Raw genomic sequence first — 57,671 nt, 5'->3', positions numbered from 1 at the left:
AGGCATAGAGCCTCCACACCGCCAAATCAGGCGGCCGCAGGACGGATCCGCCGTCGTTGATCAACTGGTAACAGATGCCGCGCTGCTTCAGGCCATATTCGGCAAACGGAAGGGAGTAGCGCGTTGAAAAATCGATGAAGACCGGTCTGCTGACGATCTGTTCCGCCACGGCCAGTTTGAGAGCCACTTCGGACGACTGCCGTCTCTCCGGCATTGTTCGGAGCACGCTCCTGCCGAACAGGTGGGGGAAGGCATCCAGATACCAATCAAAAACCAGGTGGGGCGTGTGCAGAAGGTCCAGGTCCTCGCGCATCCGTTCCACCCCCTGCAGATACCAGAGGGGGAAGGCACCGCTGTCGCCCCATGTGAAGAGAACCGCGCCCGGCGAAAGAGAGCGCAGGGTATTGGTGGCGTAATCAAAGGCCACATAATTCTCGTGCTGATCGTTCTCGTAGTAATTCATGGCGCAGATGGCCGAAGGAAGAACAAGGAGCAGCAAGCCCGCCATTAACTTTATCGGCACCGTCCGCAGTTTCTCCACCGGATTGTTCCTGAGCGCCAACCTCAGCAGCGTAAAAAGCCCCAGTCCAATGAATACTGCCGAGAGGAGGTAGATCGGGGTGAAGAACTCCTCGGTGAGAAAAATGAGATCGCCAGGCGTGTTGAAATAGCCGACAATAACCAGCAGTGAACAGACAATGGCGAGCAGGTAGGCGATGATTTCATCCCTGCGCCGCGTGAAAAATGCGCCAATCCCCACCAGCAGCAAAACAAGGCCGACCCATGTGAACTCCCGGGGCAAGTTGAAGGCGGAGAGCTGCTGCCAGGCAAGGGCCAGGTTCCGGTCCGGCGGTTCCACCGGATATCCCTTACGGAGGAAATTCCAGAGAAACAGATCGAGGGTCCGGGGATCTCCCCAGTTGAGCAGCGGGTTACGCATGGCACGGATCGGCATGTGGAGCTGAATGGCAAACCCCATGAGGCCGAAGGCGACCGTAAGAGCAAGCTCCTTTACCCTTGCCGCCAGGCGCCAGTTTTTGGAAAGGATCAGCCATGCATAGGCAGGGAGCATGAGCACTATGGTCTGATGGGCGCCCGTGGCGAGCCCGCAGATGAATGCCCCCAGGTAGATGTGTGACGGCCGCATCTCTCCCTCATCGTAGCGCTCGCGCCATGTGACGAGAAGATAAAAGACCATGGCTGTCATGAAAGCCACCAGGGGATAGGGTTTGTCGTGGTTTGACTGGAGCCAGAGCCGCGCGGAAAAGGCAAAGGCAAGGGCCGCGGCCAGTCCGCACAACCTGGCAAAGGTATCCGAAAATCGTAAATCCGGAACCAGTTCTTCCCGCTTCAACAGATAATGAGTCAGAAAATAGACGGCAAAACAGGCCGCTGACGCGGAAACGGCCGTGGCGATATTGACCCGGAAAGCGATGTTGCCGAAGGGGAGCCAGGTGAATGGTTTGCCGTAATTGACGAAGAGGGGGTAGCCGGGTGAATGGGCCGTCCCCAGGGAATGGATGGCCGTTATGAACTCGCCACTGTCAAAAAACGTCACTGAGGGAGCAAGAGTAAGCAAATAAACGGCAAGTGGTATGGTAAACGACAGAATTGCAAAGGGATCGATCCGACGAAAAATGGCAGATTGGGATGCGCGCATCAGAACCTCTCCATGAATCTCATTTCCCCCCCGAAGGGGTCCCGGTCCCCGACAAGGGTCCACTGCGCCGTAGCGCCTGAAGGGAAAGTCCTTCCCTCCAGAGACAGACAATACCCACGGCGATGACCGGAACATAGTTGATGCCGTGAATCACGATGGCCGCGCTCAAGGCCGTCTCGCGGGGAACTCCGAAGGCCAGCAGACCATAGACGCACGCTGCGTGGTATGTTCCCACATATCCCGGCGACGCCGGCACCATGACTGCAAAGACCAGCAGGACCAAGATGAACAGGGAAACGGCGAACGGGAAGGAAAAGCCGAAGGCTCGCAGGACCAAGTCCACGGGGATTACTGCCAGAACCCAGATTGCCACGGATGTGCACCCCACCGCCCACCACTCCCGCGGCCGGGGCGAAATCCTGACCCCGCCGAGAAAGGAGCCGACCAGCGGGATGACCCGCTCTGTCAACCGTGCCGGAAAGGGGCGGAGCAGTCGTTCCAGAAACCGGAGCGATGCCGCGGTCTTCCTTTTGAGCAGCACGAGCGCCACAACCACCACGCCGTACAGACCGAGCATCATGTACCCGCCGATCACGAGCCCTTGCCCGACCGCCTCGCTTCCCGCCGGAAGTTGAAGCGTGAACAACGTTACGAGCAGAAAGAGGAGTACCGTAAAGCCATCCGCCAGGCGATCGAGAACCAGCGTGGCGAACACCGATCCCGGCTCCATCTCCTCACGCCTGGCCAGCACCCAGGCCCGGATGAACTCTCCCAGGCGCGCCGGCAAAAGGTTGTTGGCCATGTAACCGATGAGCGTGGCGGAACACAGGTTGGCGAAGCGGGTTTCGCCAAGGGGAGAGAGGAGATACTTCCAGCGCAGAGCACGAACGAGGTAGCTCAGGAGCGTAACGGCCACCGCCACGACCACGTAGCCGGCATGGATGCCCCGAAACGCACGCAGAAGTTCATGCCCGTCCACCGAGCGCACCAGCAGCGCCACAAAAAACACGCTGATCCCGATTCCGAGCCAGAAACGTCTGTCGCCGGGTACTCCTCTCACGCTGCGTCACCACCGAGATAGTCGCGGTATTCGATGATGGAGACGCCGGCCAGAAGCTCGCGACACCGGGCCACATCCCGGCTGATTCCCTCCTTGAGGGCGTTGAGATCGGGATAGCGCAGTTCCTCACGGACCCGATCCACGAAATACACACGGATTTCCTTGCCGTAGAGGTCACCGTCGAAGTCGAGGATATGAACCTCGACAGTCACCTCTTCATTGCCGAAGGTGGGGTTGTTGCCGATATTGCAGGCCCCGTCCCGAATGGTATCGTCCACTCGCACCTTGACCGCATAGACCCCGGCGGCAGGGATCAATTCCTTTTCGGTCCGGAGATTGGCCGTGGGGAAACCCAGATCCTTCCCGCGCCGGCGGCCGTGAACCACCGTCCCCCCGACTGAATAGTGCCGGCCGATCAGGCTGACCACCTCACGAACATTGCCCGCCGCGATCATCCGCCGCACGGCACTGCTGCTGTACACCGTTTCGCCGCTGGCGATCTGCTCGAGCACTTCCACCTCGAAACCGTGCTCTTCGCCCATCCTCCGGAGCATGGCCACATCACCTTCGCGGTTCCTGCCAAAGGCGTAATCATAACCGATGACGAGCTTCTTCACCCCGATCCGTCCCACGAGGATCTCGCCCACGAACCGTTCGGCGCCGATGGCAGCGAACTCGGCGGTAAAGGGGATCGTCAGAAGGCAATCAATCCCTGACGCTTCGATAAGAAGCTCCTTCTCGGCATAGGTGTTGATGAGACGCAACTCCTTCCGGAGCCCCAGGACCTTCAGTGGATGGGGGGTGAAGGTGATCACCATGGAAACCCCGTCCAGTCGCGCGGCCTCACGCTTGACCCGTCTGAATATCTCGCGGTGGCCGAGATGAACACCGTCGAAGTTGCCGATGGTTACCACCGGGCTCGGCAACGGTTCACGAATTTCGTCAATGCTCCGGAAGATTTTCATGACGCGGCGCCGGTCGGCCCCTCGCCGGCCACTGCCTCCACCGGCTTTTTCTTGCCGAAGAGGAGGACGAGCCAGACGCTGATCTCGTACATCATATACAGCGGCACCATGATGACGAACATGGTGATGAGGTCGGCGTGGAAGGCAGCCACAATGGAACTTGCCAGGAGGGCGTAGCGACGGTTGCGGGCCAAGAACTGATAGGTAACAATTCCGAAGCGCGACAGAAGCAGCATCAGGATCGGCAACTCGAAGATGAGGCCGAACATCAGGATCAGGCGGAGGCAGAAGTTGATGTACGCACTCATGTTGAAGAGGCTGTTGAGCCCCTCCGCTTCATAGGACAGGGAGAAATTGATGATGACCGGCCAGATGACTACCAGGAAAAAGAGTGCCCCCACGCAGAAACTCACCGTACTTACGGTCACGAAGGGCAGCACCATCCGCTTTTCTTTCCGGGTGAGCCCCGGCGCGATGAAAAGCCAGAGCTGGTAAAACACAACGGGAAGCGCCAGGATAAATCCGGCGATAACCGATATCTTGCACTGGACGAAAAAGGGCTCAAGGGGGGCGCTGTAGTTGAGCTTGCGCTCCTTGGGTGCCGCGTTCATCGCCTTTTCAAGCTCAAACTGCTTGTAAGCGGCTGGGAAACGCTTGCCCACTTCCTGATATACCTGCTTCTTGATGTCAGTGAGGTAGGTTTCGCCGGTGATCGGCTTCGTAACAAAGTGAAGGAGGCCGTTCGAAAGGTTCCAGGCGAACCCCATGCCCACCACAACCGCCACAATGATGATGATAAGCCGCTTGCGCAGTTCCACCAGATGTTCGAGGAACGGCAGGACCTTCTGATTATCTTCTGACATGTCACCTCTACCTTAACGTACGTGGTTTAACCGATAGACATTAGCACAGCGCGACAACTTGAGTAAAGCGGACGGATGGCGTATCCGGCAAATGTCACCGTTTGGGGCGGCCACCTTTGCCCCCCGTACGCTTCTCCCCGGAACCACGGCCGCGCCCTCCCCCCTTGCCCCGGGGTGCCTGAAGAGCCTTGGGTCGCTTACCCCTGACCGGTATCCGCGGATACTCCTCCGTCGCCGACGTCCTTTCCGCCGAGCCCGGCCGGACTTCGTGGAGACCCGCGAGAACGAACTCCACCTGCCGCCGCTCAATGCTCACCGCAGCCACCAGAACGCTGACCCTGTCGCCGATCCTGAAGGTCTCCTTTGTCCGTTCTCCCACCAGCGAGTGCCGTTTCTCCTCGTAACGGTAAAAGTCATTGGCCAGGGTAGAGACATGAACCATCCCCTCGACAAACAGATCGATCAGCTCCACGAAAAAGCCGAAGGAGCTTACCCCGGTGATATAGCCCTCAAAGGTTTCGCCGACCCGCTCCTTCATAAATTGGGCCTTCTTGAGCGCCACGATCTCCCGTTCAGCCTCCATTGCGAGACGCTCCCGGCGACTCGTCTGCTCGGCCGTCTCCGGCAGGGCGGCGGCCAGGCGCTCCTGTTCCTTCTCAGTCATGGCCCCGGCGAGAATGTCCTTGAGAATGCGGTGCACAACCAGGTCGGGATAACGGCGGATGGGGGAGGTGAAATGGGTGTAGCAACGGGCCGCCAGGCCGAAATGCCCCAAGTTTTCGTGGCTGTAGCGGGCCTGCTTCATGCACCGCAGGAGCACCTCGTTGATCATCCGCTCCTCGGGCTTTCCCTCGGCTTCGTCGATGAGCCGCTGAAGTTCGTGGGGGTCGACCCGGTCGCCATCCATCCGGAAGGCATAGCCGAAATTGAAAATGAACTCCCGGAAGTCGGTCAGCTTGGTCGGGTCGGGCGGTTCGTGAACCCGATAGAGAGAGGGTATTCCCCGCTCCTCGATATGGGACGCCACCGCCTCGTTGGCCGCCAGCATGAACTCTTCAATGATCCGGTGGGCAAGGTTGCGCTCGGACCGGATGATATCCACCATCTCCCCCTGGAGATCCAGGACGATCTGCGGCTCGGGCAGGTCGAAGTCGATGCTGCCGCGTTTTTTCCGCTTCTCCATGAGGCGCAGCGCCAACTCCTTCATTACTTCAAGGTCGTCTACCAGGTGACGGTTGGCCTTGATTGCCTCCGGATCGCCGTCTACGAGCACCTTGCGGACCGTCGTATAGGTGAGCCGTGCGGCGCTCCTGATCACGCTCGGATAGAACGACGAGGACTTAATGGCCCCGCTTCGGGTGAACAGCATCTCGGCCGTGAGCGTCAGGCGCTCCACCTGGGGATTGAGCGAACAGATGCCGTTGGAAAGTTCCTCGGGCAGCATGGGGATACAGCGATCGGGGAAATAGACAGAGGTTCCCCGCAGGTAGGCTTCACGGTCCAGGGCAGATCCCGGTTTCACGTAGTGGGACACATCGGCGATGGAGACCCAGAGGCGGATGTCGCCCCCCTTTTCCCGCTGCACGGATACCGCGTCATCGAAATCCCGGGCCGTCTCGCCGTCAATGGTGACGGTAAGCCGCTCCCGCAGATCCACCCGTTTGGCCACGTCCCCCCTGCGCACCTCCTGCGGAGTGGAACGGGCCTCAGTCAGTACGTCTACGGGAAATTCATAGGGAAGGTCATGCTTGCGGATAATGGTGAGGACCTCAACCTCGGGGTCGTCGGGAGAGCCCAACACTTCCACGATGCGCCCCTCCGCCTTCTTCCGCTCCGTGGGCCAGGCCGTAAGCTCCGCCACTACCACCTGACCGCTGCGGGCCCCCCCCCATGCTTTTTGGGGAACCGCGATATCCCGGGTGATGCGGGTGTCGTCCGGCTGGACGAACCCCACCCCGCCGGCGGTGTCGAATCGGCCGACGATCCGCTTGAGCCCCCGTTCGATGGTCCGGATAATCCGCCCTTCCTTCTTCCCTCCACGCTTAAAGGATTCAACCCGGACTTCAACCACATCCCCGTGGAGGTTTCCCCCCAGGTATCGGGCCGGGACGTAGACGTCGTCTCCTCCCCCCTCGGGAACCACGAAGCCGTATCCCTCGCGATGAGTGACAAGACGCCCCCGGACGACGGTTTCCTCTGACGGGACGGCGTAGCGGTTGCCGCGCTGTTTCACCAGATCGCCCGCCGACACCAGTTGGTCCACGAACTGCTTGAATCCCAGCCGATTGGCCTTGGTTACGCCAAAGGCCTGCATCATGTCCCTGAAGGGGGTGCTGCCCCCTTGCTCGCGGATGAACGCGAGGACTTCCTCCCGTTTCCGTTTCATCATCCGTCCCCTCTCCCGGCTGTACGCCACGGCTACTATGCATGCAGTTTCACGGCAAAGTCAATCCGTATACGGGCGCAATCACTGAAAAACCCTTTGCATTTTCCGTCCCCTTGCGGGTAGTATTTAAGCCGTTGACGCCGGCCGGCGGTTCGGGGCCGGCGTTTTTCATGCCACTCACCGGCGTTGCGTCACCTGCGCCGTGCCCCACGAGGTTTGCAGTATATGTACACCAGACTCCTTGTTGTCTCCCTCGCCTGCCTCCTGTTCGGGGTGTCAGCTTTTGCGCAGCCCATGGCTCCGGTCCCTGATGCACCGCTCCGCAATGCAGCACTTCGCATGAAGGATAAAGATTATCGCGCTGTGCGCGATGAGCTGCGCTCCGTCCCGCCATCTCCCGAGCGGACCTTCCTGGACGGCGTGGCAGCCCGTCGCCTTGAGCAGTGGCCCGAAGCCTCCGAGCTTCTTGGCGTTGCGGCAAAGGATCTTCCGCTGTTGGCCGATTACGCACTGTTCTGGCAGGCGGAGGCACTCATGGCGGCGACCCGCTACGACGAGGCGGAAGAAGTGCTGCAACGACTCGTGGGGACCTGGCCCGACAGCCCGACCCTGCGAAAGGCGCGCATGCTCCTCGCGGATGCCCAGTTCGCCCGCAAAGAGTACCGTCAGGCCCTTGCCTCCTACATACGGTTCATTGAACTGTACCCTTCGGGAACCGACTCAGTCACCGCCAACCTGAAAACGGCCCTCTGCCGCGAAGGCCTTGACGACCCGCGACGGGCTGTCCAGGAACTGCGGGCTATCTGGCTTGCCTATCCGGCATCTCCCGTGGCTGAAACCGCGGAACAGGAACTCAAGCGACTTGAGGCGCTCGGATTCCCTGCCGTTCCGCTAACGCCCGATGAACTCCTCAAACGAGGAACTACGCTCTACAATCTCGGCAAGTACGAACGCGCCCTTGCCGTCTTCAATACCATTCCCCTCAAGGAGCAGCTTGCCGGCTTCAACGACCGCGTGGCACTGAAAATTGGCGAGACACTCCTAAAACTGAGACGGTACAAGGATGCTGCCCGCACATTCTCCAGCCTCATCGAGCGTGAGCCGAAGCGGGAGATTGCCGACGAAGCCCGTTTCCTGCTCGCCCGAGCCCAGAACAAAGCTGGCAACGATGACGAGGCATTCCTCGGCTTTCTCAAGCTTGCGGAGACGGCCCCCACGTCGGAATGGGCGGATAATGCGCTGCTGGAGGCGGCATTTGTCCGCAAATTCCAGGGGCGGTACGCTGATCAGCTGGCAGTCCTGGAAAAACTGCTGACAACCTATCCCGGGACGAAACTCAAACCTCGAGCAATGTGGGAAACTGCCTGGGCTCGCTACAACACCGGCGACTATCGCTCTGCCGCGGAGTCATTCCGGCTTCTGACCGCTTCTGCCGACTACCGGGAACGGGCGCTGTACTGGCACGGGCGTTCCCTCCAGCGCATCGGAGAAGAAACCGTGGCCCGGCAGAGTTTTGCCATGCTTGCAGAGGAATACCCTTTTTCCTTCTATACCTTTACGGCGACCGACCCGGCACCTCAGGAAGGGGCAATACCCCTGATAGTGCACGACCTGCGCCAGACCATCTCCCCTCCTGCCGGACACGAACGAGCACGAGCACTTATCGCCATGGGGCTCCATGATCAGGCCAGGAGCGAACTCTCCATCGCCCGCAAAAACGGCTCGTCGCGGGGTAAGGGGCTCCTGGGCATCGCCCGTCTCTACCTGGAGATGAATGATTATTCATCCGCGGCCGCGGCCCTGCGCGGGGAGCAACCCCGCCGCATGGACGGCGAAACGGCGACTACCTGGGGACTGCTCTATCCCCGCGGATTCAGCGACTCGGTCGCTGCCGAGGCAAACCGCCACACTATCCCCGAAGAATTGATCTACGGACTCATCAAGGCCGAAAGCGGCTTCTCTCCAGTCGCCCTCTCACCGGTCGGCGCGGTGGGGCTCATGCAGCTCATGCCGTCCACCGCCAAGGGCATGGTCAACGGTTCGTCCCCCGCCAACGGTATTTCAGCGCGCCTCACTGACCCAACCTTCAATGTCGGCCTCGGGGTCAGACACCTGAAAGACCTGCTCAAGCAGTACAACGGCAATGTGGTTTCCGCCGTGGCGGCCTACAATGCGGGCTCCAGGCCGGTGGACCGGTGGCGGCGTTCCCTTGCCGGCCTGCGCGAAGACGAATTCATCGAGAACATTCCCTACTACGAAACCCGCGAGTATGTAAAAAAAGTCCTGACTTTTGCGGAGGTATACCGCAGGCTCTACCGTCCTGCCGCACCGGCCCTTGCGTTTCTTCCCCAGGTCAGCGCACCGGAACCGCCCCAACCAGCCCCGACCAATAATGCGCCGCCAACCGCGGCACTGGCCAGCCCGCCCGAAACCTCAGCCCTGACTGCGCCGGTTCGGCAACAGCCTTAACAACCTTCCCCTGCACTGCCAAGCAGACATCGACAGCCCAGGCACGCATTGACAGTATACTGATTATCTGTACAATGACTGTCATTGTACGCAGCGATCGGATGCCAGCATGTACGACATTGAGAACAGTATCGGCTTCCACCTTGCCAAGGCTTATCAGCGGGGCTTTGCGTTGTTCAAAGACCAACTGGATCCCTACGGCCTGACCCCTCCGCAGTTCAGCGTCCTTGCCTTTCTCTGGAAAGAAGATGGCCAATCCCAGACGGCCCTGTCCCAGAAGACCCTCATTGACCGGACCACCATCGGCGGTCTCGTTGACCGGCTCGAAAAGCTCGGTCTGGTCAAGCGGCAGCCCCACCCCGAAGACCGCCGCGCCTATCGCATCTGCCTCACCCAACGGGGCATGACACTCGAACACGAACTCTGCGCCACTGCGGCGGAGGTGCTTGCCCGCTTTCTCGCTCCCCTATCAGAAGACGAACAGAACAGTCTGCATCATCTCCTGGAAAAAATCAGGACCGCCCCGGAGAATCGCCATGAAACCACTACCAATCCGTAGCATCCCCTTCCTGATCCTTGCGCTCTGTGCAGCGACGCCGGCCATGGCCAGCGCGCTTTCACTCAAAGAATGCCTGAGTCTGGCCGCGGCCGGCAACTACTCGCTGGCCGTAACAGCTTCCGACCGCCTTATCGCGCAAGAGGCGATCACCCAGGCCCGAAGCGGCTTTCTCCCGCGCGTGGACTTCCAGGGCGGGTACACCCTCCAGGCAAAGCCCCAGGCGGTGAATTTCGGCGAACGGGGCAGCATTGAGACCCAGGACGGCACCTATGGATTCTTCAACCTCTCCGTGACCCAGACCATCTATGATTTCGGCCGCACCTCCTCGCGCCGGCAGCGGGCGTCCCTCCTCCACGAGGCGACTGCCCAGCAATACGCAGCGGCCGAGAAAGACGTATTCCTCCAGGTTGTCGAGGCCTATTTCGGCATCCTCGAAGCACGGCGCCTCCTCGGCACCGCCGAGGAGGAAGTGGCCCAGCGAACCGACCATCTGCGGATCGCCACCAATCTCTTCGAACAGGGGGTGGTCACCCGCAACGACCTGCTCCAGGCCCAGGTCAGACTGGCGGAAAGCTCCCAGAAGCGCCTGGTGGCGGCAAATCGTCTCGAAAACCGCTGGATGTACCTGAATCACCTGACCGGAAGACCTCTCGATCAGCGTGACGAGCTTGAAGAGGGAACTGAATCCGCCATGCCCGATACCGCCGGGGCCGAAGAACGCGCCTTTGCCAATCGTCCCGAACTGACTGCCCTTGCGCGAAGCGCAGACGCCGCCGATGCAGAAGTTTCCGAGGCCAGGAGCGGTTACTACCCCGAACTCTATGCCAAGGCCGGTGTCGACTACGTGGAGAACAGCAAGGTGCGCGAGCAGGCAATCTATGCCGCAACGGTGGGGCTGAAGATCAATCTCTTCGAAGGCTTCGCCACGGAATCCAGGCACCGGCAGTCAGTCGAGCGCCTCACCAGGAGCCGCGATGCGTTGCGACTGGCGCGGGAACAGGTCCGGCTCGAGCTTGCCACTGCCCTGAACGATGCCCGGGTGGCGGAACAGCGGATCAAGAGCGTCGAAACGGCAATCCGCCAGGGAGAAGAAAACCTGAGGATCAATAGGGACCGCTACCAGGCTCAGGTCGGCACGGCCACTGATGTGCTCGATGCCCAGACACTGCTTACCCAGATAAAGACCGATTATCACCGGGCCGTTTTCGACTTCCAGGTCGCAAAGGCCCGTGTCAGCAAAGCCATGGGAGAACTGTAGGAATGACAACGGAACAGGAACTACCGGACCGGGGAGAAAACCGGGAAGCCCCTTCGGCCCAGACGGCGCCACAGGGCAAGGGGAGCGGCGGCAAACGGAGACGAGCGGGCATTTTCCTACTCATACTGTTCGTGGTTGGAGCGGTTATCGGTCTGCGCTGGCTCGTCCACGGCATAACGTACATATCCACGGACAACGCCTTCGTGGAATCCCACATCCATGCAGTATCCTCCCGGGTGCCGGGCACAGTCGCTGCGGTGTATGTCACTGACAACCAAGCCGTGAAAAAGGGGGATCTCCTTGCCGAACTGGATCCCAGCGACTACCGGACCCGGGTCAGCGAGGCCACGGCAGCCCTTGCCATGGCCCGCAACGAGACCTCGGGCGACTATGCCCAGGTGGAAGCGGCGCGTGCCGCGGTCGACCATGCCCGGGCGCGCCTGGCCCAGGCTGACCTGGATTTGACACGCGGTACGGCTTTGCTGGCAAAAGAGGTCATCCCCCGCGAACAGTTCGACCGGCTCGAGACAGCAAAGCGGGTGGCGGTGGCCCAGGTGCGCGAGGCAGAGGAGCAGATGCGCAAGGCACAGGCCGAGATCGGTCTGTCGGGAAGCGGTAGCCGCGAAGCCCGGGTGGCGCTACGCGATGCCCAACTAGCCACGGCGTCCCTCAACCTTTCCTACACGAAAATCCTGGCGCCCGCCGATGGTTACGTCACGCGCAAATCGGTGGAGCCAGGCAACACGGTCCAGGCGGGCCAGCCCCTCATGGCCGTGGTCGATCTCGATGACGTCTGGATCACTGCCAACTACAAGGAGAGCCAGCTTACCCACATGAAGCCGGGCCAGAAGGTCACCTTTACGGTTGACGCCTATCCTGGCCGCACCTTCTCGGGCAGGATCGACAGTATCATGGCAGGAACCGGCGCGGCCTTCTCGCTGTTGCCGCCCGAAAACGCCACGGGCAACTACGTGAAGGTCGTCCAGCGGGTTCCGGTCAAGATCGCCGTGGACAGGGCAAGCGATCCCGGCCACCTGTTGCGGGTGGGCATGAGCGTGGTGCCGTCGGTGGACGTGGAGCGCTCTCTGGGCGACATCCTCCACGGGCTCTGGCCGTTCTAGAAGGCAGGAGACGTGGAACCGGACACGAAAACCGTCAACAAGTGGCTCATCACCATCACGGTGATGCTGCCGACAATCATGGAGATCGTCGACACCTCCGTGGCGAACGTGGCGCTTCCCCACATGCAGGGGAGCCTCAACGCCGGCACCGACGAAATCACCTGGGTGCTCACCTCCTACCTGGTGAGCAACGCCGTGGTCCTCCCCATGACCGGCTGGTTTTCGCGACTCTTCGGCAGGAAACGGTTCCTCATCTCCTGCATCACCCTCTTCACCATTGCCTCGTTTCTCTGCGGCGCCGCGCCCAACCTGACAAGCCTCATCTTCTTCAGGATAGTCCAGGGCGCTGCTGGTGGAGCCCTGATCCCGAGCAGCCAGGCGATCCTCATGGAGACATTCCCGCCCCGGGAACGGGGAATGGCCAACGCCATCTTCGGCATCGGCGCCATGTTCGGCCCCATCATCGGCCCGGCCCTGGGGGGCTGGATCACCGACAACCTGAACTGGCGCTGGATTTTCTACATCAATATCCCCATAGGCATCCTGGCGGTGATCATGGCGGTCTACTTCATCTTCGACCCCCCCTATCTCCGCCGCTCAAAGCTGTCCATCGACTGGTGGGGGCTGGGGTTGCTGACCGTCGGACTCGGGGCGCTGCAGATCGTGCTCGACAAGGGACAGCAGGACGACTGGTTCAACTCATCCTTTATCACCGGCGCATCCATCATCTCGGTACTTGCGCTGATGCTTCTCATCTATGTGGAGCTCAGGCACGAGCACCCCATCGTCAACCTGCGCCTGTTCAAGGACATTTCCTTTTCCGCAGGCAATCTGATCATGTTCATGATCGGGTTCTGCCTCTACAGCTCGATCATGCTGATCCCCCTCTTCCTCCAGACGCTCATGGGCTACGATGCAACCCTGGCGGGAATGGTCCTGGCCCCAGGGGGGGTGGCCACCCTGCTGACCATGCCGTTCGTGGGGGCGATCATCTCACGCTACGATGGCCGAAAAGTGGTCTTGGGAGGGCTTCTGATTGGAGCGACCGCCATGTTCCTCATGCAACGGTTCACCCTGGAGGCATCCTACTGGGACTTCGTTTGGCCGCGCGTGGTCCTCGGCGTGGGGCTCGCCATGCTGTTCGTTCCCCTCAATACCGTGACCCTCATGCCGATTCCCAAGGAAGAGATGGGGAACGCCACCGGCATGCTCAACCTGATGCGCAATATCGGCGGCAGTGTGGGCATCGCCGTCGCGGCCACTCTTATTGCCCGGTATCACCAGTTTTACCAGAATGTCCTGGTGGAACAGGTAACGCCATACAATCTTGCGGCACAACAACGGCTCAACGTGCTCGCGGAAGGGATGCAACAGCGGGGAATGGATGGGGTGACCGCAGGGAAAGCTGCGCTCGGAGCACTCTACGGTGTTATTCAGAAACAGGCGGGGATGCTGGCATACAACCGGATATTCTGGATCGTGGGGATCGCCTTTCTCAGCGTGATCCCTTTTCTGCTGCTTCTGCGACGCCCACGTCACACGGGCGAATCCGCGGGGACGCACTGACCGCTCTCACGTCATCAGATCATCCGTCAGCTCGTTCGTATCGTCGGCCCTGCGCGGAAAATGCCTGGCCAGTTCGGCCCCGCACCCGGCAACAGCGGCGCAAAGGGCATCACAGCCTCTTCCCTCCCGTATCCCCCGGGCCAATTCACCGGCCAGTCCCTCCCAGAATCCCGGCGGTATCTTCGCGTTGATCCCCCGGTCTCCCAGAATCCAGACCTTGTGTTCGAGGAGTGATATGAAAATGAGGACACCGGTTTCCTGCCGGGTCCGGTAGAGCCCGCGCTCATAGAACGCACGCACGGCCCGCTCACGCACGGCCTCGGCAAGGCGAGCCCTGCCGACAAAGGGAAGTTTCAGGCGCGGCATCCGGCGCATGCCTGCCCGCGCTGCCGGAAACAGGACAAAGACAAGGGGGATATAGGTCCAGATGGTCACATGGTGGAGCACCACGGCAACGGCAATCGACACCAGCCCGGCCAGGAGGACCGCGCCGAGGGTTTCCGCCTCCCGGTAGCTGTCGCTCTCAGCCACCACCATGGTTACAATTTCGCCTGAAGTAGCCGCTTCTGCAGCAGCCACGGCGTTGCGGATTCGCTCCATTTCCGCGGACGAAAAAAACAATTCAGCCTTCATGCCCGATTACCTCGCCTCACCAGTCGCCCGAAGCTCCACCGCCACCGAAACCGCCACCGCCCCCAGAAAAACCGCCCCCCGACGACCAGCCTCCACCGTACCCTCCCCCAAAACCACCGCCGAGGTACGGGCCACCGCCAAAGCCTCCTCCACCCCTGCCACCGCCGCCGAACAGCGAGGTAAGCACAAGGCCGGCCACGAATCCGGCCACCGCAAGGCCGGCAAGCAAAACAAGGCCGAGCCCCGGCATGGTAAGCACGGTAACCAGCGGTAACCCGACAGCACCGGCGAGGCCGCCGAGGATACGGGAAAACGCTCCGAGAAAGACGCAGGCAACCCCGACGAAAATGAGCAGCCCCATGATGGGAGGGGCACTCTTCTTCCCCTGTTTGAGGTCGCGCGGTGCGTTGGCATACTCTCCCTTCACTACGGCTGCCATGGCCGACACTCCGGCCAGAATTCCGCCGTCGTAATCCCCCTGCCTGAAATAGGGGGCAATATCGCCCCGGATGATCCGTCCGGAGACAAGATCGGTAAGGCGTCCTTCGAGCCCCCGTCCCACCTCGATTCTCACCTTCCGCTCGGCCCGGGCAACCAGAAGAATGGCACCGTTGTCCGCACCTTTCTGTCCGATTCGCCAGGCATCGGCCACCCGGATGGAAAACTCCTCAAGGCTGTCCCCCTCCAGGGAGGGTACGGTCAACACGACAATCTGGGTCGAATCGCTCCGTTCAAGATCGGCCAGAATCTGCTCCACTCGTTGAGTTGCCTGTGGAGACAGGAGTCCGGCGTAATCGTTCACGTACCCGTGAAGTTGCGGCACGTCGCGTGCTGCAACGAGTGTCGGGAACAGAATGATGCATATGGCGAGAAGCAGGCGCTTCATGTTCAGACCGGAAATCCGGGACCTCGTCAAAACTTCACTTTAGGCGCGGCCTTGGCGCCTTCGTCTGCCTTGAACGGTTCCTTGCGTTCCAGGTGAAGCAGCAGCTTGTTCGTAAGGCTGTTGGGGAAGGTTCTGATGCTGGTATTGAAGTCCTGTACCGCCTTGTTGTAACGGGTCCGGGCTACATTGATCCGATTTTCGGTCCCTTCCAACTGGTTCTGGAGATCGAGGAAGTTCTGGTTGGCCTTCAGATCCGGATATCGTTCCACCACGACCATGAGCCGTGAGAGCGCGCTGGAGAGTTCCCCTTGGGCCTGTTGAAACTTGGCCAGGGTTTCCGGATTGTTCACGGCATCGCGGGTCACCTGCATTGACCCGACCTTGGCCCGGGCTTCGGTTACCGCCGTCAGGGTTTCAGCCTCATGCTTCGCGTACCCCTTGACCACCTCCACCAAGTTGGGAATGAGATCGGCCCGCCGCTGGTACGCCGCCTCTACGTCGCCCCACGCGGAAAATACCGCCTCTTCGTTGGCTTGCATCACGTTGTAGCCGCAGCCCGAAAGCAGCGACAATCCGAGCAGTGCTGTCACTACCATCACCAGTCGTTTCATGGGTCCTCCACCATCCTGGAATAATGTCACTCACAAGGATAATCATCAGCCGGCCGGTTGTCATCCCCCCCATAGCTCATTTTCATAACGATCACCGCACTGTTGCAGATGATCGAAACGATATTGGCGACAATGAGCGGGAGATCGCGCAGGAGCAGACCATACCCGAGCCAGAGGAACAGTCCGGTAACGAGAATCAGGGGCTGCCAGATCGAAATGTCGCGTACCCGTTTGGTTCTGAAGGCCCTGACCACCTGGGGGATGGCGGCCACACTCGTAAGGGTGCCCGCCAGAAGACCGAGCAGGGTCGTGATGGTCATGCTCCCTTCTTTCCCTTGAACTGGTCGGCGGCCCAATCGATCTGGGTCATCATCCCGCGCAGGATGGCCACCTCGCGGCTGTCCAACTCGGAGCGTGCAAAGATGCGCCGCAGCGAACGCATCAGATGGGCGGGATTCTGGGGATTGAGATACCCGATACGCATCAGGGTGCGCTCCATATGCTCGAAGAGGGGCTCCGTTTCGGCTGATCCCGCAAGGGGACGATCTTCGCCGCCCACTGTCCGGCTGCCGAGGGAGGTGAACAGCTCGTAACAGAACACCATCACTGCCTGGGCCAGATTCAAAGAACCGTACTCCTCCGACGAGGGGATCGTGGCATGCCAGCGGCACAGGGAAAGCTCATCGGTGGTCAAACCGTTATCTTCGCGGCCGAAGACCAGGGCGGCGCGGTTGCCTGCAAGATTGGCGGCAAACTTCGACACGATCTCCTTCGGTGAAAAGATCTCCTGGCGGTATTTGCCGTGGCGACGGGTCGTGGCCACGGACAGTTCCGTATCAGACAGGGCATCTTCAAGGGACTCGAATACTCTGGCCCTCTCAAGAAGATCACGGGCGGAAACGGCAAACTTGAGTGCTTCCGGGTGATCGAGACGGCACCCCTTTACGATTCGCAGTTCGCCAAGCCCCATGTTCTTCATGGCGCGACACACCATCCCCACATTGCCGGGGCTCTGCGGCTCCACCAGTACTATGGCGACCCGCTCCTTCAGGGAAACGCCTCCGGTCACTTCATGATCCGACATCGTTCTTCATTCCTCCCATCAATCGAACTCCCGTTGCCTCATTCGCCTGAGCCGTTCACGGGCGGGTCTCCTTCTCATGCGGGCATGGATAAAGTGAAACAGCCACATGCAGAAGACAAGCCCTGCAAGAATTGCCAGCAGATGCGACTCGTACCGGCTCACGTCCTCTACGAAGAGCGAAGCGCTTTTGCCGAAAAAGTAACCCGCCAGTGAAAATAGCACTGCCCAAAGAAAAGCACTGCAGAGATTCAGCCAGAGGAACCGCCGGGCGGGAAACGTGGTCATGCCGAGAATTATCGGCAAGATGATTCTGAAACCGTAGGTGTAACGCGAAACAAAGGCAACAAAGGTGCCGTAACGTTCGATAAGCCGGAGGGCCTTGCGGAACTTGCGGGCGATAAGGGTGAACACCTTCAGCAGCCAGGGCCCTTTCCAGCGTCCCAGGTAAAAGTAGAACTGATCCCCGGCAAACGCACCTCCAAGGGCGGTCAGAATGACCCCCCCGATATCCAGATACCCCTGGAACGCAAGAAAACCCGCGAGAATGAGCCCTGCCTCGCCCTCAAGGAAGGTCCAGACAAAGAGCACTCCGTAACCGTAGGTTGTCAGATATTGGCCGAGGAATTCCTGCACGCAGCCTCCGAGAGGAGTGTACCACGCTTTTCCGGCATCGTGACGTGGCCCGCAAAAGAGAAAAGGGCTTTGCCAGCCCTTTTCTCCACGTGATGTGAGAAGCAGCGATCAGCGCAGCAGCCTGAGAAGATACAGGAACGTGCCGCCGGCTGTCAGCCCCGAAGCAAGCCCGGCTGCATCATGAACCATCAGGGAAAACTGGCGGCGCCCCATGAACTGTTCCGGCAATGTGACACCCAGGTTCTGCATGATGATCTGCCAGTCATAGTCCCAGTTGTAGACCTGAAGGTACAATTCTGACCCTTTCCACAGAAAGATCGTGATAAAGACGACGCCAAAGGCGATAAAGCCGTTGGCTATCACAGAATCTCGAATCTGCAGATAAATCTTGCGAATTATATCAATGTTCACCAGCGACAGGAAAACCCAGGTGCTGTTTTCAATCATGGCGATGTTGCGCAGCACCGGATACTGGGGCTCAGGATTGGCAAAGACAAAGACCACTGACCCCACGAGAATGCCGAGAATGGACAGGTAGACGACATGCTTGCTCCCTCCCAGTTCAAGGGTTCGACTGAAGATATAATACTCCTGGAACCCGTGGGTCATGACCATGATGGCAACGGTACCGATGATGTAGTGGATCGCCTCCAGCTGGGTATACGCGGTCCAGGGAGCATCCAGCGCCTTCTCGACCACATAGAGCTGACTCAGGAAAATGAGGAAAAAGCCCATGGAAATACTGGTCCAGACCCGGGCGTTGTCGATGCTGAAGTAAAAACTTACGCATCCGGCCAGAAACCAGAAGATAATCTGAACCAGGTCAACGGTTGATATGTCTGCCATCGTTCCCTCTCGAGCGCTCCAACGATTGCATTGTCACAGCAGTGATTTCGTCCGTTCTGCGATCTCGTTTTTCATGGTCTCCAGCATCTCCCTGGTTTTGGATATGCTGGTCAGGAGCTTTGCCCCCTTCTCCACACCGGCAAGGAATGCACCAACCTGGGAACCCTCTGTGAGGGCACGACGTCCACCGCGGTCATTCAGTTCCTTCTCAACGAGCGAAGCCCCCATTTTACCGACATAGGCCATGGCTACTTCCTTGAGGTCGTCTTCAAGCTCCTTCAATGCGTCATCTGCATGCTGCTGACCAACAACCTCCGCTTCTTTCCGGATCTTTTCCCGCTCCGAGGAAAAGCGAGCCGTGGTCGACTCCCAGAGCTTGGCGATGTTGACCATTTCCAACAGGTCGTAATGCATGAGCTCTTCAGCACTCTTGGTCGACAAAACATCAATTTTGGAACCGGGCAGGCCGGCAATTTTCTGGGACTCAGAAGCAGATGTCTCTATATCGTGGGAACCATCATGGAAAAAACCGAGGGGTGCCCCTTCCTTGTAAAAGATAAGGGCTGTCCGGTCCTCGGTATATATCCTCAAACAGCCGTTGAGGCGCTGAGCTTTCATCTTTTCGAGCAAGCCCTTGATGTCGATCAGCTTGAGTTCCTGCCCCTGGTACAGCACATCGCCATGAAGCATCGCATGGAGACACATGGTGAGATCTTTGGAAAGCTTGTACACACTCAAGGCACCGCCGCCGCCAAAAATCTGGGTACATACGCCGGCAATAGCTTCGAAGCCGGTCAGCCTCTTTCCGTCATGCTCCAGCATGGCACTGATCAGCTTTCCGGCCTCAAAAAAGAAAATTGCAATAGAGGAAGGAAACGTAAAGCTGAGATAGCCGGTGAAAGAGCTGCTTTTCAGCTTCTCAAACATGTCGGGGATCTTGACCTTGGACGCCGCAATGTTCTCGTACAACGGATTCCCTTTGGGAAGAAGAAACATTCCGATCTCCTTTGTCATGCTAAAGTTTCAAGGTAAAAAATGCACGTGCGGCCCACATGAACAGCAACGCCGCCCTATACTTGCTGGTTGCGCGAACTCTGGTAGATTCGCTCAAAGAGAGGCTCTATGCGAAAGAACGTCTCAAGAACCCGAGGGTCGAAATGACTGCGTGGCGTGATCCGCTCATCGCCGTTCAAGAAGACAGCGCGCGCTTCTGCGTGGCTCAAGGCCTTTTTATAACTGCGCCTGGAACGGAGTGCATCATAGACATCCGCAAGCTTCACGATTCTACCGGCCAGCGGAATGGCTTCACCCTGCAAGCCTCGGGGATACCCGCTTCCATCCCAATTCTCATGATGACTCAGAGCAATCTCCCGTGCCACGCTCAGACGGGGAGAATCACCCAGAATCTGCTCCCCGAATTCCGGGTGAAGGCGCATAACCCGTTCTTCAGCCTCATCAAGGGGGCCGGGCTTCAGGAGGATAGCCGTCGGAACCCGAATCTTCCCCACGTCGTGCATCTGGGCTGAATAGGAAATCACCTCGACAAAGTCGGGAGAGAGATCCATATGGGCGGCAAGGGCTCCGGCATAGCGATTTACCCGTACAATATGATCACCCGTGCTCTCCTCGGCCGCCTCGCACGCCCGGGCCAATGCCTCGATGGTGTAAATGAAGGCGTGCTCGGTTTCGCGAACCATCACCGACAGCGTGACAAGGGAGCCAATGACAACCGACAGTCCGCGAAGCACATCGCCGTCGTACTCTGTGGCTTCCCCAGCGTAATTAAATGCAAGGAGCGCACCATTACTCTCGCCGCTGATCTGACATGCGACAAAGTTCCTGATAGGCTTTGCTATATGTTTGACAATGTCGGGATGAAAGATTACCTGATAGCGCTCAATCGACTCGAAGCTCTCACGCCAGTTCGACACGAGAACCTCGCTACCGAGGCGGCCCAGTGAATAAACCGAGTCGGCATCTACGAGAATTTCATCTGAACTTCTTACCAACTCTCCTGCTTGGAGCTGAAAGATCCATCCTCTGCTCGTACCACCAATGCCGTCAATGAGGAGAAAAATACTTTCCGGTCCCCGCTTGCCGCCACCACCGAGAACCCGCCGTATCGCCTCGGAGTAGAGTTCCTCACCGGAAAACCTGCGAGAGCATATGTTCTTGAGCGTGGCATCAGTGAGCCTCAGGAGTTCCTGCGTCTGCTGCAACGACAATCTGCAGAGCTCCAGCGTCATGGCAGGACTCCTGGCAAGAAAGGTCAACGCACCGTCATTTAGCGTACGTTATACCCCATAATGCCTTGGCCCGCAAGGGATTAACAGGATTTGGCCGAGAACGACAAAGGCCCGACGCATGCGCCGAGCCTTTGTCGTTCTCACATGAACAAATACTATTTTTTTGCAGCCAATGCCTTCTCGAAACCCATCTGGAAAGCTTTTCTGTTCAGCTCCACAAAAGCCTCGGGAACACGGGAAAGGACCGCCTTCTCGGCCGCCTCCTTGGACACGACGCCGGTCAGGGCAACCATGGCACCAAGAGCAACGATGTTGGCAACGATCTCACGACCGACATCGTTCTTTGCGGTATTAATGATATTAAACGCGGTCGTTTGGTAGTTGCCCGGCGGCAGCTTGGTAACGAGGTCAGAATCAACCAGCAGAACTCCCCCCTCCTTCAGGTCGGCGGAGTACTTGTCGCATGCCTCTTGCGTAAGAGCCAGCAGAGCATCGCACTGCGTAGCCTTCGGATAGTCAACCGGACCATCCGAGATGATGACTTCCGACTTGGAAGCGCCTCCCCGTGCCTCAGGGCCATAGCTCTGGGACTGGACAGCCTGCTTGCCGTCGTAGATGGAGGCCGCCTCGGCCATAATCACCCCGGCAAGAATGAGCCCTTGGCCGCCGGCACCGGAAAACCTGATTTCATATCTTCCAGACATGTATCTATCTCCTTTTATGCTCGGTTTACTTGGCACCGCCCTGGGCGCGCTCGATGACTTTCCGATACTCTTCGCAGTACTCGGGTTTGTCTTCCTTGTACAGAACGCCCGTGAGAACCTTGCCCTGAAGCTGCTCGGGCGTCATCTTCTCAGCGGCCTTGACCGGTACGGCAACTTCCTTGAGATGGTTCATCATCTCGACAACCGACCGGTACTTGTTCCGACGGCCGAAGCAGGTGGGGCAGTCGTCAAGGATTTCAACAACCGACATCCCCTTGTGCTGTACGGCTTCGACAATCAGCTTGTCGATCTGGTTGGCGTGGAACGCAGTACCACGGGCCACGAAGGTTGCACCGGCACCAATGGCAAGCTTGGCGATGTCGAAAGACGGGTCGGGGTTGCCATAGGGGGTGGTGGAAGCTTTCGCCATGTGCGGGGTAGCCGGCGAGAACTGCCCGCCGGTCATGCCGTAGATTTTGTTGTTCATCAAAATGTACGTCATGTCAATGTTGCGACGGCAGGCATGGATGAAGTGGTTGCCGCCGATAGCAACGCCGTCTCCATCACCGCCGACGCAGAAGACTGTCATTTCCGGCTTAGACAGCTTTACGCCGGTGGCGAACGCAGCAGCGCGACCGTGTGCGGTGTGGAGGGTGCAGCAGTCCATGTATCCGGGAAGACGGGAGGCACAACCGATACCGGAGACGATCGCCGTATTGTTCTTCTCGAGACCGAGTGTATCCATCGCCCTGATGAGACCCTTCATGACGATGCCGTGACCACAGCCGGGGCACCAGATATGAGGCAGTTTCCCCGGACGGATGTATTTCTCATAATTGAAAGCCATTATTACTTGACCTCCTTAATCTTGCTGAGGATTTCGCCGGGATTTACCGGTTCGCCATCCACGTGATAAATACCGAGGACAGGAGCGTTGCCTTCGATGCACCCCTTGACGACGCCATTGCACATACCAAGGCTCATCTCGGGGGTAATGAAGGCCTTTACCTTTTTGGAAAGTTCGAGCATCCGCTCCTCGGGGAACGGCCAGAAGGTCTTGAGACGGAAAAGACCCGCCTTGATGCCTTCCTTACGGGCCTCGTTCACGGCAAAACGTGCGGACCGGGAGGTCGAGCCGAAGGCGACGACGATCACGTCGGCGTCCTCACACATGAACTCTTCCCATTCCATGATTTCGTTCTTGTTTGCTTCAACCTTGCGTACCTGGCGCTCTTCCTCGGCCTGAACGATTGCAGCCTTGGTGGTGGGGAAACCATCCGCCATCTTGTTGAGACCGGTCACGTGGAAACGGTAGTCGGACCCGAACGCAGCAAGGGGAGGCACATCGCCGAACTGGGTATCATAGGGCTTGTACTGCTCGGGCGGCACGGTCGGAGCAGCACGATCGATCACCTCCAGTTCGCCCGGTTCGGGGAACTCAATACGCTCGCGCATGTGACCAACTATCTCGTCGGGCATGACGAAAACGGGTACGCGGTATTTCTCGGCAAGGTTGAACGCCTTGACGGTCATTTCAAAGCATTCCTGAACCGACGCGGGCATGAGCGCGATGGTGGCATGGTCTCCGTGAGTTCCCCACTTGGCACACATGATGTCCGACTGGGAAGGACCGGTAGGCATACCGGTGGAAGGACCGCCACGCATTACGTCAACAATAACGCAGGGCACTTCGGTGATGCATGCATAACCGATGTTTTCCTGCTTGAGGGAAAGTCCGGGGCCCGAAGTTGCGGTGAGGACCTTGACACCGGTCAAGGAGGCACCGATGATGGCGGCCATGGCTCCGATTTCGTCTTCCATCTGAATGAACTTGCCACCCACCTTGGGAAGTTCTGCCGACATCACCTCGGCGACCTCGGTCGACGGAGTGATCGGGTAACCACCGAAGAATTTGCACCCAGCGTATATGGCGCCATGCGCGGCCGCTTCGTTACCCTGTAAAAATGCTACTTTTTTTGCCACGTCACTTACCTCCTCGAGAATAGTTAAGGGGTCACCTTAATGGCGAAATCGGGACACCGCAGTTCGCACTGCATGCACTTGATGCAAGCTTCAAGGTTCTTTACCGCCACGACGAACCCTTTCATCTCCAGTACCTTTGTGGGGCAGAACTCAACACAGATGTGACACCCCTTGCAGTACTTCTCAATGATCTCAATCGTTGGAAGCTGTTTTTCCATCTAGATACGCTCCTTTACTGAAGTGGGGCCGTTACCGGCACAAAATTGCATACGTATATAGCACATACTGTATACAACTTCAACTCTCATATCTTCTCAATTGGGAACCGACCGGACTACGTCAACTCCCCCCATAAGGCAAAAGAAGGGCACAGGGCCCTTCTTTGCCTTGCTGCGTCATGGGTAACAACACCTTACTTGAGGCTGTCGACGAGGCTCTTTACCGCTGCGACCGACTTGTCCATCATCGCTTGTTCTTCTGCGTCGAGAGAGAACTCAATGATATTCTCGATACCCTTCTCGCCGAGCACGCAGGGTACGCCCACATAGTAGCCGTTGACACCGAACTCTCCCTGGAGGTAGGCACAGGTCGGAAGAACCCGCTTCTGATCCTTGAGGATAGACTCGGCCATGGCAATGGCGCTGGACGCAGGGCTGTAGAAGGCGGAACCGGTCTTGAGGAGGGCAACGACTTCGCCGCCCGCCAGACGGGTACGGTTGACCATGGCGTCCATGACTTCCTTCGCCTTCTCCTTACTGCCGTACTTGCGCTCAAGGAGTTCCATGACCGGGATACCTTTGACGCTGGCGTAGCGAACCAGCGGCACCATGTCGTCGCCGTGGCCGCCAAGAGTCATGGCGGTGACGTCCTTTACGGACACGCCAAGTTCCCAGGCGATGAAGGTGGCAAAACGGGCGGAGTCGAGAACTCCGGCCTGACCGATGACGCGGTTGTAGGGGAAACCGGTGACCTTCTGGCAGAGGGTAACCATGGCGTCCAGAGGGTTGGAAATTACAATCACGAAGGAATTGGGTGCGTACTGCTTGATCCCCTCGGCAACCGACGTCATGATCTTGGAGTTGACCTCGATGAGGTCGTCACGGCTCATGCCGGGCTTACGGGGAAGGCCCGCAGTCACGATGACAACGTCGGCGCCAGCGATATCCTCGTAGCTGTTGGTACCCTTCAGGCAGACGTCAAAGCCGTCAACAGGAGAAGCTTCGGCGATATCCAGGCATTTCCCCTGGGGAAGGCCTTCTACGATATCGAACAGGACGACGTCGCCAAGTTCACGGAGAGCGCAGAGTTGAGCAAGCACACCACCGATCTGGCCACCACCAATGAGAGCAATCTTCTTACGTGCCATACTGATCTTCCTCCTTTAGCAGATATGTGTACTTCCTACGTCACTAGATAGCGTCGATAATCGCGTTGAGAGCGGCGCTCGGGCGCATTGCCTTGGCAACCTTCGCTGCATCCGGATGATAGTAGCCACCCATGTCGACCGGCTTACCTTGGGCACCGATCAGTTCCTCGTTGATTTTAGCCTCGTTCTCTTGGAGCTGCTTCGCAATGGGAGCGAATTTAGCCTGGAGCTCCGCATCCTTGGTCTGAGCGGCCAAAGCCTCAGCCCAGTACATGGCGAGGTAGAAATGGCTTCCACGGTTGTCGATCTGGCCGACTTTGCGAGCAGGCGACTTGTTGTTGTCAAGGAACTTGGCGATTGCCTGGTCGAGAGTTTCAGCCAGAACGAGAGCCTTGTCGTTCTTGAAGCTGGTGCCGAGATGCTCGAGAGAAGCGGCGAGGGCCGAGAATTCACCAAGAGAATCCCACCGCAGGTACCCCTCCTTGACGAACTGCTGAACGTGTTTCGGAGCCGAGCCGCCGGCACCGGTCTCGAACAGACCGCCACCTGCCAGCAGAGGGACGATGGAAAGCATTTTGGCACTGGTACCGAGCTCAAGGATGGGGAAGAGGTCGGTCAGGTAGTCCCGAAGAACGTTACCGGTTACGGAAATGGTATCCAGGCCCTTGCGGATACGCTCCAGCGAGTAACGCATGGCTTCGACCGGCGGGAGCACTTTGATCTCAAGCCCCGTGGTATCGTGATTCTTGAGATAATTTTCCACCTTTGCGATAACCTGCGCATCATGAGCCCTGCTCTTGTCCAGCCAGAAAATGGCATGCGCGCCGGTAGCCCGAGCACGATTCACAGCCAGCTTGACCCAATCCTGGATCGGAATGTCTTTCACGCGGGACATACGCCAGATATCGCCCGCCTCCACCTGGTGCTCCATCAGCACCGTACCGTCGGCAGTAACGACGCGTACCGTACCGTCGGCGGGAATTTCAAAGGTGGTGGGATGCGAGCCGTACTCTTCAGCCTTCTGGGCCATCAGACCAACGTTGGGCACCGAACCCATGGTTGCCGGGTTGAAGGCACCATGCTTCTGGCAATCTTCAATGATTTCCCGATACATCGTAGCATAACAGCGATCAGGAATCATTGCCTTGGTGTCATGCAGCTGGCCATCGGGGCCCCACATCTTACCACCGTCACGCACTACAACCGGCATGGATGCGTCAACAATGATATCGTTGGGCACGTGCAGGTTGGTGATGCCCTTGTCAGAATCAACCATCGCCAGCTTCGGACGCTTACCGTACACAGCGGCGATATCAGCTTCGATCTCGGCCCGCTTGGCCGCCGGCAGCGACTCAATTTTTTTGTAAAGATCACCCAGACCCATATTAGGATTGACGCCCAGTTGCTTAAAGGTGTCGGCGTGCTTATCAAACACGTCCTTGTAGAACACAGAGACAGCGTGACCGAACATGATGGGATCGGACACCTTCATCATGGTGGCCTTCAGGTGCAGGGACAGCAGCAGGTCCTTATTCTTGGCATCTTCAATCTGCTCTGCATAGAACTGGCACAGAGCCTTCTTGCTCATGAAGGTACCATCAAGAATTTCGCCCTTGGAGGCGGTCAGCTTTTCCTTGAACGCTGTCACCTTCCCATTTTTATCAACAAACTCGATCTTGAATTCACCACCATTTCCCACGGTCACAGATTTTTCATTACCGTAGAAATCGCCGCCGGTCATGTGAGCCACATGAGCCTTGGAATCGGGACTCCAAGGGGACAGCTTGTGGGGATTTTTCTTGGAGAAATTCTTGACCGAAAGCGGGGCGCGCCGGTCGGAGTTACCTTCACGCAGCACAGGGTTGACGGCGCTGCCCAACACCTTGGCGTAGCGCTCCTTGATCTCCTTTTCCGCATCGTTCTTGGGATCTTCCGGGTAATCAGGAACATTGTACCCTTGATCCTGCAACTCCTTGATGGCCTCTTTAAGCTGGGGAACGGAGGCACTGATGTTGGGGAGCTTAATAATATTCGCTTCAGGGCTCTGGGTAAGCTCACCCAGTTGAGTCAGGAAATCAGGAATTTTTTGTGCGTCAGTCAGGTTTTCCGGGAAGTTGGCAATGATTCTGCCGGCAAGAGAGATATCCCTGGTTTCAACCTCTACACCCGTTCCCTTGGTAAATGCCTGAACAATCGGGAGCAATGAGTACGTTGCCAGTGCGGGCGCTTCATCAATTTCCGTCCAGATAATCTTGTGCGTTGCCATATTCTCTCCTTGGTTTTTTTACTAACGTCGCCTGAGGCCTAATGACAAACCAATCCACAGATTTTCACCATGGCCATTTCCGCCGCCACAGTCTTACATTTTTACAGCAACGACCTACAACCCTGCCAACTCAACCAACTTACATGAAATAAGCCTAACATACTCCAAAATCAGTTTGTATACAGTATACAAAAGGTTAGTTGCTGTCAAGAAAAAATCCTTTTCCGTATACTACAAAAAAGCCAACGGGTTAGACGCAAAAAAGCCGGGAAAATCCCGGCTTTCTGTCTCTTCCCACGTGATCAGGGCGCTGGTCGCTCCTGCGCGTAACGCCTTGCCTCCGCGAGGTCATCACGTGAGATATTTCGAGGAATTCTGAGTACCTGTCCAGGCCATATTCTACCAGGGTCACGTATCTGATCGCGGTTGGCACGGTACAAGAGAGGCCAGAGCGCTGCATCGCCGTAAACGTCAGGCTGTGCGGCGATTTGCGGAAGGCTTTCGCCACGCTTTACCGTATGGTGGAGCGGAAACGACCTGACCTCTTTTTCTTTCTCCTTGTCACGGACAGGCTGAGGAGCTCTTTCGATTCGCTTTTTCTCTTCCTTTTCCTTTTCCGCAAGTTCGCGTTTCAGTTCTTCGAGTGCCTTCTGGCGCTCACGAGCAAGCCGCTCGTTCTCGCTCCGCACCTGCATCGCCCGTTCATGTTCACGCTCACGGGCGATGCTCCGCTCCACGGCCTCGCTTTTGCGAATGGCCAGCAGATAATAGCTGTCGGCCAGCTCATGCTCACCACTCTGCATGAGCGCGTCCCCATCGACAATGGCCTGTTGAAGACTAGCCAACTCCGGAGGTGCATACTTCTCCGCCCCCATCATCTTTACAGCAGAAAGCCTGGCGAGAGCATCAATCCGGTAGACCGGCAGGTGTGAGGCGCACCCCGCAAGAACCGCAATGGTCACAAGTGCGGAAATGCCGGCACGGACCTTCATAGGGAATCCCCGATCACTGCTTGACCGTCACCTTGATGGCCAACTCCCTGAGCTGCTTAGAATCAACCGGCGACGGGGCGTCGGACATGAGACAAGCACCCTTCTGCGTTTTGGGGAACGCAATAACGTCTCGGATGGAGTCACTGCCAGTAAGAAGCATTATGAGTCGATCCATGCCGAAGGCAATGCCTCCGTGCGGAGGTGTGCCGAATTCCAGAGCATCCAGAAGGAATCCGAATTTGGCGCGGGCCTCTTCCTCGGACAGGCCGAGCATCCTGAACATCAGTGACTGGATGTGCTGTTGATGAATCCTGATACTACCGCCACCGATCTCGTTACCATTGAGAACCAGGTCGTAGGCCTTGGCACGGCAGGCCCCGGGGTCTGACTCGACCTTGTCGAGATCTTCGTCCATGGGTGCGGTGAAGGGGTGATGGACAGCGGCCCAACGCTTCTCCTCCTCGTCCCACTCCAGCAACGGGAAGTCAGTGATCCAGACAAATTTGAAGGTCCCCTTGTCGACGAGTCCGAGAATCTGGGCCAGTTGATTGCGGAGCTTGCCCAGCGAGTCATTGACGACCTTCGGCTTGTCGGCCACAAAAAGGAGAAGGTCGCCTTCCTCGGCTCCGAAAGCCCTATTCATATCGGCAATCTCTTGGGCGGTAAAGAACTTGGCTATGGGAGAGTGCCATTCTCCTCCCTCGATCTTGACATACGCGAGCCCCTTGGCTCCATAAATCTTGACGAATTCGGTAAGGTCGTCGATCTCCTTGCGGGAGAAGCGTGCGCAGCCCTTGGCGTTGAGCCCCTTGATGATACCCCCGCCGGCGGCCACATCGGCGAAAACCTTGAAGCCGGATCCTTTGACGATGTCTGTCAGCTCCACCAATTCAAGGCCAAAACGGACATCGGGGTTATCGACGCCGTAGCGGCGGATCGCCTCGGCATACGTCATGCGCGGGATCGGAAGCTGAACGTCAATCTCCTTTGCCTCCTTGAAAATTCGCGCGATCAAGCCTTCCATGACGGCAATAACGTCATCGCGATCAACAAAGGAAAGCTCACAGTCGATTTGCGTAAACTCCGGCTGGCGATCGGCCCGCAGGTCTTCGTCCCGGAAGCAGCGAACGACCTGGAAGTAGCGATCAAAACCCGAAATCATGAGAATCTGCTTAAATATCTGGGGCGATTGAGGGAGAGCGTAAAAGTTGCCTTGATTGATCCGGGACGGCACGAGGAAGTCCCTGGCGCCTTCGGGGGTCGACTTGGTGAGGAACGGAGTTTCAATCTCCAGAAAACCGTTTTCGGTCAGATACTGGCGGGTAACCTGGCTAACCCGGGAACGAAGAATCAGGTTCTGTTGAAGAGGCGTACGGCGCAGATCGAGATAACGATGCTTGAGGCGCAGGTTCTCGGCCACATCGACATAATCATCAAGCGTAAAGGGAAGCGCCTTGGAACGGTTCAACAACTTGCACTGGGTGACGAGAATCTCCACTTCTCCCGTTTTCATGTTCGGATTGACGGTCCCCTCGGGGCGCGGAACAACCTCACCCTTAATGGCCACGACGTATTCGTTGCGGACGGCCTCGGCCTCCCGATGGGCCTCTGGCGCCTTGGCGGGATCGAAAACAATCTGGGCAAGCCCTTCCCGGTCGCGAAGATCGATAAAAATGAGTCCGCCGTGGTCACGACGGCGCATCACCCAGCCCATGAGCGTCACCTGCTTGCCCACATCGGCTTTGGTCAAGGTTCCGCAGAGGTGAGATCGTTTCCAGTCGCCAAGCATATCGGTCATCGGTAAAAACCTCCTGTCTCGTCACTTAAAAAACCGGTCAAGTATACTGAAAGCGCAAATCTACTTCAAGGAATAATAGACTGCCGACGCACAAGGGAAAGACCTTGACAGATGCACCATAAGACGCAAAAAGGGGTTGGCCTTTCGGCCAACCTTCTGTGTTTTGGTGGAGCTGATCAGGATCGAACTGACGACCTCTTGAATGCCATTCAAGCGCTCTCCCAGCTGAGCTACAGCCCCGTTCAAAAGAGACCTGATTTATACCAAACAGGTCGAGGGGTGTCAACACATTTTTTATCACCTGCGCAGAGGGCATTTCCCCTTGACGCTCCGCCGACCTTGCATCTATAATCCGAACACTTTTGCCGGAGTGGTGAAACTGGTAGACGCAGCGGACTCAAAATCCGCCGGGGGCAACCCCGTGTCGGTTCGATTCCGACCTCCGGCACCAGCTAAAAAAGGGCTTCCCGATGGGGAGCCCCTTTTTTATCAACAACCTTATTCACAAGCTATTTGACACAATTTAACACAAAACCTTTCCCCATTCAGACACGCGTACACAGCGTCAAGACAGACGCTGTCGCACCACCTCGAAGAGGACAACGCCCCCCGCCACTGAGGCATTGAGCGAGCTAACCCCTCCTTTCAGGGGGATAGCCACGAGGAAATCGCACTTCTTCCGCACGAGGGGCCTGACCCCCTCCCCTTCACCGCCGATCACGATGACGACATTGCCGGTCAAGTCATGACTATAGAGTGACGAGGCCGCACTGTCGGCAGTGCCGAATGCCCAGAACCCTTCTTCTTTGAGAGTTTCCAGCGCCTGGACGACATTCGTCACCTGGGCCACCGGAATCGTCTCTGTTGCGCCGGCAGAAATCTTTTCAACCGAAGCGGTTACGCCGGCGGCCCGGTCTCTGGGGATAATGACGCCATGGGCTCCGGCACAGGCGGCGCTTCGGATGAGCGCTCCCAGATTGTGCGGGTCCTGTATTCCATCCAAAACAAGAATGAGTCCCGGCTCCCCGGAGGATTGCCATGAGGCGATGATGTCTTCAAGAGCGGCGTACGCAAAGCCTTCGACTCGCAGGGCAACACCCTGATGGTGGTCGGTACCGCAGAGACGGGCAAGGTCGCGCTTGTCGCGCGTTCGGACCGGCACCCCCCTTTCAGCGGCAAACGCGAGCAGTTTCTCCGTGCGCCGGTCGTGGGTCTCCCGGGAAACGAAAAGTTCGAAGGCCCTCCGCGATCCGCGCAGGGCCTCCATCACACTGTTGATTCCGTACAGAATTTCTTCTTTCACGCTGTGGTTCCTTTTTCCCTCAGCCGGCCATGATCTCGTCGAGAATCATTTCGGCTGCGCCGGCCGGGTCAGGGGCGTCGCCGATCGGGCGGCCGATAACGAGGTAATCCCCCCCTGCCCTGACCGCTTCAGCAGGAGTCATGACCCGCTTCTGGTCGTTGAGAGCGGCGAAGGCCGGGCGTACCCCCGGCGTGACGATGAGGAAATCGGGACCGCATGCCTCGCGGATAAGGGGGATCTCCCGCGGTGAAGCGACCACGCCGTCGATGCCGGCCTTCCTGGCCAGGGTGGCGAGCCGCACGACCATCTCCTCCACCGGCGATTCGATCCCCACCTGGCGCAGGGTCTCTTCGGTTGAGGAGGTAAGGATGGTAACGGCCAGCACCTTCGCTCTCTCCCCCCCCTTGAACTCCTTGTCCAGCGCCTCCACCGTGCGGGCCATCATCTCGTACCCTCCCAGGGCATGGAGGTTGAAGAGTTTTACTCCCAGCCGGGCTGCCTCAAGGGAGGCCATGGCAACGGTGTTGGGAATATCGTGGAACTTGAGGTCCAGGAAAACCTCTCCGCCGAATTTCTGGATCATCCGGACCGTGGCCGGCCCGCAGGCGGTGAACAACTGCTTGCCGACCTTGAACATGCCCACCCGGTCGGACAGGGTTTCGGCCCAGTACTGGACATGGGCGAATTCACTGGAATCGAGGGCGAAGATAACCTTCTCCCGCGCTTGATCTCTTGTCATAACGGTGATATCTCCTTGTACGGTTACCGGCCGAGGGCTTCGGCCACGATGTTCCGGACCTTTTCCACCGCGCCGGCCAGCGGAAGCAGTTCCACCTCGCCGGTCCTGCGGCTCTTGAGCTCCACCTTGCCGTCGGCCAGATTCTTCGAGCCGACCACCAAACGGAGGGGTATGCCGATGAGATCGGCGTCCTTGAACTTGATGCCTGGGCGCTCGTCGCGATCGTCGAAGAGCACCTCCACCCCTGCGGCGCGCAGGTCGAGATAGAGTGACTCACAGGCGGCCATGACCTCTGCGTCCTTGGTGTTGACCGCCGAGACGATGCAGTGGAACGGGGCAATGGGAATGGGGAAGATGATGCCGTCGGCATCATGGTTCTGCTCGATGCAGGCGGCCACGGTCCGGCTGATGCCAATACCGTAGCACCCCATGAAGATGATCTGCTCCTTGCCGTCGGCGTCCAGGTAGGTGGCGCGCAGGGCCTCCGAATACTTGGTGCCCAGCTTGAAGACGTGCCCCACCTCGATGCCTCGCCACAGTTCGAGGTGTCCCGCCTCGCAACGGGGACAGGGGTCACCGTGGACCACGTTGCGGATGTCGGCATACTGAGTCGGGGTAAAGTCGCGGCCGATGGTGACGTTTTTCAGGTGCAGATCGCCGGCATTGGCTCCGGTAACGAAGTTCTTCATCCCCTGGACGGCCAGATCGGCAACGATCTTGATGTTCAGCCCCACCGGGCCGGCAAAGCCCACGGGAGCGCCGGTTACCCTGGTCACCATTTCCTCGTTGGCCATCTCCAGGGTCTCGCAACCCAACAAATGTTTGAGCTTGATCTCGTTCAGGTCGTGATCGCCGCGCACGAGGGCGGCCACGGGTGTACCGTCGGCCACTACCAGCAGCGTTTTCACCAGGGCGGACGAGGGGATGCCGAGGAAGGCCGTTACCTCTTCGACACTCCGCTTGGCCGGTGTCTCCACCTTTTCCAGAGGGCGCGGCTCGGCATGCTCGGCAGGGGCGGGTCGGGCCTCGGCCTTTTCCACGTTGGCGGCATACTCGCACTGGGTGCATGAAACAATGGCATCCTCGCCCGAATCGGCAAGCACCATGAATTCGTGGGACGACGAACCGCCGATGGAGCCGGTATCTGCCTCCACTGCCCTGAATTTGAGGCCGCAGCGCTGGAAAATCCGGCGATAGGCCTGGTACATCTTGTCATAGGAAAGATCCGAAGCGGAGCTGTCGACGTCGAAGGAATAGGCGTCCTTCATGATGAACTCGCGCCCCCGCATGAGGCCGAACCGGGGGCGGATCTCGTCCCGGAACTTGGCCTGGATCTGGTAGAGGTTGAAGGGCATCTGCCGGTAGCTTTTCACTTCACGGCGGACAATGTCGGTGACCACTTCCTCATGGGTGGGTCCGAGACAGAATTCCGCATCCTTGCGGTCCTTGAAGCGCAAAAGTTCCTTGCCGTACTGTTCCCACCGGGTGGATTCCTGCCAGAGCTCGGCCGGTTGTACGCTCGGCATCAGCAGCTCGATGGCGCCGGCGCGGTCCATCTCCTCGCGCACGATTGTTTCCACTTTGCGGATGGAGCGCAGTCCCAACGGCAGATAATTGTAGATGCCCGCGGCAAGTTTACGGATCATACCGGCCCGGAGCATGAGCTGGTGAGAGACCACCTCGGCGTCGGACGGGGTTTCCTTGAGGGTGGGGATGAAGTAGTTGGTGTAACGCATCGACTAACCTCGGAAATTAGTGTTTTTCAGCGAGTATCTTTTCGACTTCCGCAATCAGCGCATCGGCCATGTCGGCCTCCGGCACCTTGCGGACGATTTCCCCGTTGCGGAACAGGAGCCCCTCGCCCCGTCCGCCGGCAATCCCCACGTCGGCCTCGCGGGCCTCGCCGGGTCCGTTCACGACGCATCCCATGACCGCCACGGTGAGATGGGCGTCGATGCCGGCGAGACGCTTCTCAACCTCTTCGGCCACCCCGATGAGGTTGATCTGGCAACGGCCGCAGGTGGGGCAGGAGACAAGATTAATCCCTTTTTGTCTGAGATTAAGCGCCTTGAGGATCTCGAAGCCGACCCGCACCTCGTCCACCGGATCACCCGTGAGGGATACCCGGAGCGTATCGCCGATGCCGTCGGCAAGCAGGATGCCAAGCCCCACGGCTGACTTGATGGTTCCGGAGAACATAGTGCCCGCTTCGGTAATGCCGATGTGAAGCGGATAGTCGATCCGTTGGGCCAGAAGCCGGTAAGCCGCCACCGTCTTGGGTACGTCCGATGCCTTGAGAGATATCTTGATCTGATCGTAGCCGAGTTCTTCGAGAATACGCACATGGCCAAGGGCCGACTCGACCATGGCCTCGGCGGTCGGGTGGCCGTATTTCTGAAGAAGCTCCTTTTCTAGAGAGCCGGCATTGACGCCGATGCGGATGGGTACCAGCCGTTCCCGGGCCGCTGCTACAACCTCTTCCACCTTCCACCGTTCGCCGATATTGCCGGGATTGAGACGCAGGCCGTCAATTCCCCCCTCCAGTACCTTCAGGGCAAGTTTGTAGTCAAAGTGGATGTCGGCAATAACCGGGATGGGGCTTTGGCGCTTGATGGCGCCCAAGGCCTCGGCAGCGGCCATGTCGGGGACGGCGCAGCGGACGATTTCACAGCCCGCAGCCGCCAGGGCGTTGATCTGATCAAGGGTGGCGCCCGCGTCCCGCGTATCGGTATTGCACATGGATTGCACCGAGCAGGGCGCATCGCCGCCCACCGGTACGTTCCCCACTCGGATCTGTCTCGTCTTGGCTTTCATAACGGGGCATAGTAGCCGGACATTCGGCGAAAAGTCAAGAAATCGTGCCCCGTCCGGAGGTCCGAACGGGGCATGTTCAGCCGGCTGATCAGAAGGAATAGGCGAAGCGGGTTCCGACGGAGTAGTACTCGAAACCGGAGGTGGCGCCGAGGGCGTAGTTGCCGAGCTCCCCGTTCACCTCACCCGTGAGGCGCTTGGTAAAGCGGTAGCCGAGGGTGCCGCTGAAGCCGCCGAAGATATCGTCGGTGTGATCGCCGTAGCGGTCGAAGGACTGGAATCCGCCATAGGGCTCCGCATAGAGGAAGATGCGGTCGAGTTGCCAGTCGACGGAGACAAAAAGCTGGTGAGATATGAAGTCGTTCGGATCGAAATAGCCGCCGAAGCTCTGGCGGTCGAAATTGAGGTATCGGAAGCGGTAGCCGGTCCGCACCGTGGGGTCGCCGGTGTAGAGGGTATAGGACGGAGCGATAAGCAGGTCATGGGCGCTGTTGTCGTCGGAGTAGTCGCGCCAGGAGTAACCGCCGAACAGGGTAAAGCGCTGGGTGATGCGCTGGCTGGCGCTGATGCCGGCGGAGAGGTATCTGATCCGGTTCTCCACCAGGGATGCGGTGTCGGTGAGAACGTCCTTGCGCAGGGAAAGACTTACACCGCCTCGCGCTACATCGGCGTCGGCGTTGAGGCGCCAGGTCAGGTTCATGTCGGATGAGCCGCTGTCCAAACGAGCCACGCCGATACCGGCGCCGACACCGTAGCGGCCGGCCAGGCGCAGATAACCGCCCGCATCGAGGATGTCGGCATAGGTGTCGCCGACGGTATCGTTTACCGTGAAGTGGCGGTAGGAACCGGAGAGGCTCCAGTCACCCTGGCGATGGGTGTAGGCAACGCCGAAACGGTCCGCCTTGTTGTCGTCCGAATCACCGTAGCGAGTGTATGACGCCTCGACCGTATTAGCGGTGGTATTTTCGATTTCCTCCCGGAGTCTCTTCAAGTCCCGCTCCTGGTAGGGGAATCGGGGCTTGAGGATGGCGGCATTGGCGGTTGCCTCCTGCTTGTTGCCGGTCTGGAGCTGGGCAAAGGCAAGACCCAGGCGGGTATCGAAGTCGTCACTCCCCGCCAGGATCTGTTGGTAGAGCGGCAGGGCCTGGCTACTGTTACCCTGCCAACGGAGGGCGTTTGCCTTGACCAGAAGCGCATCCCGGTCTCCGGGTCGAGCTGCTAGGACACGATCGGCCTCGGCAATGGCATCGGGCTGATCACCACGCCAGGACAGGGTTCGGGCCAGATGGGTCCGGGCAGTGGTGTTGTCCGGTTCGTCGGCAACCACGGCGCGCAACGCGAAGATCGCATCGTCCAGCCGGTTGGCCCACGAAACGGCCACTGCCATCCTGATCCGTTCAGTCGTTGGAAAGCCGTGGTCGAGCGCCAGAGCCGCGACGTACTCATCAGCTGCTTCGGCATACTGATCTTTTTCTGCGTACAGATCGCCCAACTCCTTGTGGAGCATCGCCTTTTCCCGTGCCGCGGAGGCTTGGCCGATGGTGGCGCGATAGGCTGTCACCGCCTCGTCTATCTTCCCGCCCCGGAACAGGTCGGCTGGCGCCGAAGCCAGTGCCGCACAGGGCATCACCACGAGCATGACTGCCGGGATGATCGTCTTCGTCATTCTTCATTCCCCCCTGAGATAATTACTGAACGAAACAAGGTCAAGCCGATTATCGATATTGAGCCGCGGGATCGCCCCCGGATCGGTGCCGTCATCCACATATCCCTCGTTGGAGGTAAGAATGTGCACAAATCCGGCCTGCCGGGCAATCTGAACCCGCTCGGACGTGTAGATTCCGTAGGGCCAGGCCAGAAGCGTAGCCCGCCGCCCCATCTCCCGCGCCATGGTCTTCTGAAAGAGCTCCAGATCTTCAGCCAATTCGTCGGCCGAGGCATGCCGCAACCGCTCGATGGCGTGGAGATGATAGGCATGGCACCCTACCTCCACTCGCCGCGCCGCCAGATAGCGATACTCGTCCCAGCTCAGCATGGGCCGGCGGCCATCCCGCTCCAGCCAGGTCCCCACATGACTGCCGATGACCGAAATTGCGGCCGAGAAGCCATACTGAAGCAGAAGCGGATGGACATAGTCCAGAAACGAGGCATAGCCGTCGTCAAACGTGATAACCACCATTTTGCCGGCAGTGGCTCCCCGCCCGGCCAGGGCTTCCCCCACCGTCACGGCCCGGTAGCCGGCAGCATGGAGCCACTCCATGTGGGCGGCAAAGAGCGCGGGTGAGATGGTAAAGGGATCGTGGAAATGGTTGGAGACATCGTGGTACATGAGCACCGGCACCACCGTGTCCTTCCGGGCCGAGACCGGCAGTGGGACGGCCATGGCTGCCAGCGCAGCTCCCCCGATGATCAGAAATTGTCTGCGGCTCACGTTCACGGCATCACTCCGGCATCCGGTCGAGTACATCCCGGTAGAGGTAGTAGCTCCGCTTGAGATAGGTGTGGTACAGGGGGTGGTTCCACCTCTCCCATTGATAGCGTCGGACGGCATCAGAGCCGAGACCGGCGGGCAAGGAATCGGCCAGATTTGTCCGCCCGCCCGTGGGACGGGCGGCGAGCCCCTCGCCCGACGGGCGATAAGAACACGCGATGGCGGCAATGCCGTCGGTGGTGTGGGTCTTGCCCCCTTGTTCCGCCATCCAGAGGACCTGCCGGGAACTGGGGTCGGTGATGTTCAGGAGCCCCCAGGGCAGCCGAAGCTCAATCAGAGTGCCCGAGACATGCCAGTCGGCCAGGGAGTCGAAGCGGGGACTTTGCGGATCGAGGCTGCCGAAGCGCAGCCCGCTCATGGAGAAGACCCGGGAGGGGTAGAACCGGGTGCCGTCCTTGCTGATGCGGCGGTGGTTGGTGATGTTCTGCATGACCACCCACTCTCCCGTATCGGACGGCACGGGGCGGACCGGCAGTCCCTCATTGAGATATTTGTCGTAGAAACGGCTTACCAGGATGCGGCTCGCGCCCTCGCCGGCCAGATGGATCAGGAAGGTGAGCCCCAGCGGGCTTCGGGCGTTGGTGTCGAAGGGGAGAAGCGTCTCCCCCGCCTTCGCCCCACAGGTATTGAGGCCAATCAGGTAGTGGGCCGCGCTGAAATCGACCGGTTCGGCCGTTTCGAGGCAGAGATAGAAAAATCCCTCATCGTGCCGCGCTGAAAGCCGCACGAGGGTTCGCGCCCCGTCGCGGCCGTCGCCGAAACGGTGCAGGGGGGCGCCTCCCCTCTTCTCCTGGAGGAGCGAGGCGTCACGCCATTCTTCACGTCGTCCGGCCAGGGTCACGACCTTGCCGGGATAACCGGGATAGGCGGCCATGAGGCCGTAGGTCTGCTCGGCATCCTGGTGATTGAACCAAAAGGGGTTGCGTTCGGCCGGGAGTTCATAGGGAAGAAAGACCCAGTTTCGCTTGAACCACTCGTCAAACCAGCTGAACAGCATCCCCCCGGCCAGCCCCGCGTCGCGGATGGCCTCCATCATGTAACCATTGATTTTCCCTTGGGAGACCTCGTCATGACCGCCATGATGCCAGCCATCTCGCTGCCAGTGAGTTGCCTCACGGCTCGACGGCACCCCGAACTCGGCGATAACCACAGGCTGTCGACCATGGTGGCGTCTGAGCCGCTTCAGGTACTCCCGGTAGGGGTTTTCGACATCCAGGAAGTCGTTGTTGAGAAAATCGGGATAGTAGGGATAGACGTGATAGGTGGCAAAGAACCCCGCCCCTTGCCGCGAGGCGATGAGCGCGGGATCAAAGGTCTCCACGTCCTCGTCCTCATTGCAGACGTCCACGTTCACCTGGAAACCCTGGCGAATGAGCCCCTCTTCGTAGGTGGACTCCGACGGATGGGTCAGGGGGTCCAGTGTCGGCCAGTTGATGGTGGTTACCGGATGGGTGCAGTCATAGGTGGCATGCTCGTAGGATTGGAGGTAGTCGCAGATCTCGGCGGCCCATTGCTCAAAGGGGAGCCCGTCGTCAACCTTCAGGAACTGGCCGGCAAAACCGCCCCGCTTGCGGCCGTAGCGCCCGTTGAAAGCGCGTACCGCGCAGCTTTCCCATTCACGGCCGACCACATAGGCGGCAGTCCAGGGGGAAACGTCGCGGCGGTAGGAACCGTGGGGCAGGCCGGGGCGCTCGGGGAAGTCGGCACTGCCGCAGACCGAGTCCACCGCCTCGCGAATCTGCCGATGGGCATACGCCAGAAAGTCCCGGCCGCGGAAATCGCCATCTTCGGGCAGCTCCAGCCAGATTCCCTGAAAGAGGAAAAGCCGTCCCCCCTGCTCGTTATGATCGGCCAGCGCTTCGTAGAATCCAGGGGACTGCACCGCGTAGACCCGTAGCGAGTTCACCCCCAGCTCTCCCATGAGCCGGAACCACCGGCGATAGGTCTCCCGGTGAATAGGGTACTCGCCCGGGAAGTACCCCGGCAGGCCCAGCCCCAGGTTGATTCCCTTGATGAAGAACCTGCGCCAGGAACCATTCTCCTTGATCTGCAGGAAATCCTCACCGGCCCGGAAACGGCATCCGCGGCCCCCGCTGGTCCGCGCCGGCACGGCAGGTCTGCCGATCCGTTCGATCCACTCGTTGGCATCCCGGTCGGCAGGCTCCAGGTCGAGGGCCTTGGCAAAGGCCCAGCGGGCTGCCGGCGGATCGCCGAGCCGGTGAAAGGCAAGGCCGAGCCCCACGAAACTCCGGGCAGTCGGTCCCGTCTCCTGGGCCCGACGGAAGATGTTGACCGCCTCCTGGCAGTCGCCCCGTTCCAGGGCCGTGAATCCGAGAGCCACATAGTCGGTCAGCGGCTTGCCCGTCATAGCCTGCTCCACAAGCCGGCCGCACCCTGCACCAGTTTCGCCAGTGCCCCCTGGACGGCCACCTCCACGGGACGGAACCATTCATAGGAAGACAGGAGCATGAACGTCACGTAGGTCAGGAACAGGGCCAGGAGCAGCACCCGCGGCACCAGATAGAGTATCCTGCTAGGCAACCGAACCAGACACTTCACCATCGATCTCCTTTCGCTTGGGCTTGCCCCACCCCTTTTTCCAGAACATGAACGTGGCGATGAGCCGTTCAACCACGATGATCTGCCGGTACCCGAAAAATTCGAGTAGACCGAAGAGGCAAAGCTTCAGGACGTCGCCCAACCCCTTGTAGCGCTTGTAAATGAGGTTATCGAGAAAGATGGAGCCGAGATTAATCCAAGTTCCCCAGAGAACAGCCAGGAGGAAAAAGAGAATTGCAAACTCGCGATTCACCTGACCCAGGAAAAAGAGAAGCACGAAGCCGAAATAGCCAATAAATTCAACTGCCGGCCCGAGTAGTTCAACCGTAACAAAATAGGGGAACCCGAACAGTCCGACCGTACCGTAGCGGGGGTTGAGGAACATGCCCCTGTTGTGCCAAAGGCTGTCAATGAGGCCACGGTGCCAGCGATTGCGCTGTTTGAGGAGCGATGCCATATCCGAAGGAACCTGGGTCCAACAGACAGGATCGGGCACAAACACTACCTTGTAGCGAATCCGGTTCTGGCGGCAATGGCGGTGGAGCCGCACCACCAAGTCCATGTCCTCGCCCACGCTCTCGCGGTACCCTTTGACGGCCATCACCATGTCCTTGCGGAAGATGCCGAAGGCGCCCGAGATGATCAGCAAGCTCCTGAAGTAATTCCACGATGTCCGCCCCGAGAGGAACCCCTTGGTGTACTCCACAGTCTGGAAGCACTCCAGCATCCCCCGGGGAGCGCGGACCCCCTTGACGATGCCGTCCTCCACCTCGCAACCGTTAAGGACCCGCACGATACCGCCGGTGGCAACGACCTCCCGGTCTTCCACGAAAAGCCGCGTCGCACGGATGAGCGCATCGTCCTCAAGCACGGAGTCGGCATCGATCGAGCAGAACAGGGGAAACTGGGAAGCGTTTATCCCCGCGTTGAGGGCATCGGCCTTGCCGCCGTTCTCCTTGTCCAGCACGAAGAGGTAGGGATGGTCGACGGAAACGTACTTGGCAATGATCGGCCGATGGGGAACATGCAGGCTGATGGGCTTGTCGATCCGGACAAGACGGAATTCGTTGATGAGACTTTCAAGAGTGCCGTCGGTGGACCCGTCGTTGATGACGATGACTTCGTACTCGGGATACCGCAGGGCGAGCAGCGACTTCACCGAGGAAACGATGGTCTTTTCCTCGTTGTAGGCGGGCACGAGGATAGACAGGGGCCGATAGAACATCCCGTTGAGCACGTTGTCGATGCTCTGGCTCGTGACGGCATTCAGATAGTTGCGGATGTCACGCAGGGAGATGATGGTGAACAGGGTGTAGAACCCGTTCAGCACGATGAAATAAATGAAGATCACCGGCTGGATCGCCAGCAGGAAGGCAACGATGTTATGAAGCATAGATGAGCCTCTTCAGCACGTATTGAGAAACATCGCGCACGAACCGGTCCTCGCTCCGGGTTGCATCCACGAGGACTTCGAGCCCCGCCTCTCCCATTCTGGAGAGAGAGAGTGCGGAATTAATCCGCACGTGGTAGCTTTCGTCGTGGAGCAGCTGCCGCAATGAACCCACGACTGCCGGGGAGTAAAGGTGGGCACTCTTGGCGGCAACGCCTCTGATTCGCCAATCGGTATCCCGGAGGCATTCGCTCAGAAGCACCTCCGTGTCCACCGCCGAAAAACGCTGCAGAGTGCGAATGCAGGCGATCCGCATCTCGGCCACTTCGTGGAAGCGGCGGAAGCAGTCAGCTGCAAGATCCTTGGCGATGAGGAACATCTCGCTGCCGCACGCCTGGATGATATCCCGCTTGAGAATGACCGGCAGCGCTTCGTCGTCCATGAGAAATGTGAACAGTTCCAGCAGTTCCTGCTCCTGATCCCGCTCACGGAACGCACGAATAATATTCGTGTAAATATATTCGTTGAACTTGGCTGACATGAACAGGGGATCTTTCAGGACGCGATTGATGAATGGCACGTCGTCACGGTCGGCAATCACGCTGAGAGCCCAGACGAGCTTGGGAATGATCCGCGTATCCCTCTCGGTATCGAGCAGTGAACGAAACAGGGGCTTCAGCTCGGGAAAGCCGAAATAGCCGAGTTTCTCGACCGCCACATACCTCTTCACCCACGAGCGGGACCGGACGCGAGCCCGGTAATAGGCATCAATGCCCAGTTCGCGGATGAAGCATCGCACGCTGGCGGCCATGGCGCCGGAGACGTTCACGAGCATCGTGGCAAACACGGCGCCAAGAGCATCGTACTCCAGTGCCGTGGTCGGCTTCGGGATCGCAAGGGTTGGTTCATAGCATTTGTGCGTCAGCTCTTCGAGATACCGCTCCTTGAGAGCAGCAAGGCGGCGGGTGCGCCTCTCCACGTAAACCTTGTGAAACAAAAGGGTCAGGAAAAGACCGAGTGTGACGACAAAGAGCAGGATATTCACCGCAACGATGAAATCCCTGATCATGCCGGTAGTTAGCAGATGCAAGTAAAGCTCGACCATGTCTCAGATGCCCCCTGAACTGCTAGCCGTTGCATGGAAAAATTGAAAATATTAGTAAAATTCTTCTCAGGATGCAACTCAAACCACTGTTCATCCACCGGCCTGAGTCATTGACAATCCCTGAAGATTCCTGTTTAACTGAAGCCATGAATAAAAAACGATCTCCCAAAACCGTACTCGCAGCCGGCCCCTCCTCCAAACGAGGTGATCTGATCGAGCTTGCCGTTACCGCCCTCGACGAGGATGGAAACGGTATCGGCACCCATGACGGTACCAACGTCCATGTGATAGGGGCTTTACCTGATGAACGGGTGCGGGCTCGCCTTACCCACGTGGGCAAAAGGCACCTCCACGCAGAAGCGGTCGAGGTGCTCACCCCATCGCGGGCAAGACTTGCACAGCCCTCCTGTAAAAGGGCCGGCAGTTGCGACGGCTGTCCGCTGATCGTTATGCATTATCCGGACCAGCTAAACTGGAAGCGCACCTTCACCGAGCGTCAGATCCGCCGCTACCAGACGTTGGGCGCTGCGGAGGTGCTGGCGACACTTCCCTCCCCCAATCAGCTTCACTATCGCAACTCGGCGAAACTGGTGGTTTCTGGGACGTTCCGCCGCCCGGTGATCGGCATTTACCGACGCAACAGCCATCAGGTCATGGATATCGGCACATGCCCCCTCCATCATCCTCTTATCAACCGAGTCGTTACAGCCGTGAAGGAGGGAATCGCCAAGTGCAAGGTCCAGGTCTACAATCCGCGGACCGGAAGCGGCCTTCTCCGTTATCTGGTGGTACGGATTTCGGAACGGACGGGCACGGCCATGGCGGTGTTTGTCACGGTCGAGCGCAACTACAATGAAATCCACCACCTGGCGAAGCACCTGCAGCAGAGCGTCCCCCAGGTCGAGGTAGTTGTTCAGAACGTCAACTCATCGGAGGGGAATGTCATCCTCGGACAGCGGGACTACTTTCTGACCCGCCAGCATGCCCTTACGGAGGAGTTGGGCGGCATCCGCTTCACCATTTCACCCCGGTCCTTCTTTCAGGTAAACAGCGGCGGGGCCCGGATCATATACGAGACGGTCCGCCAATGGAGCAGCCTGACCGGCAAGGAGTCCGTTGTCGATCTTTACTGCGGCATCGGTGGCATCGCACTCTTTCTCGCGGGCACGGCCCGCGAGGTTCACGGCATTGAAGTTGTGGAAGCGGCGGTAAACGACGCCGAAAGCAACGCCCGGCTGAACCGCATCCACAACTGCAGCTTCGAGGCGGGTGATGCAGCCGAACTGATTGAGGAACTCGTGGAGGAGGGTGAACGTCTTGACCTGGTCGTACTCAATCCACCGCGAAAGGGATGTGACGCTGGCGTTCTCAATAAAGTCGCCGCAGCCGGACCTGCGCGGATAGTCTACGTTTCCTGCGCCCCTGCCACCCTCGCCCGCGACCTGGACATCCTCGCCGGCCTGGGGTATGCCACCCTCCGGGTGCAACCCGTCGACATGTTCCCCCAGACCCCCCACGTGGAGAACATAGCCTTGCTTGTCAAGAAGTTGCCGCGCAATGACCGGCTTGAGTCGCCGGCCAAAGAGCGCAGCCGTCCCCGGGCCAGCCACAAGGCAAAAGGGGGAGCCGTCTGAACGGCCCCCCCTTTTGGGAACATCGACAATGCAGCTTTCCGGAAATGCTGTTATTTTCTGAGCACCTTCACGACCGAAGAGAAGTCTTCCTCACCCCGCCCGTCCTTGACGCCCTGCTCATAGGTGGCGCAGGCCACCTTGGCTGCCGGCAGTTCCAGACCCAGTTTTTCAGCCTTTTCCAGCACCAGCTCCAGTTGTTCGTGCACGTATTTAAGGGCCAGATTCCGGGTGAAATCACCACGGGCAATGCTGCGCCCCTTTGAGTGGAAGAGGGGCGAGGCCACTCCGCCCGAATCGAGCACTTCAAGAATCCGGTCAGCGGTAAATCCAAGCTTCTCTCCGAACACGATGGACTCGGCAAGGGCTTGCATGAGTTCGGCCTGGACCAGGTTCACCACAAACTTCATCCGGGTAGCGTCTCCGATGCTTCCCACATGGATGATATTCAGCCCAAAGAAGGAGAACAGTTCGCGGCAGCGCCCGACCAGCGAGGGATCCCCTCCCGCCAGGATGGTCAACAGGCCGTTGGCGGCATGCTCCTTGGTTCCCCACACCGGCGCGTCAAGGAACATGACGCGATGCTTGGCGGCCTCATCGGCCATCTCCATGGTGCTCGTCAGAGAGTGGGTTCCCATGTCGACAAGGATCGTGCCGGGGTCAATACCCGCGAAAATCCCGTCAGGACCGTAGATGTCGGGACGAAGCCGCTCTTTCTCGGGACGGATGTGGATGACGATATCCCTTCCCTTGGCAACCTCACGGGGCGTGGCTGCTCCCGTGGCGCCCAGGGCCGCCAGATCAGCAACCGCTGCCGGGTCAGAATCATAAACCGCCAGTTCGTAATTCCCCTTCAAGAGGTTGGCAGCCATGTGCCGCCCGACCGTACCCAACCCCAAGAAACCGACTTTTCTCAGCATATAATGCCTCCTGGTTCGCATGATAAAACACTGTCACGGATGGTTCACAATAGTACATGCTCTTGTGCGCCGAGACAATAGTCCAGTTTAAAAAATACGGCACATCAAACTGAAAAAAAGATACCGTTAAATGTTTCCATCGGCAAATGATTTTCGTACATTACCGGCTCCGCGGCACTATCGATGCTTCGCAACCCCTACGCAGTCGCACCATTGGGCAAGGACACAAGTTGAACAGCGGGGGGAAACGGGAGTGCAGTGATTCTGGCCAAAGGTAACAAGGTAGTCGTTAATGACCAGCCAATAGCGATGCGGAAGGATACGACGCAGAGAAAACTCCGTTTGCTCAGGAGTCTTGGTCCTGATGTATCCCCAGCGGTTGCAGATTCGGTGGACGTGGGTGTCGACGCAGATTCCCGGCTTCCCGAAACCGAGAGTGATCACCAAGTTTGCCGTTTTGCGCCCGACCCCCTTGAATGCGAGAAGCTCATCGAGTTCATCGGGAACTCCGCCGTCGTACCGTTCCAGAAGAACACGGCAGATTTCGAGGATCTGTTCAGCCTTGGTGTGGTAAAAACCCACAGGATAGATAGCCTTCTCGATGTCGTCCTTTGACAAACGCACCATTGCGGCGGGTGTATCCGCCAGAGCGAAGAGACGCTCCGATGCCGGTCCGGTAGTCCGGTCCTGGGTGCGCAGCGACAGGATGCAGGAGACGAGGACCTTGAAGGGATTGCCCTCCCGCTGCGAAACGATGGTAACGGCGGGGGACGGCCACTGTTTCACGGCCTCAGCCAAGCCGGCCATGACGACGTGGATATCGCTTTCTTTCATGAAAATCCCCGGTTCCTGAAGATGCGCATCAGAAGTACACCCAGGATCGACAGCGATATTCCCACGCAGAAAAAGAGATACCCAAGGGTTCTTCCGTCTCCCCATCCGAAGAAATCACGGCCTTCCATGAACCCGATCAGGTACAGCCCTGCAAACGTCAACACCCCGCCGAGCACATACAGCCCCATCGCCACGACCGCCAGAGCGATCCCCTTATCCTTGACCATTAAAATCTCCCTTTCCCTCCATGCCTGGCCCAGCCTGCAACCGGGCATTCTATCGGAATGGACCAATCATGGCAACGTCAATGTGAAAACACTCCCATGTATACATTAGTCCCTTGCCAAGGCTGTCATGGCGTGGTTTAGTTGACAGAGAGGGTAACACACCATGAAACTGATCGATCTTCACGTTCACTCATACCATTCCGACGGAGTTCTTGCCCCGGCCGTCCTGGTCGCCATGGCCGCCGAGCGAGGGCTGGCATCGCTCGCCATTGCCGATCACGATGCCGTTGACGGCATTGACGAGGCCGTGGCGGAAGGCGTGCGGCTCGGCGTCGACGTCATCCCCGCCGTGGAGCTTTCCGTTGAACTGGGACGCTTCAGCGACCTGCACATTCTCGGCTACTGCATTGATCACCACGATCCAGCCTTTCGCGATAAACTCGCCGGCTTCAGGTCCGCGCGCGACAACCGGGGCAAGGCGATCCTCGAAAAGATCAACCGCCGGCTGCTCCACTCCCGCAAGGCGCCCCTTTCCTATGATGAGGTCCTTTCCATGGCCGGCGGCGCCGTGGGTCGGCCTCATATCGGCCGCGTACTGGTCGATAATGGGTATGCGCGGGACATGGAAGACGCCTTTCGGCGCTATCTGATCCCCTGTAACGTACCGAAGCGTTACATGCCGGCCGGCGAGGCAATTGCCGAAATCCGCCGCATTGGCGGCGTGTCGGTGTTAGCGCACCCCCCGACCATTACCGATGACCGGCGCCGGTTGCGACAGGTTGTCGAACAACTGGCGCAGCTGGGGCTTGACGGACTCGAAGTGTTCAACAACCTCTGCTTCAAGGACGACATGCTCTACCTCGAACGCCTCGCCGAGGAATTCGGGCTGCTGATGACGGGAGGATCCGACTTCCACGGCTTCGAGGACGACGTGGAGCTGGGGCGCGGCCGCGGCGGTCTTGCCGTTGCCCACAGCTTGGCGGAAAAAGTAAAAGAACTGGCAGCGCAACGAAAACACTCCCACGCCTGACAACCGGCATCACGGGTGACGCCCATGGCCGACGCACGGGAAGTTCTCGAAATCATGAAAGAAGTTGCCAAAACCAGAATTGCCATGCTGCGGGACGGCACGACATTCCATCAGGGAGACAAACGCGCCTACTTTCTCCAGCAATACGAGGAAAAGCTCGCACAAATCGAACACCTAATCCGCAGGATCAGCATCCGCATCGTCGGCCCGGACGAAACAAACCGGCCGCGCCCGACCAAGTGACAGACTCCAGCAAAAAAGCAGTGGTCGTTACACGTTCCACACGCTCAGACCCGAATCACCTCAATCCGAGTCGCCGTCCGTATCGGAGGCATCCTCGCCCGGCTGGTGGCGGTATTTCACCTCAAGGGCGAGAAACGGCCCCACAATAGCATCGAACAAATCTCGGCCACAGGACACGCGGTCGATCCTGCCATGCTCCAGGTAACCATAATAGCGACAGCCACCGAAGCAGAGGGGCAGATAGGCGCAGCTCAGGCATTCCTCGTTCTTCCAGGCCCCAAGGCCATGGCTGGCGGCATGATCAGACAGGCCGTCATCAAGACTGCCCGCCGCAAGCCCTTCAATGCCGATAAAGGCGGGACAGCGGTAGAAGGTCCCATCATGGTTCACAATGAGTGAGTCCTCAGCCTCAATGGCGCAGTAATGAGGTGAAAGCCCCGGTGCGGGGAATCCTCGGCGCAGCAGCTCCTCACGGATAAAAAGGGTGGCATCCTTGAGCCAGGGTTCATTCACCGACGCGCACCCCCCCGTAAACTCGGGGAGTGCCCGATTCTCTCCCGCCGACATGACCGCGTTGAACCGAACGAGAGCGAGCCGCTCCGGACCGAGGCCCTCTGCCACGAGCAGATCGAAGAGGCGCGGATATTCCCGGTAGGTTTCGGGAGTGAAGTTGCCACCGATCTCCAGGGCTATGAGATCCGCAACGGCCTTGAGGTTGGCGAAAATGACGGAAAAACTCCCCTCCCCTCCCACAAACGGCCGGGCCGCATCATGGATATCCGGAGGACCGTCGAGAGTAACCGTTGCACCGACAAGACCCAAGGGGATGAGTTCCTCTACCAGTTCCCGGGTCAGGAGCGTTCCGTTGGTGGTCAGGGAGAAACTGAAGGACAGGCCTCGGGCATCCATCACTTTCTTCAAGGGACGGGCAATACGCCGTATGGTGGGGACGCTCAGGAGCGGTTCGCCGCCGTAGAACCTGAGCGACAGCGATCTCCCCTCGGCAACGGGCCCTGAAACGAGATAGGCCACCAGGCGATCCGCCGTGTCGTCGTCCATGAAATGCGCGCCCCTCCTGTTTCCCTCGAAACAGTAAGAGCAGGCCAGGTTGCAGCTCAGGTTCAGGATGATCAGGGCGGCAAACGATCGGCTCGCACGGTTGCTTTCATCAACAAAGGAGCACATTTCCTGCTGCTCACTGTCGTGATCGGGCACGAGAAACCCCAGTTCGGCCAGGGTCTGCTCCTCGTCGGCGTCGAGCCCTCCGGCACCGATGGCAGCAAGCAACTCATCATCCACCAGGATGAGCGCTCCTCGCTTGGCGGAAAACAGGATGGACGTGCCCGGCCGGTCCGGGCAGGGAGTAATAATCACATGGCGCGATAAGACCATGAATCACCTCATTGGGCAATTTCGCCGCCAACAATGCTGTGGGACGGCACGGGTTCACCAAAAGAAAAAGGGGAGATTGCTCTCCCCTTTTTCCAGTGAATCAAGGCTTGACTCTCAACTACACTGTTCTCCCGAAGATGATGATACAAATATATCCGGGTTGGTTCGGGTTCTTGACTGATCCTGCGTTGAGGACGGCAATGCGAGATGACTTTTTCATGTCTGTTGACTCCTCCCTCCTGGATAGTAGCACGGCGCTTTGAGCAAAAGTAATTGTAAACACACCAGCATGTCAACAAATAATTTTCAATAACATACGAGTAGCACTCCCTAAATTACCACACATTATCAAAAATCGAACCGTATCCCTCCCTCGAACCAGCGGCAGGGGTTTTTGAGGGTGGCGTCAACATACTGTGAACCATTAAACAGATTGCGGCCAGCTAGGAACAACTCCACACTGTAACGTTCATCACGATAGATATTTCGGGCAACATTCAGATCCCAGACCATTGAGGTATAGCTACCTTGGATGAAATCAGGAGCATTCCACCAGATGTAGCGCCCCACAAGGTTCGCCCTTGTACCCTTTAAGTCATCGAACTGTATGGTTGTATTGACCGTCTGCCGAGCCGCCGAGGGTATTCGCTGATGCGTGTTCCGATCTTTCGAATCCACAAAGGTATAACCGGCTCCCAGCGTAGTGTACATAAAAGGAATGGTCTTGACCTCGATCTCCATACCCTGTCGGCGCTGCTTTTCTCGATTTTCATACCGAAACTGCCCATCTGACAAAATGGTAGCAACAACAGCATCAGAAACATCATGCAGAAAAAAAGTAGACTTGAGCCACAGGTAGCGCAGGAGCGATGTCTCGAAGCCTGCCTGCCAGGAAAGAACCTTTTCCATCTTAAGGTCGGGGTTAGGGGCCAGGGCAAAGCCATCACCGACAGTGTAAATAACGGGAGGGACCGTGAACCCCCTCGCCAATGCGCCACGTAGCACCGTATGTTCACCAATGCCCCAGGTCACCCCAAGACTGGGGCTCAGAAAGTCCCCATTGGTGGTCGTGTGATCAAAACGGATGCCCGGGGTTATGGTCAAAGGCCCAAACACAATGGTGTCGTTGGCAAAGATTGCCGATTTTGCAATATGTGAACGGACAGAAGACCGTCCAATTCCAGAGCTCTCCTGTTCCAGCCTGAAATCACCCCTGTCAAACTCCGCCCCGACAGTCAGGCTGTGGTCACCGGTACGCCAGACAAGCTTGGTTGTGGCTCCGAAGGAACGGTCATCCAGCAGCGAGGCATCAACGAGTCCGGTGTCGAGACCATTGCGAAACTGGTCATATTCCAGCCACTGGGAGCGGAGCGAAAGGTCCCAGTCGATCCGCTCGGTAAGGGGGAGCGAGATTGAGAGCGTCGTCAACAGATTGTCGAACGTATTGTCATAGGACGTTCGAGCAACGGGGTCCATTTGGTCGCCGCGGTCGCCGGCGCTGTAGCCGAGAGAGAAGCGTAGATCTCCGCCGTCGGGCAACTGGTGGGTCAGCTTCAGATATGCCCGGTCGGTATCAACGCTGTTGTGGGGAAGGAGTCCGTCGGAGTGGAGCTTGCCGCCCGAGAGATAATAGCCGAACGATCCCACCGTGCCGGTGAGTTCGCCCCGGTAGTCGCCGGTGAACCGCTCACCCAGAGACGCCGACACCATGCCGGCCGCGGCCCTGTTCTCCTCGGGGGACTTGGTGATGACGTTGATGATGCCGCCAAGGGACGACCCCCAGGAGGTGGAGGCTGGTCCTTTGATGATCTCGACCCGCTCGATATTCTGCACCGGGATAGCGCCCACATCGGCAAAGTTTGAAGAGGTACTGGTCTGCGAGACCCCATCGATCAGAACGAGTACCTGATTGGGGTTCGACCCCTGGATACCGGGGAAGGCGAGACTGCCGGGACCACCCCGCCAGTCTTGCTGGACACCGGTTATGGTGACCAGAACGTCTGCCAGGGTATGGGCATTCAGGTTCCTGATTTCTTTGGCGGTAATGACGGTAATGTTTTCGGCCACCTGAGAGACGGGCTTGGGGTCCCGGGTGGGGGTCACAACCAGTTCCTTGTCCTCGTAAAACATCTCGAGGACTCTCATCTCCTCGTCGGCCTGGGCCCAGGCGTACCCTCTAAAGCCTGTCGGGGCAAGCAGTACCGAGAGGCCGAGCAATCCGATCACGGGAGTAAGGTTTCGTCTTCTGTTCTCAATAAGTCGAATGTCCATCCGCCCCCCAGCCCTGGAACGGGATATGCGTTACCTGGTATCGCGCTTTGCGGTTTCAGCTATGCAAAAAAAATTCCGATCCAGGCTCGGCGGCCATCTGCCGTCGTATCCGCTGTCATCAGCAGAAATCATAAGATTAATAACAATTCAAAATTACTGGCTTATCACCTCACCATGTGGTACAAAATTGATCGATTACTGCATTTTTTACGCAAAATGGCACTGAAATGGCAAAATAACTCCATGCGGACTGTTCAGCCAGGGGGTATACCTCTTAAGACCTCACAGATATCGGTATCAAATGAGAGTCTGGCGCATTGAATCTGCGCAAAAACATTGTCAAACAAATGACACACGCAGCCTTTGAACTGCTGCGTCTTTGACGTTTGCCCCGGAGGCCCCATACAGATGGCCAACACGTTATCGAAGCACTGGGTGCTGGGCAAGTCACAGTATACACCATATTGCTCTGCGTCGCTCAACCTAACAGAATCATTACTTTTTGTCTACTAGAACCACATGACCAGAATAATTCTTCTCATTCTCGCAATCATCCTTTTGACCGAGCCCTGTAATGCGGCCCAGAAGGTTTTCGTGCTTCAGAGCGTGAGAGTAGCCCCCTATGAAGAGGCTCTCCGGGGGGTGAGAAGCGTTGTGAGCGGGACCATCAAAAGGGTCGTTATCTCGGAAATGGAAGGGGTCGATGTGGCGCGAATGGTGCGCGACGAGCGCCCGGACGTGATTCTGGCGATCGGGGCAGAGGCCCTGACCAGGGTAAAGCGGGTCAAGGACACCCCCATCGTCTACCTGATGGTTCTCGATCCCCAGAACACCCTCACCGCCGGCGACAACCTGACCGGCGTCAGCATGAACGTCCCGCCCGAACGGCAACTGGCGGCACTGCAGAGCCTCATGCCGCGACTGAGGAAAATAGGAATTCCCTACAATCCCTCCCGGTCCGGCGTGCTTGCGCGCAAGGCCCAGGCCGCGGCCCGCTCGATGGGGATCGAGCCGGTCGCCCGTGAACTCCGCTCTGCCCGTGATGTGGTCCCGGTGGCGGAAGGACTGAAGGGGGAAGTGGACGCTATCTGGATGCTTCCCGACACCACGGTGGTGACTCCCGAAAGCATAGAATTTCTCCTCCTTTTCTCACTCACCAACAGAATTCCCATTCTGACGTTTTCAGACAAGTACGTGCAGATGGGCGCCATCATGGCGCTCGACATCGACCCCTACGACCTGGGGAGGCAAGGCGGGGACCTGATCAGGCGAATACTGTCGGGTGCTCCGGTGGAGCAGGTCCAGCGAGTCGAACCCCGCAGCATGGTCATGACGGTTAATGCGAAAGTTGCGCGTAAACTCGGTCTGACACTATCCGAAGAGGCCCTGGGAAGGGCCAGGGTAATTCGATAGGAGAGACCATGGGCATGCACGACACGCTAAAACAACGGCACGACAGTCTTGGTCTCAGGTTTTTCCTCCTCTTTGCATCAACGATCGCCGTTATATCCATATCGTTCACCGTTCTGTTTTACCAGCAGCAGCGACGCATACTTCGGGAAAACGTCACCCATGAGGGTCAGATTCTCGCACGCCTCCTGGCCCACAACGCCCGGCTGGGCGTCTTTGCGGAGAACGGCGAACTACTCAAAGACCCGGTGGAGGGCATTCTGCAGCATGATGGGGTACTTTTCGTCTCGGTCATTTCAGCAGCCGGCACCCCCATCAGGGAGCAGGCCCATGAAAAGATGCTCAAGACTCCGGAAAGGAAAATACCCAACTGGAGTGTGCATTTCAGCGATACACGCTCAAGTAGAGTCCCCCACACCTTCGAGGAAGCCGAGCTTTTCGAGTTCTGGGCGCCGATCGTCTCCATCGCTCCGTTCCAGAGCACCGATGCGCTGATCCTAGGACACGAGGCGCAGGGCAAGGAAAAGATCCTGGGGTATGCCCGTATCATTGTGGACAAACACCCCCTCAAGCGACGTCTCGACACGCTTTTGCTCATCTGCAGCACCCTTACCGGCGGATTCCTGGTATTGAGCACCATTCTCACGTATCTTGTGGTACGCCGGATCACCAATCCGCTCGACCGACTCACTGTCGGCATTAAGGCATTGGAGCAGGGTGGCGCTTTCGTCCCGGTAAAGGTCGAGCGCAATCACGAAATCGGACGTCTGGCCAATGCCTTCAACCATATGGCGGAGACGCTTAAAAAGCGCGAAGCGGAGAAAGAACTGCTGGCCGAAGAGCTGCGTCACGCCCAGAAGATGGAAGCAATCGGTACCCTTGCAGGAGGGGTGGCCCACGACTTCAACAATATCCTTACGGCTATCGTCGGCTTCGGCACGCTCCTGCAGCGCAGTCTGAACAAAGATAACCCCTACCAGATTTATGTGGACCAGATACTTAACGCTGCCGATCGCGCCACGACGCTGGTAAAACGGCTGCTGGCCTTTGGCCGCAAACAGGTTATCACGCCCCTCCCCACTGATTTGAACGGGATCATCCAGAGTATCGAGAAACTTCTGGCCCGCCTCGTGAGCGAGGATGTGGAGTTCAAGGTATCTCTCTTCAACGAACCTCTCGTCTGCCATGTGGATTCAGGACAAATAGACCAGATACTCATGAATCTCGTAACCAATGCCCGCGATGCCATGCCGTCAGGAGGGACTCTCACGCTGACGACCGATGCGACGGTTCTGAACGAAAATTCCTTCAGTTCGCTGGAACAGTGCCGGCCGGGACGTTATGCCGTTCTGACCGTCAGCGACACGGGCCTTGGCATGGACCAGGAGACAAAAGAGCGGATTTTCGACCCCTTCTTCACAACAAAGGAGGTTGGAAAAGGCACTGGTCTCGGCCTGTCGATGGTATATGGCATCGTGCGACAACATGAAGGGTTCGTCACCGTTGATTCCGAACCGGGCGCCGGCACCACCTTCCGCATCTATCTTCCGATCGTGGCATTGACGGCGAGACATGAAGAGGAAGCACCACCGATCGTGGCAAAGGGGAACAGGGAAACCGTCCTGCTGGCGGAGGACGACAAAGCGGTCAGAAAGCTTTCCCGTCACGTGCTCGAACGTAACGGTTACGAGGTAATTGAAGCAGCCGATGGAAACGACGCGGTCAAAAAATTTGCCGAGTCCGTCAACAAGATCGATCTCGTCCTGCTCGACGTGGTGATGCCCGGCAAGAACGGCCAGGTTGCCTTCGAGGAAATGAAACGAATCCAACCAGCTATCAAAGCCCTCTTCATCAGCGGCTACACCAAGGACATCATCGGCAGCAAGGGTTTCCTGGCCGAAGATATCAATTTCATCGCCAAACCGGTCAAGCCTGATCAACTGATCGCACGAGTACAGGAAGCATTGAAGAGCTGAACGAGTCCCTAAGCAGCATCCGTACACAAAAAAGCCCGCCGAAGCGGGCTTTTTTGTACATTCCCTCCATCTGAGGAGAGCTGTTATTTCTTGCCATCCATGAGGACAACCGTTCCGTCATCAAGATCGTATTTGGCCTTCACGATCTTCAACGTACCTTCCTTGACGAGGTGCCGGATAACGGGCGATTTTTTGGTCAGACTGGCAGCAACGAGATCGAGATTAGCATCGGTAGCGGCCTCAACAACTTCAGCCTTCGACTTGCCTTTTCCTTCCTTAAGGGCTTTTGCGGCGGCAGGAGCAATGGTCTTGACAATGGATCCGATATTGCCCTCCGCCTTTCCCTTGGCCTCAACGGTGGCAGTCACCGCACCACAGCGCTCATGTCCGAGGACCATGACAAGGGGCGATCCGATATGTTCAGCCGCATACTCGATGCTGCCAAGGACGACCGGGTCGGGAATGTTACCCGCCACGCGAACCACAAATATTTCACCCATGGTTTTATCAAAAATAATCTCGGGCGGAACACGAGAGTCTGAGCACGAAAGAATTATCGCGTAAGGTTTTTGCCCCTTGGCCAATGATTCGCGCTTGGCGGTGTCGCTGGCGCTGCACGTTTTCATCTGCCCCGCCACATACCGCTTGTTGCCGTCCATGAGCTGTTGCAGAGCCTCGTCCGCCGTTACGCCCACGCCACCGGATCCGAATGCCAGAACAGCGGAGATAGCCACCGCGCCGGCGCCCAAAAACATCCCTCTGACCATGGAACTTCTGTTCTTCATGCCGCTCCCTCCCTGGATGCAATGATTTGTAATCATTAATTATCAGCCCCACATTGCCATGTCAATCACGAAATTCCACCCAAGATGGATCAGCAGCACCTGCCCCCCCTGCTACCGACAACACCGGCCAGCCACTCATTGATCATCCCCGATGCGCAGCCTACCCCGGCATCCACACGGATCGCACTTGCAGGGCAATTCACCGCGCAGGCCCCGCACTCCATGCAGTCGTCACGTGCGACAACCTCCGCCTTTGAGCCTTCCAAACGAAATACCTGATGCGGGCAAACCTCAACACACATGCCGCAACCAACGCATTTCTCTCCGATAAACTCCAGGGTGGCGACATTGGCAAGATACTGGAAACCGATCATGCTACCTCCCGGTCAAGATAACAGGAAACTGCCGAACAGCCATGACGTGAGCCCTGCCACGAGCGCGGCGGTCATGACGGGAAGGGCGACCCGCATCTCCTTCTTGACACCCGAACGCGAGGTAAAGGGCGTACTTCCGGTAAACGTCAGGGCGAGGAATGAGCAGACAGCGGGGGTAATGAAAAAGAGCGCTGCGACCTCGTGAAGAGAGACCATGCCGCGCCCGGACCAGACAAGGAGAGCCGCGAGCAGCAGGCCGAGCGAGGCCCCCTTCACAGCAAAGCTTCGGCCGGGAAGCCATGGCAGCAGAAGTGGAGCGCCAACGGCTCCGGTCGCGATCGTCGCCCCCCAGGCGATAGCCGCGGGAACCGCCCTCTCTGGAGAGAATGCCCCATCCGAAAATCCCGCGGCCAGCACAATCAGAGCCATGACAGGCAGCCCCCATTTACAGGCGGCAACCAGCTCGATGGGGGTGAGAACAAGCCGTTCGACAGTTGTGAACGTGAGCTGCCGCATGGCAGACGTCGCGATCATGCCGTTATCCAGATATGCCGGCAGGTCTGCGGCCCGGATAGTGGCATACCTGACCTTAAAGCCAGTGCGCTGTCGCACCAGATGGGCAGCCACACCGGGAGCCCCCAGCATTGGCAGCAGCAGCGTGCGGTGATTCACTATCCGCGACAAACTGGTGAGGCCGACTCGCTTGACGATCTCATCGGTGCCGAAGGTCCCCTTGCCGGCGGCGCACCAGACATTAATGCCGTGGGTTTCCAGAACCAGAAGCCAGATGTCTCTGCCGGCCAGCTCCCACCGGACACTATCGTAGCTCATCTTGTAGTTGGCAGTGACCACCACCGGGGTCCCGGGGCCGGGAGCGCCAATGGCGTACAGACCGGGCGGCACCAAGTACGACATGCGTCCGATACCCCAGCGTGCCTGCCAGGCTCCGAGGGTATCGCGCATCGCCAGTTGCGTGGAGATGACCGGCACGCGCCCCGCCGGGGTATCGAGCCAACGAAGAAAACCCGGCACATTTTCGTTAATGGTCCCGCTGACCGCAGGCGTCTTTGGACCTCAACAGGGGGGGCGATCCACGTCGGGACCGGGCTGACTCATGCCTCTTCCTCCAGCATCGTATCATTGCTTCGCACTACTGTTGTACCCATGGACCGTTGCTCCGCATGTAGCCATCAACGATCGTTGAGCCTGACACCGAGCCGCCCGGCAAGATCATCGATAAACTGACGGGCAGAGCGTCCCGACCGGCTTCCACGGTACATGGCCCACAGATGCGCTTCTTTCCGGAGCGCCTCCCGCTCCATGGGAAGAGCGAATTTTTCCGCATATCGCTCAACGATGGACAGATATACGTCCTGGCTGAACGGATAGAACCCCAGCGCCATGCCGAACCGGTCGGCCAAGGAGAGCTTTTCGGACACGGCCTCTTCGGGGTGGATCTCGCTGCTGAGATTATCCTCCATCCGCTCGGGAAGCAGGTGGCGACGGTTAGAGGTGGCATAGAACAGGATATTCGTCGGCTTTGCCTCGATGCTGCCTTCAAGAAGAGCCTTGAGCTCCCGGTATCCTCCCTCCCCTTCGCCGAACGAGAGATCGTCACAGAAAAGGATGAAGCGCCGCGGCACCGATCTCAGGGCTGCAATGAGAGCCGGCAGGCTCATCAGATCGTCCCGCTGGACCTCCACGAGCCGCAGTCCACGGTCCGCAAACAGCCGGAGCATTCCCTTGACGCAGGTCGATTTGCCGGTGCCCCGCTCCCCCCACAGCAAGACGTTGTTGGCGGGGTAGCCGTCCATGAACTGGGCGGTATTCCGGATCAAGTCCTCGCGGACCAGATCAATGCCAACCAGATCGGCAGGATCGGGAAGATGGGGATGCGTCACCGGCTCGAACGTGCCTTGTTCACCCGACCGGCGCCAGCGGAAGGCAATGGCTCCGTCGAAAAAGGCCGGATCCCGGGGAAGAACCGGATCATGGCGGTCAATGATCCGTTCAAACCGTTCGAGCAGACGTTCAAGTCTGACGGCGAGATTACTCCAATCGGTGTCCATGGTTACTTGAGCCGCCCCTTTATTTTCTTGAATTCCGTCTCGTCCGTCAGATAGCGCTGGGGAGGAAGCTTGGCGATCTCGGCCTGCACCCGTTGAATCCGCTCCGACGTAAGGGGATGGGTCGAAAAGAACCGGGCCACGTTACTCTGGGTACCG

The 57,671-nt window shown here is 58.4% G+C and carries 53 protein-coding genes and 2 tRNA genes (2 of these 55 cut by a window edge); 11 read left to right on the top strand and 44 right to left on the bottom strand.

Annotation, left to right across the window (positions count from 1 at the left end):
• From GS_RS07410 to GS_RS17705, 6 genes are all read right to left on the bottom strand, one after another.
• Positions 1-1,660, bottom strand: partial view of a glycosyltransferase family 117 protein gene (locus tag GS_RS07410; RefSeq protein WP_010942135.1) — the 5' portion only. Its footprint begins 212 nt before the window's first position; 1,660 of the gene's 1,872 nt are visible here — the first part of the coding sequence; its start codon is at positions 1,658-1,660; its stop codon lies beyond the left edge, outside the window.
• A gap of 19 nt (positions 1,661-1,679) precedes the next feature.
• Positions 1,680-2,720, bottom strand: coding sequence for a lysylphosphatidylglycerol synthase transmembrane domain-containing protein (locus tag GS_RS07405; protein ID WP_010942134.1), 1,041 nt, complete (start codon positions 2,718-2,720; stop codon positions 1,680-1,682).
• Entirely contained in the window at positions 2,717-3,685 is a 969-nt protein-coding gene (locus tag GS_RS07400) for a bifunctional riboflavin kinase/FAD synthetase (RefSeq protein WP_010942133.1), read from the bottom strand. The genes GS_RS07405 and GS_RS07400 overlap by 4 nt, the downstream gene beginning before the upstream one ends.
• The gene (tatC, locus tag GS_RS07395; protein WP_010942132.1) at positions 3,682-4,548 is read right to left on the bottom strand and encodes a twin-arginine translocase subunit TatC; all 867 of its coding nucleotides are present in this window, start codon (positions 4,546-4,548) and stop codon (positions 3,682-3,684) included. The genes GS_RS07400 and tatC overlap by 4 nt, the downstream gene beginning before the upstream one ends.
• A gap of 94 nt (positions 4,549-4,642) precedes the next feature.
• Entirely contained in the window at positions 4,643-6,934 is a 2,292-nt protein-coding gene (rnr, locus tag GS_RS07390; RefSeq protein WP_010942131.1) for a ribonuclease R, read from the bottom strand.
• A gap of 49 nt (positions 6,935-6,983) precedes the next feature.
• Positions 6,984-7,106 (bottom strand): hypothetical protein, encoded by a 123-nt coding sequence (locus tag GS_RS17705; protein WP_262421264.1) that lies wholly within the window; start codon positions 7,104-7,106, stop codon positions 6,984-6,986.
• Positions 7,107-7,159: 53 nt separating this feature from the next.
• Between GS_RS17705 and GS_RS07385 the strand changes: the two genes are divergently transcribed.
• The 5 genes from GS_RS07385 to GS_RS07365 all read left to right on the top strand — a co-directional run bounded on the left by GS_RS07385 (position 7,160) and on the right by GS_RS07365 (position 13,907).
• A complete protein-coding gene (locus GS_RS07385) occupies positions 7,160-9,403 on the top strand; it encodes a tetratricopeptide repeat protein (RefSeq protein ID WP_010942130.1) in 2,244 nt (747 codons plus the stop codon).
• Between the two features lie 109 nt (positions 9,404-9,512).
• A complete protein-coding gene (locus tag GS_RS07380; protein WP_010942129.1) occupies positions 9,513-9,962 on the top strand; it encodes a MarR family winged helix-turn-helix transcriptional regulator in 450 nt (149 codons plus the stop codon).
• A complete protein-coding gene (locus GS_RS07375; protein WP_010942128.1) occupies positions 9,940-11,220 on the top strand; it encodes a TolC family protein in 1,281 nt (426 codons plus the stop codon). The genes GS_RS07380 and GS_RS07375 overlap by 23 nt, the downstream gene beginning before the upstream one ends.
• A 2-nt stretch (positions 11,221-11,222) precedes the next feature.
• Complete coding sequence (locus GS_RS07370; RefSeq protein ID WP_010942127.1) at positions 11,223-12,341, top strand: HlyD family secretion protein; 1,119 nt, start codon at positions 11,223-11,225, stop codon at positions 12,339-12,341.
• A gap of 12 nt (positions 12,342-12,353) precedes the next feature.
• Positions 12,354-13,907: an MDR family MFS transporter gene (locus GS_RS07365; RefSeq protein ID WP_010942126.1), complete on the top strand. Its 1,554-nt coding sequence runs from the start codon at positions 12,354-12,356 to the stop codon at positions 13,905-13,907.
• Between the two features lie 6 nt (positions 13,908-13,913).
• On the opposite strand, the gene GS_RS07360 is transcribed toward GS_RS07365, so the two are convergent.
• The 18 genes from GS_RS07360 to GS_RS07275 form a co-directional block, all read right to left on the bottom strand.
• Positions 13,914-14,540: a TPM domain-containing protein gene (locus tag GS_RS07360; RefSeq protein WP_010942125.1), complete on the bottom strand. Its 627-nt coding sequence runs from the start codon at positions 14,538-14,540 to the stop codon at positions 13,914-13,916.
• A gap of 16 nt (positions 14,541-14,556) precedes the next feature.
• On the bottom strand, positions 14,557-15,426 hold the full coding sequence (locus GS_RS07355) for a TPM domain-containing protein (RefSeq protein ID WP_010942124.1): 870 nt from the start codon (positions 15,424-15,426) through the stop codon (positions 14,557-14,559).
• Between the two features lie 26 nt (positions 15,427-15,452).
• Positions 15,453-16,037 (bottom strand): LemA family protein, encoded by a 585-nt coding sequence (locus GS_RS07350; protein WP_010942123.1) that lies wholly within the window; start codon positions 16,035-16,037, stop codon positions 15,453-15,455.
• 26 nt (positions 16,038-16,063) lie between these two features.
• Positions 16,064-16,357 carry a SemiSWEET family sugar transporter gene (locus GS_RS07345; RefSeq protein WP_010942122.1) on the bottom strand — a complete coding sequence of 98 codons (294 nt, stop codon included), beginning with the start codon at positions 16,355-16,357 and terminating at the stop codon, positions 16,064-16,066.
• Complete coding sequence (locus tag GS_RS07340; protein WP_010942121.1) at positions 16,354-17,121, bottom strand: RNA methyltransferase; 768 nt, start codon at positions 17,119-17,121, stop codon at positions 16,354-16,356. Before GS_RS07340 ends, GS_RS07345 begins: the two co-directional genes overlap by 4 nt.
• 18 nt (positions 17,122-17,139) lie before the next feature.
• Positions 17,140-17,754: a DedA family protein gene (locus GS_RS07335; RefSeq protein WP_010942120.1), complete on the bottom strand. Its 615-nt coding sequence runs from the start codon at positions 17,752-17,754 to the stop codon at positions 17,140-17,142.
• Positions 17,755-17,862: 108 nt separating this feature from the next.
• Positions 17,863-18,600 carry a hypothetical protein gene (locus GS_RS07330; RefSeq protein ID WP_010942119.1) on the bottom strand — a complete coding sequence of 246 codons (738 nt, stop codon included), beginning with the start codon at positions 18,598-18,600 and terminating at the stop codon, positions 17,863-17,865.
• A gap of 33 nt (positions 18,601-18,633) precedes the next feature.
• Positions 18,634-19,596, bottom strand: a complete 963-nt coding sequence (locus tag GS_RS07325) for a PATAN domain-containing protein (RefSeq protein ID WP_010942118.1) — start codon at positions 19,594-19,596, stop codon at positions 18,634-18,636.
• A 74-nt stretch (positions 19,597-19,670) separates the two neighbouring features.
• Entirely contained in the window at positions 19,671-20,846 is a 1,176-nt protein-coding gene (locus GS_RS07320; protein WP_010942117.1) for an HD-GYP domain-containing protein, read from the bottom strand.
• A gap of 155 nt (positions 20,847-21,001) precedes the next feature.
• Positions 21,002-21,550 carry a 2-oxoacid:acceptor oxidoreductase family protein gene (locus GS_RS07315; RefSeq protein ID WP_010942116.1) on the bottom strand — a complete coding sequence of 183 codons (549 nt, stop codon included), beginning with the start codon at positions 21,548-21,550 and terminating at the stop codon, positions 21,002-21,004.
• A gap of 25 nt (positions 21,551-21,575) precedes the next feature.
• Positions 21,576-22,397, bottom strand: a complete 822-nt coding sequence (locus GS_RS07310; RefSeq protein ID WP_010942115.1) for a 2-oxoacid:ferredoxin oxidoreductase subunit beta — start codon at positions 22,395-22,397, stop codon at positions 21,576-21,578.
• Positions 22,398-22,399: 2 nt separating this feature from the next.
• The gene (locus GS_RS07305) at positions 22,400-23,533 is read right to left on the bottom strand and encodes a 2-oxoacid:acceptor oxidoreductase subunit alpha (RefSeq protein WP_010942114.1); all 1,134 of its coding nucleotides are present in this window, start codon (positions 23,531-23,533) and stop codon (positions 22,400-22,402) included.
• A 23-nt stretch (positions 23,534-23,556) separates the two neighbouring features.
• Entirely contained in the window at positions 23,557-23,751 is a 195-nt protein-coding gene (locus tag GS_RS07300) for a 4Fe-4S binding protein (RefSeq protein ID WP_010942113.1), read from the bottom strand.
• Positions 23,752-23,945: 194 nt separating this feature from the next.
• Positions 23,946-24,899 carry a malate dehydrogenase gene (mdh, locus tag GS_RS07295; protein WP_010942112.1) on the bottom strand — a complete coding sequence of 318 codons (954 nt, stop codon included), beginning with the start codon at positions 24,897-24,899 and terminating at the stop codon, positions 23,946-23,948.
• A gap of 43 nt (positions 24,900-24,942) precedes the next feature.
• Positions 24,943-27,165 carry an NADP-dependent isocitrate dehydrogenase gene (locus tag GS_RS07290; RefSeq protein WP_010942111.1) on the bottom strand — a complete coding sequence of 741 codons (2,223 nt, stop codon included), beginning with the start codon at positions 27,163-27,165 and terminating at the stop codon, positions 24,943-24,945.
• A 302-nt stretch (positions 27,166-27,467) separates the two neighbouring features.
• The gene (locus GS_RS07285) at positions 27,468-28,157 is read right to left on the bottom strand and encodes a LysM peptidoglycan-binding domain-containing protein (RefSeq protein ID WP_010942110.1); all 690 of its coding nucleotides are present in this window, start codon (positions 28,155-28,157) and stop codon (positions 27,468-27,470) included.
• A gap of 13 nt (positions 28,158-28,170) precedes the next feature.
• Positions 28,171-29,955, bottom strand: a complete 1,785-nt coding sequence (gene aspS, locus GS_RS07280) for an aspartate--tRNA ligase (RefSeq protein WP_010942109.1) — start codon at positions 29,953-29,955, stop codon at positions 28,171-28,173.
• Between the two features lie 164 nt (positions 29,956-30,119).
• Positions 30,120-30,195: transfer RNA gene (locus tag GS_RS07275), tRNA-Ala, on the bottom strand.
• A 124-nt stretch (positions 30,196-30,319) separates the two neighbouring features.
• Between GS_RS07275 and GS_RS07270 the strand changes: the two genes are divergently transcribed.
• Positions 30,320-30,406, top strand: a tRNA-Leu gene (locus tag GS_RS07270).
• A gap of 114 nt (positions 30,407-30,520) precedes the next feature.
• Here GS_RS07270 and rlmB read toward each other — a convergent pair.
• From rlmB to GS_RS07220, 10 genes are all read right to left on the bottom strand, one after another.
• Positions 30,521-31,258, bottom strand: a complete 738-nt coding sequence (gene rlmB / locus GS_RS07265; protein WP_010942108.1) for a 23S rRNA (guanosine(2251)-2'-O)-methyltransferase RlmB — start codon at positions 31,256-31,258, stop codon at positions 30,521-30,523.
• 19 nt (positions 31,259-31,277) lie between these two features.
• Positions 31,278-31,997, bottom strand: a complete 720-nt coding sequence (gene pyrF, locus GS_RS07260) for an orotidine-5'-phosphate decarboxylase (RefSeq protein WP_010942107.1) — start codon at positions 31,995-31,997, stop codon at positions 31,278-31,280.
• A 23-nt stretch (positions 31,998-32,020) separates the two neighbouring features.
• A complete protein-coding gene (locus GS_RS07255) occupies positions 32,021-33,733 on the bottom strand; it encodes a proline--tRNA ligase (RefSeq protein ID WP_010942106.1) in 1,713 nt (570 codons plus the stop codon).
• 16 nt (positions 33,734-33,749) lie between these two features.
• Positions 33,750-34,811, bottom strand: coding sequence for a flavodoxin-dependent (E)-4-hydroxy-3-methylbut-2-enyl-diphosphate synthase (gene ispG, locus GS_RS07250; RefSeq protein ID WP_010942105.1), 1,062 nt, complete (start codon positions 34,809-34,811; stop codon positions 33,750-33,752).
• 88 nt (positions 34,812-34,899) lie between these two features.
• Entirely contained in the window at positions 34,900-36,474 is a 1,575-nt protein-coding gene (locus GS_RS07245; RefSeq protein ID WP_010942104.1) for a tetratricopeptide repeat protein, read from the bottom strand.
• A 3-nt stretch (positions 36,475-36,477) separates the two neighbouring features.
• Positions 36,478-37,245 carry a polysaccharide deacetylase family protein gene (locus tag GS_RS07240; RefSeq protein ID WP_010942103.1) on the bottom strand — a complete coding sequence of 256 codons (768 nt, stop codon included), beginning with the start codon at positions 37,243-37,245 and terminating at the stop codon, positions 36,478-36,480.
• Between the two features lie 4 nt (positions 37,246-37,249).
• Complete coding sequence (locus tag GS_RS07235) at positions 37,250-39,667, bottom strand: tetratricopeptide repeat protein (RefSeq protein ID WP_010942102.1); 2,418 nt, start codon at positions 39,665-39,667, stop codon at positions 37,250-37,252.
• Entirely contained in the window at positions 39,664-39,840 is a 177-nt protein-coding gene (locus GS_RS07230; RefSeq protein WP_235044998.1) for a hypothetical protein, read from the bottom strand. The genes GS_RS07235 and GS_RS07230 overlap by 4 nt, the downstream gene beginning before the upstream one ends.
• Positions 39,833-41,251 carry a glycosyltransferase family 2 protein gene (locus GS_RS07225; RefSeq protein WP_010942100.1) on the bottom strand — a complete coding sequence of 473 codons (1,419 nt, stop codon included), beginning with the start codon at positions 41,249-41,251 and terminating at the stop codon, positions 39,833-39,835. Before GS_RS07225 ends, GS_RS07230 begins: the two co-directional genes overlap by 8 nt.
• On the bottom strand, positions 41,241-42,353 hold the full coding sequence (locus GS_RS07220; RefSeq protein ID WP_010942099.1) for a HEAT repeat domain-containing protein: 1,113 nt from the start codon (positions 42,351-42,353) through the stop codon (positions 41,241-41,243). Before GS_RS07220 ends, GS_RS07225 begins: the two co-directional genes overlap by 11 nt.
• A 146-nt stretch (positions 42,354-42,499) precedes the next feature.
• Between GS_RS07220 and rlmD the strand changes: the two genes are divergently transcribed.
• The gene (gene rlmD, locus GS_RS07215; protein ID WP_010942098.1) at positions 42,500-43,987 is read left to right on the top strand and encodes a 23S rRNA (uracil(1939)-C(5))-methyltransferase RlmD; all 1,488 of its coding nucleotides are present in this window, start codon (positions 42,500-42,502) and stop codon (positions 43,985-43,987) included.
• A gap of 50 nt (positions 43,988-44,037) precedes the next feature.
• On the opposite strand, the gene GS_RS07210 is transcribed toward rlmD, so the two are convergent.
• The 3 genes from GS_RS07210 to GS_RS07200 form a co-directional block, all read right to left on the bottom strand.
• Positions 44,038-44,904: an NAD(P)-dependent oxidoreductase gene (locus tag GS_RS07210; RefSeq protein ID WP_010942097.1), complete on the bottom strand. Its 867-nt coding sequence runs from the start codon at positions 44,902-44,904 to the stop codon at positions 44,038-44,040.
• Between the two features lie 177 nt (positions 44,905-45,081).
• The gene (nth, locus tag GS_RS07205; protein WP_010942096.1) at positions 45,082-45,738 is read right to left on the bottom strand and encodes an endonuclease III domain-containing protein; all 657 of its coding nucleotides are present in this window, start codon (positions 45,736-45,738) and stop codon (positions 45,082-45,084) included.
• Complete coding sequence (locus tag GS_RS07200) at positions 45,735-45,965, bottom strand: hypothetical protein (RefSeq protein WP_010942095.1); 231 nt, start codon at positions 45,963-45,965, stop codon at positions 45,735-45,737. Before GS_RS07200 ends, nth begins: the two co-directional genes overlap by 4 nt.
• A 163-nt stretch (positions 45,966-46,128) precedes the next feature.
• On the opposite strand from GS_RS07200, the gene GS_RS07195 reads away from it, so the two are divergent.
• Together GS_RS07195 and GS_RS07190 are read left to right on the top strand one after the other, a co-directional pair.
• Positions 46,129-46,995 carry a PHP domain-containing protein gene (locus GS_RS07195; RefSeq protein ID WP_010942094.1) on the top strand — a complete coding sequence of 289 codons (867 nt, stop codon included), beginning with the start codon at positions 46,129-46,131 and terminating at the stop codon, positions 46,993-46,995.
• Between the two features lie 24 nt (positions 46,996-47,019).
• Positions 47,020-47,238: a hypothetical protein gene (locus tag GS_RS07190; protein WP_010942093.1), complete on the top strand. Its 219-nt coding sequence runs from the start codon at positions 47,020-47,022 to the stop codon at positions 47,236-47,238.
• Positions 47,239-47,298: 60 nt separating this feature from the next.
• Here GS_RS07190 and gptM read toward each other — a convergent pair whose 3' ends face one another.
• Together gptM and GS_RS07180 are read right to left on the bottom strand one after the other, a co-directional pair.
• Positions 47,299-48,630: a geopeptide radical SAM maturase gene (gene gptM / locus GS_RS07185; protein ID WP_010942092.1), complete on the bottom strand. Its 1,332-nt coding sequence runs from the start codon at positions 48,628-48,630 to the stop codon at positions 47,299-47,301.
• Positions 48,631-48,978: 348 nt separating this feature from the next.
• Positions 48,979-50,901, bottom strand: coding sequence for a TonB-dependent receptor plug domain-containing protein (locus GS_RS07180; RefSeq protein WP_010942091.1), 1,923 nt, complete (start codon positions 50,899-50,901; stop codon positions 48,979-48,981).
• A 519-nt stretch (positions 50,902-51,420) separates the two neighbouring features.
• Here GS_RS07180 and GS_RS07175 point away from each other — a divergent pair.
• Both GS_RS07175 and GS_RS07170 read left to right on the top strand, forming a co-directional pair.
• Positions 51,421-52,314 carry an ABC transporter substrate-binding protein gene (locus tag GS_RS07175; protein ID WP_010942090.1) on the top strand — a complete coding sequence of 298 codons (894 nt, stop codon included), beginning with the start codon at positions 51,421-51,423 and terminating at the stop codon, positions 52,312-52,314.
• Positions 52,315-52,328: 14 nt separating this feature from the next.
• Positions 52,329-54,287, top strand: coding sequence for an ATP-binding protein (locus tag GS_RS07170; RefSeq protein WP_235044997.1), 1,959 nt, complete (start codon positions 52,329-52,331; stop codon positions 54,285-54,287).
• Between the two features lie 83 nt (positions 54,288-54,370).
• Here the strand turns inward: GS_RS07170 and GS_RS07165 are convergent, their stop codons facing one another.
• From GS_RS07165 to GS_RS07145, 5 genes are all read right to left on the bottom strand, one after another.
• On the bottom strand, positions 54,371-55,072 hold the full coding sequence (locus GS_RS07165; protein WP_010942088.1) for a carbonic anhydrase: 702 nt from the start codon (positions 55,070-55,072) through the stop codon (positions 54,371-54,373).
• 89 nt (positions 55,073-55,161) lie between these two features.
• The gene (gene hgcB, locus GS_RS07160; protein ID WP_010942087.1) at positions 55,162-55,446 is read right to left on the bottom strand and encodes a mercury methylation ferredoxin HgcB; all 285 of its coding nucleotides are present in this window, start codon (positions 55,444-55,446) and stop codon (positions 55,162-55,164) included.
• A gap of 12 nt (positions 55,447-55,458) precedes the next feature.
• Entirely contained in the window at positions 55,459-56,562 is a 1,104-nt protein-coding gene (hgcA, locus tag GS_RS07155) for a mercury methylation corrinoid protein HgcA (protein ID WP_262421263.1), read from the bottom strand.
• A gap of 74 nt (positions 56,563-56,636) precedes the next feature.
• Positions 56,637-57,515, bottom strand: coding sequence for an ATP-binding protein (locus tag GS_RS07150; RefSeq protein WP_010942085.1), 879 nt, complete (start codon positions 57,513-57,515; stop codon positions 56,637-56,639).
• A gap of 2 nt (positions 57,516-57,517) precedes the next feature.
• On the bottom strand, positions 57,518-57,671 hold the final stretch of the coding sequence (locus GS_RS07145; RefSeq protein ID WP_010942084.1) for a M48 family metallopeptidase. 641 nt of this gene lie beyond the right edge of the window; 154 of the gene's 795 nt are visible here — the last part of the coding sequence; the start codon falls outside the window, past its right edge — the gene reads right to left on this strand; the stop codon is at positions 57,518-57,520.

The organism is Geobacter sulfurreducens PCA, assembly GCF_000007985.2.
GTDB lineage: Bacteria > Desulfobacterota > Desulfuromonadia > Geobacterales > Geobacteraceae > Geobacter > Geobacter sulfurreducens.
This window is presented reverse-complemented; position numbering and strand designations above follow the sequence as displayed.

What these genes read in the sequence shown, in the direction of transcription:
- GS_RS07220 (WP_010942099.1), bottom strand. Translation starts at nt 42,353, where the DNA reads ATGGTCGAGCTTTACTTGCATCTGCTAACTACCGGCATGATCAGGGAT.
- GS_RS07190 (WP_010942093.1), top strand. Translation starts at nt 47,020, where the DNA reads ATGGCCGACGCACGGGAAGTTCTCGAAATCATGAAAGAAGTTGCCAAA.
- GS_RS07320 (WP_010942117.1), bottom strand. Translation starts at nt 20,846, where the DNA reads ATGACGCTGGAGCTCTGCAGATTGTCGTTGCAGCAGACGCAGGAACTC.
- GS_RS07300 (WP_010942113.1), bottom strand. Translation starts at nt 23,751, where the DNA reads ATGGAAAAACAGCTTCCAACGATTGAGATCATTGAGAAGTACTGCAAG.
- gptM (WP_010942092.1), bottom strand. Translation starts at nt 48,630, where the DNA reads ATGGTCTTATCGCGCCATGTGATTATTACTCCCTGCCCGGACCGGCCG.
- GS_RS17705 (WP_262421264.1), bottom strand. Translation starts at nt 7,106, where the DNA reads ATGAAAAACGCCGGCCCCGAACCGCCGGCCGGCGTCAACGGCTTAAAT.
- GS_RS07225 (WP_010942100.1), bottom strand. Translation starts at nt 41,251, where the DNA reads ATGCTTCATAACATCGTTGCCTTCCTGCTGGCGATCCAGCCGGTGATC.
- GS_RS07210 (WP_010942097.1), bottom strand. Translation starts at nt 44,904, where the DNA reads ATGCTGAGAAAAGTCGGTTTCTTGGGGTTGGGTACGGTCGGGCGGCAC.
- GS_RS07350 (WP_010942123.1), bottom strand. Translation starts at nt 16,037, where the DNA reads ATGAAACGACTGGTGATGGTAGTGACAGCACTGCTCGGATTGTCGCTG.
- GS_RS07355 (WP_010942124.1), bottom strand. Translation starts at nt 15,426, where the DNA reads ATGAAGCGCCTGCTTCTCGCCATATGCATCATTCTGTTCCCGACACTC.
- GS_RS07245 (WP_010942104.1), bottom strand. Translation starts at nt 36,474, where the DNA reads ATGACGAAGACGATCATCCCGGCAGTCATGCTCGTGGTGATGCCCTGT.
- GS_RS07175 (WP_010942090.1), top strand. Translation starts at nt 51,421, where the DNA reads ATGACCAGAATAATTCTTCTCATTCTCGCAATCATCCTTTTGACCGAG.
- hgcB (WP_010942087.1), bottom strand. Translation starts at nt 55,446, where the DNA reads ATGATCGGTTTCCAGTATCTTGCCAATGTCGCCACCCTGGAGTTTATC.
- tatC (WP_010942132.1), bottom strand. Translation starts at nt 4,548, where the DNA reads ATGTCAGAAGATAATCAGAAGGTCCTGCCGTTCCTCGAACATCTGGTG.
- mdh (WP_010942112.1), bottom strand. Translation starts at nt 24,899, where the DNA reads ATGGCACGTAAGAAGATTGCTCTCATTGGTGGTGGCCAGATCGGTGGT.
- GS_RS07310 (WP_010942115.1), bottom strand. Translation starts at nt 22,397, where the DNA reads ATGGCTTTCAATTATGAGAAATACATCCGTCCGGGGAAACTGCCTCAT.
- GS_RS07360 (WP_010942125.1), bottom strand. Translation starts at nt 14,540, where the DNA reads ATGAAGGCTGAATTGTTTTTTTCGTCCGCGGAAATGGAGCGAATCCGC.
- GS_RS07235 (WP_010942102.1), bottom strand. Translation starts at nt 39,667, where the DNA reads ATGACGGGCAAGCCGCTGACCGACTATGTGGCTCTCGGATTCACGGCC.
- nth (WP_010942096.1), bottom strand. Translation starts at nt 45,738, where the DNA reads ATGAAAGAAAGCGATATCCACGTCGTCATGGCCGGCTTGGCTGAGGCC.
- GS_RS07290 (WP_010942111.1), bottom strand. Translation starts at nt 27,165, where the DNA reads ATGGCAACGCACAAGATTATCTGGACGGAAATTGATGAAGCGCCCGCA.
- ispG (WP_010942105.1), bottom strand. Translation starts at nt 34,811, where the DNA reads ATGAAAGCCAAGACGAGACAGATCCGAGTGGGGAACGTACCGGTGGGC.
- GS_RS07370 (WP_010942127.1), top strand. Translation starts at nt 11,223, where the DNA reads ATGACAACGGAACAGGAACTACCGGACCGGGGAGAAAACCGGGAAGCC.
- GS_RS07380 (WP_010942129.1), top strand. Translation starts at nt 9,513, where the DNA reads ATGTACGACATTGAGAACAGTATCGGCTTCCACCTTGCCAAGGCTTAT.
- GS_RS07315 (WP_010942116.1), bottom strand. Translation starts at nt 21,550, where the DNA reads ATGTCTGGAAGATATGAAATCAGGTTTTCCGGTGCCGGCGGCCAAGGG.
- GS_RS07150 (WP_010942085.1), bottom strand. Translation starts at nt 57,515, where the DNA reads ATGGACACCGATTGGAGTAATCTCGCCGTCAGACTTGAACGTCTGCTC.
- GS_RS07285 (WP_010942110.1), bottom strand. Translation starts at nt 28,157, where the DNA reads ATGAAGGTCCGTGCCGGCATTTCCGCACTTGTGACCATTGCGGTTCTT.
- pyrF (WP_010942107.1), bottom strand. Translation starts at nt 31,997, where the DNA reads ATGACAAGAGATCAAGCGCGGGAGAAGGTTATCTTCGCCCTCGATTCC.
- aspS (WP_010942109.1), bottom strand. Translation starts at nt 29,955, where the DNA reads ATGACCGATATGCTTGGCGACTGGAAACGATCTCACCTCTGCGGAACC.
- GS_RS07195 (WP_010942094.1), top strand. Translation starts at nt 46,129, where the DNA reads ATGAAACTGATCGATCTTCACGTTCACTCATACCATTCCGACGGAGTT.
- GS_RS07180 (WP_010942091.1), bottom strand. Translation starts at nt 50,901, where the DNA reads ATGGACATTCGACTTATTGAGAACAGAAGACGAAACCTTACTCCCGTG.
- GS_RS07170 (WP_235044997.1), top strand. Translation starts at nt 52,329, where the DNA reads ATGCACGACACGCTAAAACAACGGCACGACAGTCTTGGTCTCAGGTTT.
- GS_RS07375 (WP_010942128.1), top strand. Translation starts at nt 9,940, where the DNA reads ATGAAACCACTACCAATCCGTAGCATCCCCTTCCTGATCCTTGCGCTC.
- GS_RS07340 (WP_010942121.1), bottom strand. Translation starts at nt 17,121, where the DNA reads ATGTCGGATCATGAAGTGACCGGAGGCGTTTCCCTGAAGGAGCGGGTC.
- GS_RS07385 (WP_010942130.1), top strand. Translation starts at nt 7,160, where the DNA reads ATGTACACCAGACTCCTTGTTGTCTCCCTCGCCTGCCTCCTGTTCGGG.
- GS_RS07345 (WP_010942122.1), bottom strand. Translation starts at nt 16,357, where the DNA reads ATGACCATCACGACCCTGCTCGGTCTTCTGGCGGGCACCCTTACGAGT.
- rnr (WP_010942131.1), bottom strand. Translation starts at nt 6,934, where the DNA reads ATGAAACGGAAACGGGAGGAAGTCCTCGCGTTCATCCGCGAGCAAGGG.
- GS_RS07330 (WP_010942119.1), bottom strand. Translation starts at nt 18,600, where the DNA reads ATGGCAGACATATCAACCGTTGACCTGGTTCAGATTATCTTCTGGTTT.
- rlmD (WP_010942098.1), top strand. Translation starts at nt 42,500, where the DNA reads ATGAATAAAAAACGATCTCCCAAAACCGTACTCGCAGCCGGCCCCTCC.
- GS_RS07255 (WP_010942106.1), bottom strand. Translation starts at nt 33,733, where the DNA reads ATGCGTTACACCAACTACTTCATCCCCACCCTCAAGGAAACCCCGTCC.
- GS_RS07400 (WP_010942133.1), bottom strand. Translation starts at nt 3,685, where the DNA reads ATGAAAATCTTCCGGAGCATTGACGAAATTCGTGAACCGTTGCCGAGC.
- GS_RS07165 (WP_010942088.1), bottom strand. Translation starts at nt 55,072, where the DNA reads ATGAAGAACAGAAGTTCCATGGTCAGAGGGATGTTTTTGGGCGCCGGC.
- GS_RS07200 (WP_010942095.1), bottom strand. Translation starts at nt 45,965, where the DNA reads ATGGTCAAGGATAAGGGGATCGCTCTGGCGGTCGTGGCGATGGGGCTG.
- GS_RS07325 (WP_010942118.1), bottom strand. Translation starts at nt 19,596, where the DNA reads ATGTTTCTTCTTCCCAAAGGGAATCCGTTGTACGAGAACATTGCGGCG.